This window comes from Rudanella lutea DSM 19387 (genome assembly GCF_000383955.1).
GTDB classification, from domain to species: Bacteria; Bacteroidota; Bacteroidia; order Cytophagales; family Spirosomataceae; genus Rudanella; species Rudanella lutea.
In genome coordinates this window covers 3,176,536-3,234,206 of record NZ_KB913013.1, presented here as the reverse complement: position 1 = coordinate 3,234,206, position 57,671 = coordinate 3,176,536, and the positions used below count along the sequence as shown (strand labels likewise).

Sequence of the window (57,671 nt, the reverse complement as noted above, 5' to 3'; positions counted from 1 at the left end):
GACAGGGGTTTATCAGGCAGCAAAGCTATTTTCTAAAAATCCGAGCGATTATATCAATGTCTATTTTGTCAATGCCTTTACCATTGATGGGACGACCGTACCAGCGCATAGCGTACTGCCTATGCCCAGCATCTATGTCTATTACTTGTTAAAGGAGGCCAGCGGACAGCGATTTGTAAAACAGCTTCAACTTTCGGCGGCAATCATTGGAACTTCTCTTGGCATTTCCGAATGGGTAGCCGCGACATCTCTTGCTCCCCGGATTCTGGCGGGTACAGAAATATTTTTAGGCGTTGCAGATGCCGCCATGACAACTGATTTTGCAGACAACCTGAGTACAACCGACGAAGGTAAAACGTTTGTAAAATGGTACACTGCTATTGTGTTGAGCCACGGGGCCGTAACGATTGCGCCAAGCATTGCCGAAGGGTTCATGAATGCAACAGCAAGGTTGCTGACGAAACTAAGCGACCCAGCTCAAGTCAGTAAGATTGAGTTGATGTACAATGTCTTCCGGCAACAGTACAAACTAACGAAGACGTTTGCTGAATTAGCCCAGGCAAAACTTTACAGCGGTATTTTTCCCTTCCCTGATTTACTCACCAAATTCAATAACCTCGCCAGCAAGTTCGTAGATGCCGTTCAGACAGCGACTACAGTTAAAAACAAGGTTTACCAACCGGGTTGGACAGCCGAACTCAGGGCAGCTTTACAGGAAGACCTCAAACTGACTGACAATCTTCTGGAAAGCATTTGCAAAGACCCCGACCTAATTGACATCTGGAAACTGCTGGAAAAATCACCAAGCCTACGGAAGAATGTTGATAAACTAAAGGCTTTCAAAGAAATTAAGGCAAGTCAGTTATTGAATGAGGCTGAGTTAGCTCAATTAACCGAGAAGATTAGCCAGTGGAAAGACCAGTCCAGACTGCTGGATAATTTAGTAACTGAAGCTAAAAGCCCTACCAGGTCAAGTGCAAGATTAATTGCATTAGCCAATCGCAACGAAGGTTTACTCACTAAATTAGGGGATAGTGGATATCAAACTCTTGAAAGTTGGGTAGCAGCCAACAAAGCAACAGTAAGTTCACCTGGCATTAGCGTATCGGATTTAAACAACTTATTGAAATCTTTAGAAGATAAGTTGAGTGGTCAAACAATCATCCAAATGAAACTCGATGGACAAGGGCGGTTTACAGTACGTTGCAAAGGAGAAAAGACCTCAAAGGTGTATTCAATAGTTAAAAACAACACAAATGAATACAAAGTCAGGTACTATCAAAACGGCTATAACCCTGCAGAATCTTCATTCGGAGTTGAAATAAGCGATAATTTACTTGCACCAGATTTTGCTAAAGGGCCCAATGCACAAACTTGGCTATATCCAGTGACAGGGGAAGAAAAGAACATTGTTAGAATAAAATTAACAGGTAAACGGCTCGATGGATTAGAAACTGACTTCCACAAGGCAAACATTGCAGCTAAGATTCCTTATTCACGAACTGGATATGCTCCTGATGGTTACACATGGCATCATATGGATGATTTTGATCCAATTTCAGGGGAGTGTACTATGCAATTAGTAAAGCAAGATGTACATGGAAGCACGTTTCCACATACTGGTTCACCTGCACAATACACCGATTACACAGGACTAACATACAAATAAGATGAAGACACTTACTTTAAAGTCATCATGCCTCAGCATAACAAACAAAGAAATCTTGGAGACAGAGGCAACATTGGGAATCATACTTCCTGAAGATTATAAAGCTTTCTTATTGCTAAGCAACGGTGGTTACCCACTTGAATCGGAATTTAAGAAAGAGGATGACTGGAGTTTTGGGGTACAGCTATTTTATGGAATTTGTTCTGTAACAGATCAATCAATTGTATTCTATGCTTCAATGTTTCATCAAAAATTTATGTCAAAACACTTTATTCCTTTCGCTCACGATCCTGGGGGTTGGATGTTTGTTATATCTACTAGAGATCAAGATTATGGACACGTATACTTTTACCGTCCTGATGAACCTGAGGATGATTGCCTAACTCATTTAACCAACTCATTTGAGGAATTTATAGATAAGCTTCAAGTACCTATTTACTGAAACATCATTGAGTCTTGAAACCTATGATGAGCTTCTTACGATTTGACCCATTTCAAATGCACCACCACTACAAAACCACCATTCTCTTAAGCGTCCTGCTCAGCCCTTTGCTGGCTACCGGTCAGGTCATGAAGCCGGTTCAGGCCAATGACTTTTCCTTCAACGCCTTCAAGCTGCCGCCCTTCCCGGTGGAGGTCATGCACGTAGCACCCGCACACGGCGGGGGCGTGACGCTCACCACCTTCATGCCCATTGCGGGTCGGGTGTTACCAACCGGAGAGAAACCCAACCCCAAAGGAGCTATGTTCCCATCCAACGCCAGCTACCTCCAAACCCTCACCCTGGGACCGGATGCCAAACCCGTCACCACAATTCCCGGTGAAGTCTTCGGTCAGGCTCCCAGTCCAGGCGCGGGCCATGACTGGGCCGTGTTCGGCACTAATGCGAACGATGGACCGCTGCGCCTGCCCTATGGCGGAGACTTTGGTCAAATAACCTCCCGCTCTCCGAAGGTAGGCCTGCCTGCGGTCTTGTCCATGCAGCCTCAGGCGGTCGACAACAGCAAGTCCAGCTATCAGGTCGATCCCAAAGGAAGCGTGCACCTGGCCCTTCCCCAACGCGTTGCCCAGCTCGACCCCGTCACCGGCAAGCTTATTATCCGCGCTGAAACGCCCACCGATGCGTCGGACCGTCCCCTGGCGGCCGAGAGCCAGAAAAAGACCCTCGGCTACGGCATTCCTTTCTGGTCCCGCTCCCAAGCACCCATCATCCTGGCCAACGGCCAAATCGAAGTGGTGACCAACCAGACCATCGAGGGCGATAAGAATTCCTCCTTCCGCCAGTTTCACCTCCTGCGCTACGATGCGAACGGGAACTTGCTCCGCGATCTGCCCGGTCAGTTTACCTACAATCGGCAACTGGTCTTCCGCTGCCCCCTCTTCGATGAGCAGGGCCAAATCGAGGGCACGGTCAACGTCTTTGGCGATGGCGACGGCAAAAAGGAGTTTATGGACCCCGACGATAACCGCGTAGCCGTGGTGGTCACCGACGCCAAAGGCGACATCTGGGCCCAGTTCGACTGGAGCGTCAACGGGAGTACCATGCGGGCCGCCCGGCCCATGGTAGCCCGGCGCGAGGGTGAGCGTATCGGGCTTTGGGTGGCCAACGGCCAGAAACTCCTCAAGTCCCTGTATGAAAGCTGGACCTGGGTCCGCGAGGGGCAAACCGTCAAAACCACCTTCCATGATGCCGTTCCTGAAACAGGTCTCCAGGAACTGTCGGTCAAACTCGGTTTAGTCAACAACGGCGAAACGGCAGGCTGGTACAACCCGAGTGGCAACCGGGTGCTCACCACCTTCACCGACGAAAAGCAGACCACCTGGGTGGTTGCGCAGCGGGTACGAACCCAGTATGATGCAAACAACAACCCGATTAGCTCCCAATATGGGGATCTGTTTGTCCAACAATTCGACTCCCATCGGAACGCCGACCGGATGAAGTTGCTGAAACAGACGGTGGTCGCCATGCAGGAAAAAGGCGAGCCCGCTCGCCTGGAGCAACTGCTTCGCTACCCCGATGGAGCCGCCTACGCCGTTATGCAGGGAGCCGACACCGAACTGCTCCGGTTTCGCTCGGCCAAAACCCCCGTGGTGGAATCGTATCAATTGATTCCGAATGATTGTGTCTCGGCTACCTTCGGCGGTCGGCCTAACTACGCCTTCGATGGGGCCACGGGTATCCTGAGTGTGGTCGCTCGGATCAGTAAAACGCCCGGCGTGGATTCGCCTTGGCTGGGACGAATGGTCCAGTATGATTTGAACTAAGAAAACTCCCCAATAAAATGCGCTTATTGGTTACGTTGTGTAGTCGACCTGGACCCCGTCGCCATAAAGCCACTATCCGGATTAAGAGCCTAATCGAGTCGCCGGACTGATGCCACGAGGAAGAGTATTACCAACCTACCGTACCTGAAACGTTTCTGGGTATTCTGGCTTTAGCTTTGATTTTATTGACCGAAGCTTTAAAGCGTTTTAAGCTTTTCTTATATTTGCAGCAGAATCGGGGTGTAGCGCAGCCTGGTAGCGCGCTACGTTCGGGACGTAGAGGTCGTGGGTTCGAATCCCGCCACCCCGACACAATAGAACAATAATGAAGACTATTCAGACTCAATCATGGTGGTGGCACTTATCTCGAAAGGGATGAGGTTGCCTCTTTGTGTCTGATCGATACTGTCCAAGGCCTACCGTCATCCCGGTAGGCCTTTTGTTTTTTATCACTGTAAACTCTTTGACTGAAATTCTAATGACTCAAACTTCACCGCCATCGACGGAAACGTATGTGGTAACCACAAAACACCGGCGGATGCTGGCTGACATAATCACACCTGTCAGTATTTACTTACAGATTCGGGATCGGTACCCAAACAGTATTCTCCTCGAAAGTGCCGACTATCACGGCAACGACAACAGCTTTTCGTATATAGCATTCGATCCGGTGAGTCGGTTCGAATACAATAAGGGAGCACTTACAATTGAATTACCAAATCAGACCGCAGTTACCAAACAAATTGAAGCCCAGGAGTTGATCCCAGCTTTACAAGAGTATAAAGCCTTGTTCAAAGCCCAACCGGGTAATCATTCATTTATCACAAACGGCTTATTTGGCTATTTCGGATTTCCGGCGGTTGAGGGTTTTGAAGATATTAGTCTGACTGCGGCAGTGCCGCCTGAAAATGATATTCCGGCCGCCATTTTTCAGGTGTACCGGTACGTCATTGCCATCAACCATTTCAAAGACGAGCTCCACATTTTTGAGCACTCGTACGTGCAGGAAGGCGAAGAGCCTGTAAGTAGTCAGCTCGATGAAGTAGTATCAATCATTACCAGTCGGAATTTTGCGCTTTACTCCTTTGACACAAAAGGGGAAGAGAGCTCCAACTTTTCAGATGATGAATTTCGGGCTGTTATCCAACATGGTATAGACCATTGCAAGCGGGGTGATGTGTTTCAGATTGTGCTCTCGCGCCGATTTCAGACGCCATTCCGGGGTGATGAATTCAATGTGTACCGGTCGCTGCGGTCGCTAAATCCATCGCCGTACTTATTCTATTTCGACTATGGTAGCTTCAAACTGTTTGGCTCTTCGCCCGAATCGCAGATTGTTGTCAAGAACGGCGAAGCTACGATTTACCCAATTGCTGGTACGTTCAGGCGGACGGGTGACGATGCTAAGGATGCCGAACTAGCCCAGAAATTATATGATGATCCGAAGGAATCGGCTGAGCACGTCATGTTGGTGGACCTGGCACGTAACGACCTCAGCCGGAATTGCGACGTGGTAAAGGTGGAAACCTTCAAAGAAATTCAGTACTACTCGCATGTGATTCATTTGGTATCAAAGGTGGTGGGGCAATTAAACGGCAAAGCGGATCCCCTTCAGATTGTGGCAGAGACGTTTCCGGCCGGTACGTTATCGGGCGCTCCTAAATACATGGCTATGAAGCTGATTGATCAGTACGAAAACCAGAGCCGGGGCTTCTATTCGGGTAGTATCGGATACATGGGTTTCGACGGTGAGTTTAACCATGCTATCATGATTCGGACGTTTATGAGTCAGAACAACACGCTTTACTATCAGGCAGGGGCAGGTATTGTGGCTAAGTCATCAGTTGAAAGTGAGCTTCAGGAGGTACATAACAAACTGGCGGCCCTACGGTCGGCTATTGAGCAAGCAAAAGGTATATGAAAATTCTTGTTTTAGATAACTACGATTCGTTCACCTATAATCTGGTGTACATCCTGCGTGAACTTGGCCATGAGCCTGACGTGATCCGCAACGACAAAATTACGTTGGAGGCTGTTGGACAATACGACAAAATATTACTGTCGCCGGGGCCGGGTATTCCGGCCGAAGCTGGCATCATGCAGGACCTGATTAAGGAGTACGGTGCTCAAAAGTCGATTCTGGGTGTTTGTCTGGGGCATCAGGGCATCGGTGAAGCATTCGGAGCGCAACTCGAAAATCTGGGCGATGTGCTGCACGGCGTTGCGCATCAGGCCCGCGTACTCGACCGTGGTGAGTACCTGTTTGAAGGTTTACCGGATGATCTGACGGTGGGTCGCTATCACTCGTGGTCGGTTGTTCGGGAATCGGTACCGGCTCATTTGCTGGTAACTGCCGAAGACGAAAACGGCCGGATTATGGGGTTGCGGCATCGTGCGTTTGATGTCAGGGGGGTACAGTTTCACCCGGAGTCGGTACTGACAGTGGGTGGTGTCAAAATGATAGAAAACTGGGTGAACCAATGAAAGCAATATTAAATCATCTGTTTGAGCACAAAACGCTCACCAAAGAGCAGGCCAATCAGGTTCTGCTGGGCATTGGCCGGGGGGAGTACAATACGGCGCAGATAGCGTCTTTTCTGACGGTTTACATGATGCGGAGTATTCGCATTGAGGAGATGGAAGGGTTTCGGGATGCGATGCTTGAGCTTTGTTTACCCGTTGACCTGTCAGCTTACGACCCAATGGACTTGTGCGGAACCGGGGGCGATGGTAAAGACACGTTTAACATCTCAACTTTGTCGGCGTTCGTGGTAGCTGGAGCCGGCCAATGCGTAGCCAAGCACGGAAACCACGGGGTGTCATCCATGTGTGGCTCATCGACGGTGATGGAGTATCTGGGTTACAAGTTTACCAATGATGTTGGTGAACTTGAGCGACGGATTGAAACGGCTGGTATCTGTTTTCTACACGCGCCTTTGTTTCACCCAGCCATGAAAAATGTGGCCCCGATTCGGCGTGATTTGGGCGTAAAAACATTTTTCAATGTGCTGGGACCGATGATCAATCCCACTAAGCCTCGAAAACAGCTCGTTGGGGTATTTAATCTTGAATTAGCCCGATTATATGCGTATCTTTATCAGCAAACAGACACGCGTTTTTCGGTCATTCACGCTTTAGATGGCTACGATGAAATCTCATTGACCGGGCCATTTAAGGTGATTTCGAACCGAACGGAAGAAATGCTGAGCCCGTCACACCTGGGTCTGGAAACGCTGAGCGCAGAGTCATTGTCAGGGGGAGAAACGGTCGAAGAATCAGCACAGATTTTTATGCGTGTACTGAAAGATGAGGCTACCCCCGCCCAAAAGCAGGCAGTTTTGGCCAACTCAGCCATGGCTTTGCTGGTGAGCGATCGGGCGGCCACGCGGGAGGAGGCAGTTGCTCTTGCGAAGGAATCTATTGAGAGCGGTCGTGCGTTAGAGTGTTTTACTAAATTGGTTGCGTGAGTTGCCCGAGCGAATGACGATTTTAGATCGAATTATTACCGAAAAACGAGTTGAAGTGGCGCAGCGTCGGATGCAGGTTTCGGAACAGGCATTAGCGACTTCTCCGCTTTTTAACCGGGCCGTCAATTCGGCCGTAGCTGCCATCCGCGCTACCGATTCCACCGGAGTCATTGCTGAATTCAAACGAAAATCACCCTCTAAGGGCCTTATCAACGGAACTGCCGACGTAGCTGCAACTACGAGTGGATACGTTCGGGCCGGAGCGGCTTGTTTGTCGGTACTGACAGATGAGCCGTTTTTTGGTGGTACACCAGCGGACTTACAAGCCGCCCGGACCGCCAATCCGCTTACGCCTATTCTACGCAAAGACTTTGTGATTGATGCCTACCAGCTGCTCGAGGCTAAGGCCTGGGGTGCTGATCTGGTGTTACTCATTGCAGCTTGCCTATCGTCTGACGAAGTCCGACACTTGAGCCACTTTGCTCATCAGCTTGGGCTGGAAGTCTTGCTGGAAGTGCACGATGCTGAAGAGCTCGACCGAACGCTCTGCGATACCGTTGATCTGGTGGGTGTTAACAACCGAAATCTGAAAACATTTGAGACGTCGGTAGAGACGTCGATAGAGTTGATTCGTCAAATACCCGATTCGTTCGTTCGGGTTACCGAGAGCGGCCTTCACGATGCCCAAACGATCCACCGGTTACGTATGGCCGGTTATGAGGCTTTTCTGATCGGAGAAGCATTTATGAAAACTACCGCTCCAGAGGTAGCCCTGGCTACGCTGGTCGACCAACTGAATAAGCAAAATTCTACCATTACTAACTGATACACCTATGAATGTCAAAGTGTGTGGTTTGCGCGATGTCGATAACCTAAAGGAGGTAGCGGCACTGAACCCTGATTTTGTTGGGTTCATTTTTTACGACAAGAGCCCGCGCTTTGTGGGTGAAGAGTTAGATGTAGAGGTTGTACGGTCCTTACCGCGGAGTATTCGGAAAGTGGGGGTTTTTGTGAATGCCAGTCCAGAGTCGATTATTCGGAATGTAAAAAAGTACGACTTGCAGTATGTGCAGCTGCACGGTACCGAGACCCCTGATTTCTGCAAGAGTCTCCGCATGAGGGGCATCAATATCATCAAGGCATTCCGGGTCGACGAAACATTCAACTTTAGTATGCTCAACAACTACAAGTTGCAGTGCGATTTCTTTCTGTTTGATGCCAAAGGAGATCAGCCGGGTGGCAACGGATTTGCGTTCGATTGGTCGCTACTGAGTCGCTATGATAATGAAAAACCGTTTTTCATCAGTGGCGGTATTGGGCTGAATAACCTGGCCCAGTTAGAACAGATTCGGCACCTCAAGCTTTACGGGGTTGATGTAAATAGTCAGGTTGAGGTTTCGCCGGGCGTAAAGGACATTGAAAAATTGAAAGAACTGATCAGCCGGGTACGCCCGGTTGAAGAAGAGGAAGAAGTTTAATTTTTCTCGTTATGACTGTTTTAGAACCACAAGCCTCATTTGAGGTCTCAGATAAAGGTTTTTACGGGCGTTTTGGGGGGGCTTTTATTCCCGAGATGCTTTATCCTAATGTAGAGGAGCTCCGGCGCAATTACCGCGCTATCATGGAAGACCCTACATTCCAACTTGAATTTCGGGCACTGCTGGCCGACTATGTGGGCCGACCAACCCCTTTGTTTCTGGCCGAGCGCTTATCGAACGAAGTTGGCGCCACAGTTTATCTCAAGCGTGAAGACCTGTGCCATACGGGAGCCCATAAAGTAAACAACACCATCGGGCAGATTCTGGTCGCCAAGCGGCTGAACAAAAAACGGATTGTGGCCGAAACGGGTGCGGGTCAGCACGGCGTGGCAACGGCTACAGTTTGTGCGCTTATGGGCCTTGAGTGTGTGGTGTACATGGGCTCTATCGATATGGAGCGTCAGAAACCCAACGTTGATCGGATGCGGATGCTGGGCGCTACCGTGGTACCGGCTACAAGCGGTAGTCAGACGCTCAAAGACGCTACCAACGAGGCCATGCGGCACTGGATCAATAATCCGGTTGATACGCATTACATCATCGGTTCAGTAGTGGGGCCACACCCGTACCCGGATATGGTGGCCCGGTTTCAGTCGGTCATTTCAGAAGAGACCCGGAGTCAGCTTCTGGAAAAAACAGGTCGTGAGAATCCCAATTACGTAGTGGCTTGTGTGGGTGGAGGCAGCAACGCAGCAGGTGCTTTCTTTCACTACCTGCACGAACCAACGGTACGGCTGGTTGCCGCCGAAGCTGCGGGTATGGGCGTATCATCGGGGCACTCGGCCGCCACAACGGCGCTTGGTAAGCCGGGCGTTCTGCACGGCAGCCGCACCATTCTGATGCAAACCGAAGACGGGCAGGTAACAGAGCCTTATTCGATCTCGGCTGGCCTCGACTATCCGGGTATTGGGCCGCTACACGCGCATCTGTTCGATTCTGGTCGGGGTGATTTTTACGCTATTACCGACGACGAAGCCATTGCCGCCGGTTTTCAGCTCAGTAAGCTCGAAGGGATCATTCCGGCTATCGAAACAGCACACGCCCTGGCTGCTTTGCCAAAGATGGGCCTCCAGACGAGCGATGTGGTTGTGGTCTGCCTATCGGGTCGGGGCGATAAAGATTTAGCGACCTACGCCAAGTATTTGTAAACCTCCTCGACGACTATTCTTTTGGAAGCGCAAGCAGTAGCTACACAAGCCGATTCGGCACTACCGACCCTAAATCGTATCACGGCACTTTTCGACCGTAAAAATGAGGGTTTATTGAATGTCTATTTCACGGCCGGCTTTCCGAACCTGAATGATACCCTAACCGTGCTCGAAGGACTTGAGCAGGCCGGTGCCGATCTGGTTGAAATTGGTATGCCCTATTCTGACCCGGTGGCTGATGGCGAAACCATTCAGCAAAGCAACCTACAGGCCCTGAACAACGGCATGACCCTGCGGCTTTTGTTTGAGCAACTCGCCGATTGCCGGAGTCGCGTCTCGGTTCCTATTTTGCTGATGGGCTACATCAACCCTGTGCTGCAATTTGGTGTAGAAGAGTTTTGCCGGCAATGTCAGGCAGTGGGTGTCGACGGGGTGATTTTACCGGATTTGCCGCTCGATCTTTACCTGGATGAGTACGCGCCTATTTTTCGGCAATACGGCATTCTGAACATTTTTCTGATTACGCCCCAAACATCAGCCGAGCGTATTCGGCTGATTGATGAGCAGTCGGCCGGATTCATCTACATGGTTTCGTCGGCAAGTATTACGGGGTCGGTGAGTGGAGTGAGTGATGAAATGCTCGCTTACTTCGACCGCATCAATGCAATGAACTTAAAGAATCCGCGCCTGATTGGTTTCGGTATCAAAGACAACGAGACGTTTCGGATGGCCAGCCAATATGCCAACGGGGCTATTATCGGTAGCGCGTTTATCCGGCTTTTGCAGGAAAAAGGTACTGATCAGTCGCAGATCAAAGCATTTGTGGACTCTGTAAAAGGAGAGTGAGCAGAGGTTATAATTTTCATGAAAACGCCCGGCTGAGCTAATCGGCCGGGCGTTTTTGTATTCAGACCGGTATGTAATGCCTTTTTTAGCCTTGTACAGACGATAAAACTGTCTTGTGTTATGAAACTACCTCTGCTGTCGATTGGAGCCATGTTGGCGCTCATATTGGGTTTGCCGGCCTTCCGATCATCACTCACTCCGCCCAGTAAGCCCAAGAACATAATTTTCATTCTGGCCGACGACCACCGGTACGACTTTATGGGTTTTACGGGAAAGGTAGCCGGCCTGAAGACGCCCAACCTTGACCGATTGGCGTATGAGGGCGCACACGTACAAAATGCGTTTGTATCGACGGCTCTGTGCTCGCCCAGCCGGGCCAGTATCCTCAGCGGGCAGTACGCGCATACCCACCGGGTGATCGACAACTTTGCGCCCATGCCTTCCGACCTGAAGTTTTTTCCGCAGTATTTGCAGAAAGCGGGTTATAAAACGGCGTTTCTGGGTAAGTGGCACATGGGTAATACCGACGATGCGCCCCAGCCGGGTTTCGATTATTGGCTGAGTTTTAAAGGGCAGGGCGATTACTATAACCCTCGCTTCAACATCAACGGTAAGCAGGTGGCTTATACCGATAGCAGCAACACAACTGATCTGCTGACGGATTATGCCATTAAGTGGATGAATACGCTGGACAAGACGAAGCCGTTTTGCCTCTACCTGTCGCACAAAGCGGTACATGCCATGTTTGAACCGGCCAGGCGGCACCGTGACACCTATGCCAAAATGCCGATCAACTATCCCGAAACCATGTACCTGACAGCAACCGATACCAGTAAGGTTTGGGGTGGGGGCGCCAACGCAGGCCGTAGCCCCGAAATGGGCGCTGTAAAGGCAAATCTGGCGGGTATTCCGAACTGGGTAAAACAACAGCGCGGCAGCTGGCATGGTGTCGATTACATGTACCACGGTCAGATGGATTTCAACAACTTTTACCGTCGCTACGCCGAAACCCTACTTGGGGTCGACGACAGTGTGGGACGGGTACTGAAGTGGCTGGAAGACAATGGCCTCGACCAGAATACGATGCTGGTGTACATGGGCGACAACGGTTTTAGTTTCGGGGAGCGTGGCCTGATTGATAAACGGCACGCCTACGAAGAGTCGATGCGGGTACCGCTGCTGGTGCGCTGCCCGGACTTGGTGAAGCCTCAAACCAAAGTGAAGCAGGTGATTCAGAACATCGATATTGCCCCTACGTTTTTAGCCTATGCGGGCCTGCCCAAGCCGACGCAAATGCAGGGTAACTCGTTTCTGCCTATTCTACAGGGCCAATCGACCGATGGAGCAGGCCGCCCGTGGCGCGATCGGGCGTTTTACGAGTATTACTGGGAAATCGATTTTCCACAAACGCCGACCATGTACGCGGTGCGTACCGACCGGTACAAGTACATTTTCAATTACGGCGTATGGGACACCAATGAGCTGTATGACTTACAGAATGACCCCGGCGAGGTGAATAACCTCATCAAAAGTCCAGCCCATCAGGAAATCGCCAAACAACTCCGGGGCGAGGTGTTCACCTGGCTTCGGAGTACCAACGGGATGAATATTCCGCTCAACCCGGTTCAGCAAAAACGCTTCGATCACCGCAACAAGGGCGCATATTAATCACGGCCAGGCCCAAAAAAGAACCGGCCTCCGGTTGCTGAGCCGTCAAACGACAACTCAGCAACCGGAGGCCGGTTTTATATCGGAAGAAATCCTTAGAGGTTCGAGAAATCGAACCCTTCAAGGAACGCCGTTGTAAACTGACCCGACTTGAACTTCGGGTCGTCCATCAGCTTGATATGGAACGGAATGGTCGTTTTGATCCCTTCGATCACAAACTCCTGCAAAGCCCGCTTCATACGCGTAATGACTTCCTCGCGCGATTGCCCCGTTACAATCAACTTGGCAATCATGGAATCATAATTTGGCGGAATGGTATAGCCTGCGTACACGTGGCTATCGATCCGAACACCGTGACCACCCGGTAGGTGAAGGTTGGTAATCTTACCGGGCGACGGACGGAATCCGTTGGCGGGATCTTCGGCGTTGATCCGGCACTCCATTGAGTACAGTTTCGGCGTGTAATTACGTCCTGAAATCTCGGTGCCGGCCGCTACCTTGATCTGTTCCTTGATGAGGTCAAAATCGGTAACTTCCTCCGTAATGGGGTGTTCCACCTGAATACGGGTGTTCATTTCCATGAAATAGAACTTGCCGTATTTATCAACCAGAAACTCAACCGTACCAGCACCTTCGTACCCGATGGCTTGCGCGCCTTTGATAGCCGCCTGACCCATTTCTTCGCGCAGTTCGGCCGAAACAATAGGAGAAGGGGTTTCCTCAACCAGTTTCTGGTGACGACGCTGAATAGAGCAATCTCGCTCCGACAGGTGACACACTTTCCCGTACTGATCGCCCACAATCTGAATTTCGATGTGGCGGGGTTCTTCTACGAACTTCTCTAGGTAAAGACCGTCATTGCCAAAAGCGGCACCGGCTTCGGTACGGGCGTCGTTCCAGGCTTTTTCGAAATCGGCCTCGGTCTTGATAATCCGCATACCCCGACCGCCACCCCCGGCCGTTGCTTTGATGATGACGGGGTAGCCAATTTCTTCAGCCAGTTTCTTGCCTTCTTCAATGGATTCGAGCAGACCTTCTGAGCCAGGAATAACCGGTACACCGGCCGCTTTCATGGTCGCCTTGGCCGTAGCCTTGTCGCCCATTCCGTTGATCTGTTCGGCTGTAGCACCGATAAACTTGATGCCGTAGTCGGCGCAAATTTGTGAGAACTCCGCGTTTTCAGATAAGAAACCGTAGCCAGGGTGAATGGCGTCGGCGTTGGTAATTTCAGCCGCCGAGATAATGTTTGGAATATTCAGGTACGACTGCTTACTCACCGGCGGGCCAATACACACAGCCTCGTCGGCGAAGCGCACATGCAGGCTATCACGATCGGCTGTTGAGTAAACAGCCACCGTTTTGATGCCCATTTCGCGGCAAGTCCGGATGATACGCAGCGCGATTTCTCCCCGGTTAGCGATCAGGATTTTCTTAAACATAATGAGTGAAAGAGAGAAAGAGTGAAAGAGCGACAATACGAAATGAGCAAATGATGCTGTAGCACCTATCCACTCTTTCGCTCTCTCACTCTCTCACTCTTTAGTTTGGTTCTACAAGGAATAGAGGCTGGTCGTACTCGACGGGCGTAGCGTTTTCAACCAGTACCTTCACGATACGGCCTGAAACTTCTGACTCGATCTCGTTGAAGAGCTTCATGGCCTCGATGATACACACCACTTTACCTGCCTTCACTTCATCGCCGATCTCGACAAATGCCGGGGTTTCCGGGTTTGAAGAGCGGTAGAACGTACCAATCATGGGCGACTTAATCGTGATGTAGTTCGATGTGTCGGCTGCTTTGGGCGCAGGTGCTGCCGCAACGGGTGCGGGAGCCGAAGCCTGTGGGGCGGGGGCTGCTACAGGTGCCGCTGGAGCTTGTGGAGCTGGTGCTGGAGCCGCTGGCGTGGCGCTATTGCGCTTAACGCTGATCTTCAGATCGTTGGTCTCTACATTGACTTCGTCGAGGCCCGACTGGGCGATGAAGTCGATCAGTTTTTGAATGTCTCTGGTATCCATAAAGTAGGAGAGAGGAGTCTGGGCTGAAGAGTGGTTAGGCCGAAAGTGCTGTGACTCTGGCGACTGCTCATCAGTACAGGCTTCCTGTTTTATTTCACGCGCTCAACATAATCGTACGTACGGGTATCAACCCGAATCTTCTGGCCCTGCTCAATGAAAAGGGGAACCATGATTTTGGCGCCCGATTCCACTTCAACCCGCTTCTTAGGGCTGTTGGCCGTATCACCCCGAATACCCGGCTCGGCGTAAGTGACTTCGAGTTCTACAAACGGTGGAAGTTCGCAGGTCAGGGGCGTTTCGTTTTCGGCATTAATCAGAATTTCAACCTCCTGACCTTCTTTCATCAGATCGGCACCATCAACCAGCTTCTCGTCGAGGTTAATCTGGTCAAACGATTCCTGATCCATGAAGTTGTACCCAGATTCGTCTTTGTAGAGGAACTGGAACTTCCGACGCTCTACCCGAACAGGATAGATAGTAACGCCTGAGTTGAAGGTGTTATCAATTACCCGACCAGTTGTCAGGCTTTTGAGCTTGGTGCGTACAAAAGCGGCTCCTTTGCCCGGCTTAACATGCTGAAATTCCGTAATCTGGAATAAGTCGTTGTTGAAGTTTAAGACTAAACCGTTGCGTATGTCTGCGGTTGTTGCCATTTTGATAAGTTTTCAGTTTTCAGTTTAACGTTTTCAGTTTTGGTTCACAGCTTTCCATGTAAACAACTGAAAACTGATAACCATAAACTGAAAACCCGTTTAATATGCCCACTTCACGTAAACCGAGCCCCAGGTGAATCCTCCTCCGAAGGCGGCCAGAATCAGGTTATCTCCTTTTTTTAGCTGCGACTCGTAATCGAACAGGCAGAGTGGAATAGTAGCTGCGGTTGTGTTACCGTACTTGTGAATATTCATCATGACCCGCTCAGGTCCAACACCCATGCGGTTAGCCGTAGCGTCAATGATTCGCTTGTTGGCCTGATGCGGCACCAGCCAGGCTACCTCTTCGCCCTTCAGCTGATTACGCTCCATGATTTCGGCCGATACGTCGGCCATATTCTTGACTGCAAACTTGAACACCGAGGGGCCGTCCTGATACGCGTAGTGCCACCGTTTTTCAACGGTTTCGTGCGTGGGTGGGTAACGGCTTCCCCCAGCTTTCTGGAAGAGGTGAATCTGACCGCTCCCGTCGGACCGTAGAATGGAGTCCAAAACGCCGAACCCTTCTTCTGCAGGCTCGAGCAATACAGCTCCGGCCCCATCGCCAAAAAGAACACAGGTGGTACGGTCGGTGTAATCAACGATAGCCGACATTTTATCGGCACCTACTACGATTACCTTCTTGTATTTACCCGATTCGATAAACTGGGTACCGGTGGTGAGTGCGTACAAAAAGCCCGAGCAGGCCGCCTGAATATCGAAGCTTCCCACATTCCGAATACCAACCATATCACAAATCAGGTTGGCCGTTGCCGGAAACACATAATCGGGTGTTACCGTTGCGCAAATGAGAAGATCAACTTCTTCGGGTTTGGTATTGGTCTTTTCGAGTAGGCCCTGTACCGCTTTCGCGCCCATGTGCGACGAACCCATGCCTTCCCCTTTCAGGATCCGGCGTTCTTTGATACCCGTCCGACTCGTGATCCACTCGTCGTTGGTGTCCACCATTTTCTCCAGTTCCGCGTTGGTAAGCACGTACTCAGGAACATAACCGTGAACGCCCGTAATTGCCGCTTTCATCATTACAGTGAGCAGTTAACAACGAACAGTGTGCAGTTATCAATGAACAGTTAACAACGAACAAGGGCTGGTAAGAGTGCACACTGTTCGTTGTTAACTGTTCATTGATAACTGTCAACTGAGCATTTGCGCAATTTTATTATATGCGTCTGATTGAACCTGCCGTATAGCAAGCCCGATCATATTTTTGATAGCTAAAGCTGATGAAATTCCGTGGGCGATAATGACGTTGCCGTTGACGCCTACAATGGGGCTTCCGCCTACCGACTCGTAGTTTGTCTTGTCAAGAAATTCGTCGCTGATCCCCCGCTTCTTCGTCAGAGCGTAAATCGACTCACCCAGTTTGAACAGGGCATTTCCGGTAAAACCGTCGGTGACAATCACATCCGCCTTGTCGAAAAACATGTCGTTGCCTTCTATGTTACCAACGAAGTTGATCCGACGGCTTTCTTTCAGCAACTGATAGGCTGCCTGCGCAACCAACGACCCCTTCTGTTCTTCTGAACCAATATTCATCAGGGCGACCCGTGGGTTTTCGATACCAAACGTCGCCTGAGCATATACCGACCCGATTTCGCCAAACTGAGCGAGCATCTCGGGTTTACAGTCGGCATTGGCACCAATGTCGAGCATAACGGCGTGTCCACCACTTAACTGGGGGACAAAACCCGCGATGCAGGGGCGCATGACCCCTTCGATGGCTTTGATGCTGAACAGAGCGCCTACGTGCATCGCCCCTGTGTTGCCTGCACTGCAAAAAGCGTCGACTTGTTTTTCTTTCAAAAGCTTAAACCCAACTCCAATGCTGGAATTGGGCTTCTGAGAAAGGGCCTTTGTTGGGTGCTCACCCATTTCGATAACATCCTCGGCGTGGACAATCTCGATGTTCGAAAGGGGCTCGGTTGCGTACTTGGGCAATAAGGTTTCAATAACCCGTTGCTGCCCAATCAAAACAAGCTGTACGTCTTTGGGTAAACTGGTAGCGGCCATTGCGACTCCTTCGACGATAGCCTCCGGAGCAAAATCACCACCCATTATGTCCACTGCAATTTTCATTGACTCAGTTAAGGCGTCGGAGCCGACGCGGCTCGTGATGTAAAGGGAATAATCGCGTAAAAATAGCAGGTACCAGACAATAAAAAAGTATTTCGCGTTCATCTTCCCGGAAGACTGCTGCGAAATACTTTATGTACAGGCACACGTAAATGGCTGATATTAAGCCGCTGAAGCGTAGCCTTCAACAATCATTTTGCCTTTGTAGTACAAGTTGCCCTCGTACACGTGAGCATGGTGGCGCTCATGTACTTCGCCCGTAGTTGCGTCGGTTGAGAGCGTTACGGCAGTGGCCTTGTAATGCGTCCGGCGCTTATCGCGACGGGTAGAAGAGTGGCGTCGTTTGGGGTGTGCCATGGTTTCAGTTTACAGTTTATAGTGTTTAGTTCTCAGTTGGTTGATACGGCCCTACTCACAAAAACTGCAATCGGGAAACCGCAAGCTGAAAACATTTAAATCAATTGTCATTCAATTTTCGAAGAGCCGCCCATCTTGGGTCTACAGGTGGCTCGTCCGTTGGTTCTTCGTCTGGATCTGAGCGGTAAATCAGTTTCCCCTCCGACTCAGTATCCTCGTCCTGCTCGTCTTCCTCCCGGAAGCGCGGGTGCAGTTTCTTCATGGGCAGCGAGGTAGCAAGGAACTCAAAAATGTACCGTGCTACGTTAACGCTGTGTGTGTTGCGCTCGATCAGTTCGATTTCGTCGGTCAGTTCTTCATTATGATCGGAGAACTTCAGCAACATAAGCCGTTCGATCTGAATGGGCTCGTCGTACAAATCGAGGCTCCGGTCGCAAGTTTGCTCAACGGTGCCACTGATTTGAAAATCGAGCCGGATCATGGTTTCAGACTTGTCCAGAACCAAATGGGTCTGGATATTGCCTTTCTCGATCAAGTCCTGCTCGAGCGCAGCAAAAAACGCGTCGCCCGACTCAAAGTCGTATTCGTAGCGCTTGTTTTCCAATCCGAAGACCGGAATCTCGTATTGCCTTAGCTCGTTCACGTTATCAAACCCCTCAAAAATAGGAGCGCAAAATTACAAAATTTTTTTAATAGGTACACGGATTGAACGGATAAAACTGATTTTCACGGATTAAAACATAAAGAAATCTGTGTGAGTCCATTAGACCTAATCAATCAGTTGGCCCGCTCACGCGGTTTCCGACCTAATCCTGCATCAGTAGGTACGACTTGATAAACTCGTCGAGGTCGCCGTCGAGAACAGCCTCGGTGTTTGAGGTCTGATAACCGGTTCGGTGATCTTTCACGCGCCGATCGTCGAGTACGTACGAACGGATTTGGGAGCCCCACTCGATTTTTTTCTTACCAGCCTCTACTTCGGCCCGGGCTGCGTTACGTTTCTGCACTTCAATCTCGTACAGTTTTGACTTCAGGAGCCGGATGGCTACTTCTTTGTTTTGCAGCTGACTACGTTCCTGCTGGCATTCGATAATGATGCCCGAAGGTTTGTGCCGCAACCGAACGGCTGTCTCAACCTTGTTTACGTTCTGCCCCCCGGCTCCGCCCGACCGGAAGGTATCCCAGTCGATATCAGCCAAGTTAACATCGATCTGAATCGAATCGTCGACCAGCGGATAGGCAAACACCGAGGCAAACGAGGTATGCCGACGGGCGTTGGAATCGAACGGCGATACCCGAACCAGCCGATGCACGCCGTTTTCGGATTTCAGAAACCCATAGGCCAAAGCACCGTCAATTTCGAGCGTGGCCGACTTGATACCCGCCGTATCACCTTCCTGGTAATCGACTTGTTTTACGCTGTAACCGTGTTTTTCGGCCCAGCGCATATACATTCGGTAGAGCATATCGGCCCAGTCCTGACTTTCGGTACCGCCCGCCCCCGAGTTGATTTCGAGTACTGCGCTGAGTTGGTCTTCCTCATTACTCAGCATTTTCTTGAGTTCGAGCTCTTCGAGCGTAACCGTTACTTTCTGCGCTTCGGTGTCTACTTCTTCTTCGGTAACGTCGCCGGCTTCGTAAAACTCAAATAGGGTTTCAAGGTCTTCAAGCTGACTGTTGAGCGTATCGTAACCGCCTACCCAGCCTTTGAGACCCCGTACCTGCTTCATAACGGTTTCGGCCCGGTCGGCATCACTCCAGAACTCAGGCTGAAACGTTTGTTGTTCGAGATCGCTTAGTTGTTCTTTTTTGGCATCGTAGTCAAAGATACCCCCTCAGGGCCTCTACTCTGGCCCTCAAGTCTTTCAACTGATCAGTTGTCATGAACTTGTCGTATGCGTTTAGATTATGGATTGCAGACCCCCTCGTAGATACGGAGGGGCGTCTGAATGACAAAGATACGACAATCAGGCGGGCGGTTTGGTTCGGGCTACAACCCCACAAAGCCCACAACTCCGCCCGAACGGACCAGAACCCCTATCGGCTTACCGGTGGTTTCGGCCGGTAGGATGGCGGTGAAGCCGGTATCTTTTTCATTGACCGAGTCGGTGAGGTCGAGCCGCTGATGGAAGAGTGTGGTGTAAAATTGCCAGCCCGTCGTGGTCCGAACGCCCACGTAGGTGTCGTTGAAATTGGCTTTGCGGCCCCGGATTTTGGCCCAGCCGCTAATAATCCGATATGAGCCTACCGTCTGTTGCAAATCGATTACCGCATCGATAGTGGGAGAGCCGGTTGGTGGCATGGTTACAGCTACGGGTTTCGAGAACAGTTCCCTAATAGTCAATTCAGCGGGCGAAAACAGTTGGTTAGATCTTAACAAGTTTAATGCCTCAGCCGGTTGCAACGTTGGTGCGCAACCCCGAATAATTCCCGCCTGTTGCCACAAAAACTGATCGGTCTGTTTCAGCTCCCGAAACCGAATAATTTTGCCCGCATACGTGTAGTTTGAAACGCCCCAGATTGCTACAGAACCGACCAAGGCAAGGCTCGTCAGGGCTGTTTGCCAGCGGAATCGGGCAAGACGGGCTACATCGGCCAGGGTGAGCCAGGTGGTTGCCAGCATCAGGGCCGTGATGTTCCGGTAGCGCGATGCGTACATGAGTTCGGTTCCTTTTTCGATGCGGTTTACGGCCAGCATCAGCCCGGTCAGGTGCAGGAATATGAGAAACCAGAACAAGGTTGGATTTTGGCGGTCGTAGCGGGTCAGGATTAGATAGCCCGTCCAGACGATAGTGACACCACCCACCACCTGACTCAGCCAGGCCACCGATGGGTGATAAAACATGGCTCCCAAAAAGGCCGTATCAAGAGCCAGTAAGTGCAGCAGCTTTTCCGGTGCCAACAAGCTGCTCAGTGCCGGTCCCGAGGGGTTATGATACCCCTGAAAGTAAAGGTGTAGAGCAATGAGGGTGAGTACAACGAGTTGATAGCTCGTTGAGCCGATAGACCAATTTTTCTGCCTGGCTCTCTCTGCCTGTTGACCCAACGAGTTGGTAAAATGGTGTACGCACAATAACGGCAACACGATAATCCCGTTGCCGTTGGTAAGCAAAGTCACCAGACCGACGCATACGCTCATCCACAAAGAGCGCGAACCCGGCCGTCCCGCCAGCCAGAACGCCAGCAACGCCCAGGCCGGAGCCCAGAGATTCGAGACGGCGGCCATGGACCAAAAGGCGTTGTTCCACGATTGGAACTGGAAAATCAGAAACAAGGCGGGCAAAAACGCCCAACGGCTGATGGACGACGAAGCCCGGTACAATAGCCAGGCGGTGAGCAGCAGGGCTATGTTGCCCACCCATTGCAAAAAGGTAAAGCTGATGGTGCCTGTAACGCCTACGTTCAGTAAAGCCAGGGCTTTTACCCAGACAACCCGGTGAAAATTGTTTTGCTCCAGCAGACTATCGAGCCGGGCTGTCCACGATGCACCCGGCCACTGATTCAGAAACTCGACCAGCACCGGGTAATCGTCCATGTACGGCATATTCCAGGCGTAACGGATCAGGGTAACCGCGTAGTAAAGAATCGGCAACAAGGCAGCACCCCAGAAAAGCCGTTCGGGCACACGGATTGGCATCCACTTCATACCCTACAGTTTAGACCTCGCCGTTCACAAACGCCAGTACTTCCCGGATAACATACTCCTGCTCTTCATCGGTGAGTGTAGGAAACATCGGGATGCTCAGGCCGTGGGCGTAATAGTCTTCAGCAAGCGGGAAATCGCCCAGCTTCCAGCCAAACTGCTGGTAGTACGGCATCCGATGTACTGGTATATAATGCACCTGGGCAAAGATGCTCTTTGTCCGCAGGTAATCGTATAGGCCCTTGCGGTCGGGCACCTGAATCACGTAGAGGTGATACGCATGCCCAACATGGGCGGGGGGCACAATGGTACGTACGGCCGTGCCGGTAAAGGCTGCATCGTACCGAGCCGCCAAAGCCCGGCGCCGGTCGAGCATGGCATCGGCCCGCTTGAGTTGGCTCAAGCCCAGAGCCGCCTGCATATCGGTGAGCCGGTAGTTGTAGCCCAGTTCCTGCAGTTCCATGTACCAGCCTCCCCGTTCGGGATCGCCGGGATCGGGCTCGCTGAAATCACCGGGTTTATTGGTGATGCCATGGGTGCGGAGCCGGAGCAAATGCCGGTAGAGGGCTTCGTTGTTGGTGGTAATCATGCCGCCCTCGCCACAGGCAATATGCTTGACGGGATGGAAACTAAAAATGGCCAGTTCGGCCAGTGAGCCATCGCCACAGCGGTGGTTTTGCCCCTGTTTGTCGGTAAACGAGGCTCCCGGCGCATGGCAGCTATCTTCGAGCAACCACAACCCAAACTCGTCGGCCAGTTCGCGAAACGCGGCCATATTGGCGGGGTAACCGGCAAAATCGACCGGAATAATGCCCGAAAAGGTGCCTTTAGGGTGTTGTTCGAGCAACGCCCGCACGGCCTTTGGGTCCAGTACAAGGGTTTCGGGGTCGATGTCGGCAAAATGGACTTCACCCCCGCAGTACCGAATGCAATTGGCCGAGGCCGAGAACGTAATCGGCGTTGTGATAACCTTAGTGGTTTCGTTGACACCCAGCGCCAGTGCACACAGGTGCAAGGCGGCCGTTCCGTTGGCTACCGCTACGGCATATTGACTCCCGATGTACTGGGCGAAAGCCTCTTCGAACTGCCCGATGGTAGGCCCCTGCGTCAGGGCGGGCGAAGTGAGGGCTTTGGTGACAGCCGCAATGTCGTCGTCGGTAATGTGCTGGCGGCCGTACGGAATAGGATTGTGCATATTGGCAATAAAAGCAGTCGAGTGGTTATGGATTCACTCGACGGATAATTTCCTGAACCGTTGGTAACGGCAGGTCGAGGGCAACCGAGATGGTATTGGCATCCATGCCCAGTTTCAACAGGCCGAGAACGTGGCGTTCGTTTGCCTGAGCGATTCCTTTCTGGATACCCCGCTCCATGCCTTTCTCGATGCCTTTCTCGATTCCCTCGTTGATCAGACGTTCTGCGGTTGTCATAGCTGCCTCGCCGGTTTGGCGCGAAATTTTATGAAAGATAGCGATGAGCTGCTGCTTTGTCAAATCAGTAGTCCAGTACACGTATAGAAAGGACGTTTCGATAAAACCCCTTCCCGTGTTGTCCTGAGCCAGCCGCTCAAAAAGTTGGGCAAAGTCTTCAAACACCCGTAACAACCGCTGCTGGTTCCGACTGTTTTGCAACAGTAAAGCGGTCAGGCGGGCGTAATCGGTGCGGAGTCGCAAAAGTGAGGCTTCCGTGGTTGTTTTGAGATTAATCAGTTCGTACTCAAACGATGGCAGGTAAGGCGCTAACAGCGCATCAGCGGTTGGGAAATATTGCGCTACCGGCTGCTTCTTCCAGACCCTATCGCCATGATACACCACAATCGGAACAATCGGTGTCAGCGGCTCCCGGGCTTTAATCTGACGATTCCAGTAATTCAGCAGGTACTGATTTAGCTGAAAATGAGGGTATTCCTCCGGGTAGCTTTTGTGCTCGAATAACAAGACCAGTCGTATTTTCTCCGAACCGTATTGGACTGAAAACAGCAAGTCGACGTAGTATTCGCTCAGGTCTTCGCCCAGATAAGTCTCGTTTTCTCGCTGAAGCGTCTGAAAATCGAGACGCTCTACCAACCGTTCGGGCAGAAACGCCTGCACGAAATCCGTCAGAATTTCGGGTCGGGAGAATGTTTCCTTGAAAAACTTGTCGTGCGGTTGTTCGAGCGCCATACACTACACCGAAAAACTCGCGTCGACATGAGTCCGAATCTGTTCCCGTAGTTGTTCAACGGTGAGCCACTCGGTGTTGGTGCCTGAGTTGTATTTGAAACCCATTTCGACCCGCTTGCCGTTGAACGCCTTCAGGTAATCGTCGACCTCCCAGGTTGGCGTCGAGGGCGTAATCACGTAGTACCGGTCAGTCTCCACGGTATTAAGTGAGTCGGTTTCGGTAATCATTTCCTCGTGGAGCTTTTCGCCGGGACGTACGCCCACCAGTTTTTGCTCACAGTCGGGACCAATAGCCTCGGCCACGTCGGTAATCCGGTATGACGGAATTTTGGGCACGAAAATTTCGCCACCCCAGGCGTGTTCGAGGGCGTGAAACACCATCTCGACCCCTTCTTCGAGCGAAATATTGAACCGGGTCATATCGGGGTGAGTGATCGGCAGGACCCCCTCTTTCCGGCGTTCCAGAAAAAACGGTACCACCGAACCGCGCGAGCCGATTACGTTGCCGTACCGAACCACCGAAAAGCGCAGGTCGCGGCTGCCTTTCATGTTGTTGGCGGCCACAAACAGCTTGTCGGAACAAAGCTTGGTAGCACCGTAGAGGTTAATCGGAGCCGCAGCTTTGTCTGTCGAGAGGGCCACCACCCGCTTTACGCCGTTATCGAGTGCGGCATTAATCACGTTTTCGGCCCCAAACACGTTTGTTTTGATGCACTCCATCGGGTTGTACTCGGCGGCTGGCACCTGCTTGAGCGCGGCAGCGTGCACAATGATGTCGATGTTCTCACAGGCACGCTTGAGCCGCTCCCCATCGCGGACGTCACCGATAAAAAACCGGATCGACTTGTACATCGAGTGGGGGTAGAGCTGACTCATCTCAAACTGTTTGAGTTCGTCGCGGGAGTAAATAACCACCCGCTTTACCTGCGGGTAACGGGCATACACCATCTCCACGAACTTTTTGCCAAAAGAGCCGGTCCCGCCGGTTATCAGAATGGACTTTCCGTTTAAATCAAGCATGAAAAAAAGTTTTCAGTTTTCAGTTTATGGTTTTCAGTTGCGCAAAGCGGTTATCGGAATAGGACCACTGTAAACTGAGAACCGTAAACTGAAAACTATTTTTGGAGTTTTACCCGCTCCAGCGAGTCGATATAGCTTTTAGTACTGGCGTTAAAAATACGAACCCCAACCGAATCGGCGTATTCGCGCAGCACCTCGTAGCCCCGAAAGGCCTTGTGCAACGACAGAAACTGCGCAGCCATCGAATCGGTTCGGGTGCGGTGCTTATCCGAATAGATTGGCTCATAGGCCACGTCTTTAGCCTGTTCGTAGAAATGCAGCTGCTGCATGAGCACCTGATTACTATCGTCGATCCGGATTTGCTCGTGCCACGATTGGTCGGCCCCGAACAGATAAATAACGTCGAACTTCCGGTTTACGGTCAGGAAAAGAGCCGCTACTACCACGGTTTGCGACTGCATCATGGCCCAGCCCGACCGATACAATTTGTGGCGCAACCATTGGAACCCGCGGGCAATCGTATGATTAATAAACACCACCTGAATATGGGGGTTCCCGGCCTGTATGGTCCGTATCACATACGAGTTGCGGGCAAAACGGGGTACGTACAACGACATGGGCCAGTCGACTTCAGTCTGAAACGCCTGTAGGGTCTGGCGGATGTCGGGCCGGTCGGTTGAGTTTTCCGTGAAAACGAAATAGTTGGGATCAACAATGATGTAATTCTGAGGACGTAACCGCGCAAAATAAGGTGAGTGGGCAAAGTTGTTCACACAAACCAGTTCGGTCTGTTTCAGAAAGTCCAGATGATTTTCGAGCGTATCGCGCAACGAGGGGCCGTTTCCCAGTACCGAGCAAACGGCCTGCCGCCGTGGGGGGAGCGGCATCGGCATACGCGACTGAATCAGTATGCGGAGGAGCGTTAAGATGGATTCAATCAGGTTGTTCAGAAACTGAGCACCTGATTTATAGACGCGTTCGATCATTCGGATTGATTTTGCTGGCGCAAAATTAGGGGATGCGAACGCGGATTAAACCGATCGAGCGGATTTAAACGGATTTCTTTAAAAGAAAATCAGTTCTAATCAGTTCGATCCCGTCCCGATTCAATCCGCGTTCCTATCGCAACGAAATCCTGAATGTCAACTTGGGCGAAGTAATAGCACCCATATTGCGCTTAAACTGGGCCAAGCTGGGCTTAAACCGACGGGTACTGTCGAGGGAGGGGCCTAAATCGAGCAGGCTGATATGCGTTTGCTGACAGTATTGGTACAGGTTTTCGAGCAACATAACCATCGGGCTGAACGGGGCATAGTCGGCGTGGCTAACGGGCATGAAGGTGTACAGGCTGTCGGTCCGTACCCGTACGCACACACACAAGGCGACGAGTATTTGCTCTGACCAGACCCCGAAAACCGGGAAATTCTCGGGAAATCTGTTCAGTAAACACACCAGTTGGTTTTCCGACACGGAGAGGGAATATCCCTTAATCCGCCGATGTTCAACAAGGAACTGGATCACAGTATCAGGGTCGGGTTTTTCCCAGCGCGATGCCCGAAAACCCGCCCGCACACATTTACGGAACCGTTGGCGTTCGGATGCCCGCATCCGGTGCAACAGGGGTTGCCCGTTCACCGGTAGGTAGAAGGTAGACACTTGCCTGCTGAGGCTGAAGCCATGTTGGTTGAGTACGTCGAATAGCTGCTCAGTTTGTTTGGGCGCATAGCAGGCTGGCGGGTGGATGAGCTGGAGCCGAGTGCCGCCAACTTGCCGCACCTGCTCAATCAGCTCGTTTACGAACCGGGATAACTCGGCTGGCGTGACCTGAGCTGCCCATTCAACCGAGCCAAACGGTGCTGCTACCGGGCTCAGGGCAAGGCCATTTTGTACCCCAAACGCACATCGGATGGCAATCTTGTTGGTCGTCTTGTCTACCCATGTCAGCTGGTATATGGGTTGTGGCTGTAAAGCCAAAAAATCAGGTGAGTTGAAAAATAAGCCATCCGGAAACCTGGTCTCCGTCAAGAGGTCGGTAGACTCAGCCGACATAGGCTGTGGCAAGGAGTCTGCGCAGATAAGCGTTAGGGAGCTATAGTAGTGGCGCATCGACCGGGGAAACAGGATTGTGTGGGTAAGAATAGCAAAAGGCCCCGACTTCCTCAAGTCGGGGCCTTGCGTTAATCAAGTGGCTTCGAAACACTTACTTTTTGAGGATTCGAACCGTTTGCGCGCCTGTTAGCGTCTGCACCCGTACGAAATACACACCTGGTGCCGAGCCTACGTACAGCAATTGACGCTCGCTGGCCCTGACCCGGCCAACAACCTGCCGACTGATGACCCGGCCCGATACATCGGTAACTGATAGTTGCACAAGCGCATCGTCGGCCCCGGTGATGAGAACCTCCACCTGATCCTGCTCAACGGGATTGCTTAAAACGGATACCTGCAAACCGCCATTGGGTAGCTCATTTGCCCGGCGGGCAGCCGGAGCTGTCCGGCAATAAGCGCGGGCATCCCAACTAAAAGTAGACGATTGGCCTCCTTGGCGGGCAATGAGTGTAAAGGGCTGTACGTTGGGGCGGTCGTTGCGAACGTCCATAGCTACTTCGTTATCCATTCGATCGACACAGTTTGTCGTTTCCGAAACAATTCCAATGGCCAGATACGTAATTGCCGAGCCATTACCTCCGGTGGTGTTGAATCGAATATCGCCGGTTTGGCAATTGTACGTAGGAACTACCATTTGCAGGGGTTGTCCCAGTGTTTCGGCCGGGCTACCGCAGGCTGCCGTAGTTGATGTAGGCGGGGGTGTCAGGGTCGAACTGCTGGTACAGGTCGCAACAGCATCCCACAGGTACGTCACATTCATCCCACTTTGCGTAGCCGACAACCGAATCGGGGCTACGTTAGAGCGTCCGTTCCGAATGTCTTCGGCCAGTTGAGCGTCTACATCATCCACCAAACTGGCGGTATTGCTTATCCGAGTTCCCGTAATCCCGATGGCGCTAAACGAAATAGGGTTGCTGTCGCCACCAGTAGTATTAAATTGAAACACGCCCGTGAGACAGTTGTACGTAGGCGCAATGAGTTGCAACGGTTGCGACCCAACCGGTGGTGTCGACGTTACTGCCAGGGTAACAGTGCTGGGTGGACTGGTCAGGTTATCGACTGTACAGATGGCGGTGTATGTAAATACGCCCGTCGAGCTGGTAGGGGCCGAAATCGGGCCGATACCTGTGAACCCATTACTGCCTGTGTAGCTGAGCGTGCCTGTGCAGTTGGGAGCTAAAAACGTAACCGATGGGTAGCTGTTCTGAACCACCGTTAGCGACGACACTCCGCCGGGGTACCCTTGTCCAACCTGAGTTTGCAGGTTCGGGGCCGAAGGGGGCTGCGGATTGGTGTTCGACTGAGGAACCACCGTAATCAGAAACGATGTGCTAACCGAGAGCCCCTCAGGGTCGGTAGCAACTACCGTTACCGAGCTTACGCCAGTTTGCGACGGGGTGCCGCTAACGCTGTTTCCCGAGAATACGATATTATCTGGTAGCCCGGATGCCGCGAGTGTAAGCATCTGCCCGTCGGGATCTGAAAACGTATTGGTTGGAACTGCGTAGTTGAATGGCACGCCCACAACGGCCGTCTGGTTGGGAATACTGGTAGCAAAAGGGGGGCGATTGGCCGCCGGTTGTACCACCAGCGTAACCGATGCGGGTGGTCCGCTTTGCCCCATCAGGCTGCAAACGGCCGTGTAAGTAAACGTACCGGTGGTGCTAGTCGGTGCGGCAATATCGCCCATGCCCGAGTTACCGTTGCTGCCTGTCCAGCTCAATACCCCGCTGCAGTTGGTGGCGGTAAAAATGACCGACGCATACTCGTTTTGGGTAACGGTGAGCGAAGTTACACCATTAGGGTAGCCCTGCCCACTTTGGGTTTGTAGGTTCGGGGCCGCAATGGGTGGAGCTGTAACCTGCCCCGATACCGTTACTGTGGCGGAGGCTCCCGTTGTCTGATTATCGACAGTGCCGTTGAACGACCCAGCCGCGTCGCCCGTCAGTCGAACAAAGATAGATTGACTTGTTTGTCCAAGCGGTACACTCAGAGGGGTGGGGCTAAAGTTGGTTCCATTGGTACTGACAGCGTAGCCGGTTGGCGGTGAAATAACGACCGGCGTACTGAGGTTACAACCTGTCAACGTATATACTTGTACGTTAGATGAGGTACCCTGTGTTGTGCTGAAACCGGAAAGGGTCGTTGGGCTGGCCGACAGAGCCACCGCATTGGTGCTCGTTGTATTGCCCGACACATTGTAGCTGGCCGTGCCACCGCCGTGGGTAAACCGGACAAATCCCGATAAACTGCCGGGAACCTGCCCCGATAGTCGGACCTCTACAGTAATGCTGGTAATGGAGGCTGGTATGCTGCCTGTTGCCGCGTAGGTACCCGAGCCCACCCGAACTTCAAAGCCTGTCGGCACGGTGATGCCAACGTCGGCGGGTTGGTTAGCCATCGAAACCCGAAACGTGAGCGGAGCCGAGGGGCTACAGGTACTGGCCGTAAAGGAGTTTGAGCCAGATAGGCTGTATGAGAACGACTGACCCTGGGCATTTGCAATGACTGAAAAAGCGAATGGAGCCCATAGGCAAACATGGTGTATAATTAAACTTTTCATATATCAAATGGCATGATTTGGTGCTGAAGGTATAGCTACAGTGATAGTTGTTTACTTTATTTTTCTGATCTTTATTAACCGCATTAAAATTTGGACCATTTCAACTTACTTTTTAAGGTAGCTTGAGCACTTTTCAGAGTATTGAGTACCTAGCCTTTTTAGATACATTCACGGATTTGTTCAATTTTGATTAAACGTTGATCGGCATTAATATACTTTTAATGCATTTGAGTTAAATGGTTGATAAACAAAGACATAGCCCATGGGCGGTCTGAAAATATGCTTTGTGTCTAATTTGATTATTTCGGATAATAAAAGGCGGTAAAATTGTATTTTGCCCGATTTGTTTAGATTATATCAATAATATATAAACGTTTATTCACTTTATTGAACGGTAGTTGACTTCTTGTAAAACACCATTCTACATTTGTGATGCCTCTTGACCAGATGGGCTAGTAAACATGTGACTATCACCATTTAGACACAATTCACGCCATGACCGTAGAATCCACTAAAAACCAGGTATCCACCCCTTCTGTAGTTGAGTTAGCCGTTTACCTGTATTCAGTTAATCGGGCTATCTGCACCCCGTTTTTGAATACTACTTTCTTTTAAGCCAGAAGTTTGCCCAAGTTGCCAGAGTCGTACGTCTGTGCTTGTACGAATAAAACTATTTACTCTGTCGAACCAATCAAACTACCATGAAGAAAGTAATCCTGACTATGTTTTTTGGGCTTATGGTTGTCGGACTTAGGGCCCAGATTACCTCGGCGACGCTGGAGCAGCGCGGAACAACCAATACTGCCGCGATCACCCAGCAAGGGGCGGCTCATCAGGCCGATTGGCAGCAGGTGGGCACACTAAACAATTCGGTTGTCGATCAGCAGTCTGGGCCAAACGCCGGTCCGCACCGGGCTATGCTTCGCTTACGGGGCGAAAACAGCTCTACTAATACGATCAATGTCACGCAACGAGGCTCAGGAAATACTGCCGAGCTGGAGCTGCGCGGGTCTGATAATCAGCTCGATGTAGTACAGCGGAATTCCGGTAATCGGGTTAGTGTCGATATGGATGTGCAAGGTAGAGCGAGTCGGAACCGGCTGACCGTCCGGCAAACGGGTAACCAAAATATGTTGGCCACATGGGTAAGTGGAGGTGATGATAATCGGTTAGTTATTAGCCAGGCGGGTGATGGTAATACGATTACATCAGCAGCCATAACCGGTAGCAACAACCGGCTCGATTTGAACCAGAGCGGTAACCAAAACCGAATTGTATTGGCTCAGACCGGCGACAATCTGCGTGTTGAGGTAGCCCAGAGCGGAAATGAAAACAGTACTGACCTGACGCAAACGGGTACGCTGTCGGAGGCCTTCATCTCACAGCCAGGTAACGCTAACCGGGTCTCACTCCACCAAACAGACTCGCGCCATCGCGCCACCGTAAACCAGACCGGCACTGGAGCCAGCGTGCAACTTGACCAGACCGGGGGAAACGGTAATCGGTACACCAGTGTGCAGGCAAGCACTGATAATCGGCTCGATCTGGATCAGAACGGCTCAGGCAATAGATTGACTGTTAGTCAATTAGGCGTATCGGGGCGCATTCTGGGCGCGGGTCAGGTAGGGTCAAACAATCAACTAACGGTAGAGGTATCGGCTAATGCCGTTTCGGTACAGGTAAATCAGGTAGGGGGTGGCAACACCGGAACATTCCGACAACGATGAAAACACTCTGGCAGTTATTGGGCTCGGCTGGCGCCCTGTTGTTGGCCTCCGCGGCCTTTGGGCAGACGCGCACCGAGCGGGTGCCTCCCGAACCCGACCTGAATACTCCGGTAGGGAGCCCTCAAGTGGGCTCCAAGGTGGTTATTCGGCAGTCGGGGAGCGGAAACCGGGCAGTGGTGCGGCAGTCGGTGCAGGGTGTCACAACCGAGGTGACACAGGTCCGTGGCAACAGCAACTCAGTAGAGGTACGGCACGACGGCCGCACCACTGTGGTGATTGAACAGCAGGAGCGGCCAAGACTCAAACGGCCGGGCCAGGCACCCCGCAAACAGGACTAATAACCAACCCAATTGATATAGGCAAGCTTTGTAACGGAGTGGGCCACGGGGCACCGCTCTTTCTCTTTGAACGACCCGAACTACGACCCGGCCAACCGGCTTTTGTGTGCATCCGACTTTATCCAGTTCATATTCCGTTTAAAAACAGTCAAAATCAATGAAAAAAGTAATCCTTACCGGCGCAGCCCTGATGGCTTTCGCAGCCGCATCATTCGCGCAGAACAATTCAACTGTCAATCAGGCTGGCAATGGGCAAACAGCCGAGGCTACCCAATATGGTAACCAGCAGACATCTAACATTCAGCAAGTTGGGGCTTCGGGGTTAAATTTTGGCAACTTTGCCTCGACAAGTCAGGGAACGCAGGCCACTCCTGCAACAGGGGCTAACACGGCAACAATTAACCAGAACGGATCAGGTACCAATGTGTCGCAGGGTAACCGGGCGGCCAGTACACAATCAGGGGGCGACCTCACCAGCACAATCAATCAAAACGCTGGCGCAAACGGCTCCAGTGGTGGTGAAACTACGAACAAAGCAACTATAGCAGCTAAAGCCGGAAACGGAAACTTTGCCGGTACCCTTCAGCAAGGTACGCTCGGCAACGCTACTATCAACCAAAACAATGGTAGTGTAAACAATGATGGTGAAATCTATCAGAACAACGCCGGAACAACAGCCAACAACGCTACTATTAATCAATCAACAAATTCGTCGGGCAACACGGCCGATGTGTATCAGGGCTTCACGGTACCCGGTACTGCTGGTGCTGCTGTGAAAGGCAACACGGCTACTGTAAATCAAGGGAAATCGGGGGTAGGCGTAGCCGGCGGGTCATCAACAAATAACACGGCTACGGTTACTCAAGGTGCTGATGGAAATACGGCCCGTATTGATCAGGGAACAGATGCTGATCCAGATGCAGACGGAGCTAATAATCAGGCAGGAACGGCTACTGGCAATCAGGCAACGGTTAATCAGACCGCAGCCGGTAACAAGGCAACCGTTATTCAGGGTGCTGAGTATGGGGTAGCCACGACTAACCAAGCGACCGTAAATCAGTCGAATACGGGTAACACGGCAGACGTTTTACAGGGGAATCTTTTTAATAGTAGTGCTACAGGAAGTGAGGCAACTGTAAATCAAAGTGGTACTAGTAGTTTTGTCAGAATAGGTCAAGGCTATATTGGAACCTCTTCAGGCGACCAGGCAACTATCAACCAAACGGCAAGTGGTAGTACCGCCCGTGCTTTTCAGGGGTACGGAAGTAACTCTGAATCATCGGGCAATGAAATTACTATTACACAAGGTGGAAGTAGTAACTTCGCTCAGGTTGCCCAGAGTGTTGGGTCGGCTGCAACTGACGGAAAAGCAACAGGTAGTGGTAATGAGGGTACTATTACACAGGATACAGATGTAACGGGTTCTGCCGCTCGTATTGATCAGGGTTGGGGTGGCTCCACCGGAACAACATCGTCAGCAACTAATAATGATGCTGTCATTTCGCAGGAAGGTGGTTCTGGACATAACGCTCGTATTAGCCAAGGGCGCCCAGATGCCTTTGACGCTACTGGAAATGCTGTCGCTCTTGAATTTGGTGCAACGCTGGGTTCGGATGCAACGGATGGCGATGCTACTATCACCCAGGTTTCGGGAACGAGCCATGACGCAAACATCTATCAATCTGGTCTTAACAACAGCGCATCCGTAACGCAAACGGATGGTGCTGACAAGCAGGCCCTCATTGTACAGACGGGCGCTGGTACCAATGCCGATGCAGACATTATGCAAGGTGGTGCCGGAACGGGTAACAATGCCAAAATTTATCAGGTAGGGGGCAATTTGAACGATGCAGATATTAACCAGATATCTGGTTCAAATAGCATTGCGGTTGTCCGGCAGGGCGACGGAACGATTGTGTCAAGTAACAATACGGCCTCGCTGACACAGGATGGCAGCACCAACGAAGCTCGTTTATTGCAAACCGGCAACAGTCAAACTGCCACTGCCACCCAAACCGGCGACAATAACATTCTCCGTGGTCTGACGGGGGCGGGCTCGTTTGCGACCCAGGCCGGCGAGGGGAACACCCTGACTGTATCGCAAACCAGCACGGGCGTAGGCAATATTGCCAATGTTGGGCAAAATGGTATGGGCAACACCGCCACCATCACCCAGAGCAACTAACTCCGGTTAGCGCAGATCCGTACACGGTAGCCCTCTCTGACCCTAGCCGGGGCCGGGGAGGGCGCCGTGACACTCATTTCATCTTAACGATTTCATGATGAAAAAGATCATTCTAACCGGGGCCGCTCTGATAGCCTTTGCGGCTGTCAGCTACGCCCAGAGCAACTCGGCTACGCTCAACCAGAACGGCAACAGCCAGACTGCCGAGCAGACCCAAACGGGCCCCGGGCACGTATCTACGGTGTCGCAGGTACAGGGCACTGCCCCGGCCACCAACACAGGTAACTTTGGCGCTACCGAACAAACGGCCACTAACAACACGGCTACCGTTAATCAAAACAATAGGGCCAACTCCAACCGAGCCAGAATTGGGCAGGGCGGAGGGGCTGGTAACAGTGCCATTATCGACCAGAACAATGGAAGCGGTAACAACGTGGGGCCAATTACGGGCGCTTCGACAGAGGCCGCTGTGCGGAATGGTGGTACGGGCGGAAACTGGGCTGATATTCAGCAAACAGGTACCGGAAACATTAATACCTATATTATTCAGGGCAATGCGACCGTAGGCGGAACCGTACAGGGCAACAAAGCAACCATTGCCACATTTGGCGATAACAACGGAACCGATCAGTTGCCGGGCTCAAACGCACCGGGTAATGATTTAGGGGGCTCCACACCCGTATCTCCGCAGGTCAGTATCGAACAAAGTGGGAATGCCAACAACAACGAAGCTACCATTCTGCAAGGGCGTTCGGGATCACCGGTAAGCGGCAACGTGGTTCGGATTCAACAAATTCAGAACTCGGGCGGTACGGTTCTGGTTGATCAGACCTCAAACAATAACTACGCGAATGTGCGTCAGTTTGGCGGGGCTGATGCCGCTGGCGACCGGAACGTAACGCAGGTGTATCAGAGCGGGACAGGGGGCGATAATCAGGTTGAAGCACAGGCACTGGGTAAAGGCAACACACAAACCATTACGCAGACCGGGCAAAACAACCAGGTGTACATTCGTCAGGAGCCCGAAAATACCACGACGTTCGCTCAGGCTAAAAACGATGATAACGAGACGGTTATCACACAAACGGGTACTATGAACCGGGCCGTTATGGATATGCGTTCGACCAACAGCAACGCAACTATTTCTCAAACAGGCAATGAGAACTACGCCCGGTATGAAATCATTGGTGATGCCAACTCAGATACGGGTACCCCCGGCGACAATAATGATTTAACCGTCACACAAACGCGCGTGGGGTCTGGTGCAGGCAACACACAGAACGTGTTTAATGGCCGCGCTGAGGGCGACAATAATACCGTGACCGTTGTGCAGACAGGGGAGGGCAACCGGATTGGAGGAACCGGGTCGAATGATTTCGGGGTAAATATCGACGGTGATGGCAACGCGCTTGCTCTGACGCAGACGGGTAATGATAACCTGACGAATATTCGGATTGAAGATGGTGCTACAAATGCGCTCTCGGCTGATAACAATCAGGTGGAGATAAAGCAGAACAACACGGTCAATGGGTCTGGCAATACGGTTGGGAGTACCCCTTTCGGAACATCAGGTAACTATGGCCTCGAACTACGGGGCGACTTCTCCGACGTTCGGATCTATCAGGGGCAGAACGTACCGGCGGGCGGCAAGCAGAACAGCGTAAACATGGCTATTCATAGCGATGCTACAAATGTGGGCCAGAAGAACGAAGTCGACATTGAGCAAACCGGAGACAACAACCGGGTGGGCACGGGCGGCAGTGCTTATGGTACAACAACCGTCGACAATGCCTCGGCTCGTGGCTTGTACATCTCGGGGAATTCAAACCAGGTCAGCATTACGCAGGACGGTGGCGACGAGACCAAAGCCAAACAGAACGGCAACGACAAGCTGACGGTGAAGCAACAAGGCGGTGTGGCCACAGCATCCGCTCAAAGCAACCGGGTGCTAATCGACCAGCAGGCGGGTTATAACGAGGCCGACATCACCCAGAACGGATCAGGCAACTTCGTGTACGGGTTGGGTGGAGCCAACACCTTTGCTACCCAGCAGGGCGGCACTATGGCGGACCCCAACAAGCTCAATATTACCCAGTCGACCGGTGGGGCTACGGGCAACAACGCCTTTGTGGGCCAGAACGGGGCGGGCAATATCGTCAATATTACCCAGAGTAAGTAAACGTGCTCTGTTCCTGTAGTTCATAGACCGCAGGAACAGATTCATCAGAATGGGCACTAAACACACGTCTCATGAAAAAGATCATCCTCACGGGGGCTGCTCTGATGGCTTTTGCGGCCGTCAGCTACGCCCAGAGCAACTCGGCTACGCTCAACCAGAACGGTAATGGCCAGGCTGCCGAGCAGACCCAAACGGGCACTTATCAAAACTCGAACATTCAGCAGGACAAACAATCGGCGACAAACGCTGGCAACTTTGCCGGAACTACCCAAAATACCAGCGGGCAGGTTGGCACGGCCCCAACCAATGCGTTTATCAACCAGCTTGGCGGTTCTAATCAAAACTGGGCCGATATTAACCAGTCGGGCGGGCGTGGAAGTACGGCTACCATCAATCAGAACAATACAAGTGGAGGTGCAGGTAGCGGTTCCCCCACGGTAGGTGCAACGGCTCAGTCGGCTGTTGAAGCTGCCGGGGGTAACTATGCCGACGTGGATCAGGTAGGGGCTACACATACGGCTACAGTGAACCAGAATGGTACGAATACCAATGCCAGCATGGGTAACTTCGCCGATGTTGATCAGGGGGGAAGTAGTCAGATGGCTACAGTCAACCAGAACGCGGGAGCTAATGGCGCCAGTGCCAACAACAATGCAACTGTCACGCAAAATGGCGCTTTCAACGTAGCTGCTACAAACCAGAACGACCGCAGCGCGGGCAACACGGCAACTGTAACACAGTTTGGAAGTGGAGCCTCAACGGCGGCTAATCAGCTGAATACCGTAATCACCCGGCAAAACGGCAACAATTCTGTTCAGTCGGCAGGTAACCAGATTACGGTAACGCAGGGAGCCGCTGGTACACCCATACTTAATACGCAGGCATTGGCGACTCAACTGGGGGCGAGTAATGAAATCACAATTATGCAAATAGGGGGTAATGGTAACCGCATTGTAAATAACGGAATAGATGGGTTGACGGTAGATCCTTACGTCGACAATGCCGAAACGATGGGGGTGATTCAGGTTGGTACAGGCAACCGGACCACAGTAAACCAGAATGGTACTAACAACAACGCCAACGAGATTGAAGCATTCGGAAATGCAAACACCACAGCCGTAGATCAGCTTGGCAATAACAACGATGCCACTGTGCGGATGACGCCCATACGAGGAACTGGTAATGACAACAATAACATCCAGATTCAGCAAACGGGCAATAACAACAACGCCAGATTTATACTCCGGGCCGCAAACACCACGACTGAGGCTAATCCTAATTTCTCAATCACGCAAACAGGGGATGAACACTGGGCGCGGGTGCAAGTATATGGAGATGCGGCTTCGCAGAGTGGTACGGCTGGGAAAGATAATGAAGTTGTGGTCAGTCAGAGCGGTACAAATACAAACGCTGCCACTCGAAATCTGTTGAATGCCGCAATTGATGGCGACAATAATGTTGTAAAGGTCACTCAGAACTCAGGTACAGCACTCCCCGGAAACTCCATTGGTACTACGGGAGATGCTAGTGGAGGGGGGATCAATAATGGAGATAGAGGTTTATACCTGAGTGGCGATTTTAGTGATGTTGAGCTTTCGCAGACGGGTAATGGCAACCAGATAAACATGGCCGTGCAAAGTACAGCTACTGCGCTGTCAGAAGGGAATACAGTAGATGTTACGCAAACCGGCAACAATAACCGGGTAGGCACAGGAGGTGGAGGTGGAACAACGGTCGACAACGCTTCGGCTCGTGGCTTGTACATCTCGGGGAATTCAAACCAGGTCAGCATTACGCAGGACGGTGGCGACGAGACCAAAGCCAAACAGAACGGCAACGACAAGCTGACGGTGAAGCAACAAGGCGGTGTGGCCACAGCATCCGCTCAAAGCAACCGGGTGCTGATCGACCAGCAGGCGGGTTATAACGAGGCCGACATCACCCAGAACGGATCAGGCAACTTCGTGTACGGGTTGGGTGGAGCCAACACCTTTGCTACCCAGCAGGGCGGCACTATGGCGGACCCCAACAAGCTCAATATTACCCAGTCGACCGGTGGGGCTACGGGCAACAACGCCTTTGTGGGCCAAAACGGGGTGGGCAATCTCATCAACATTACCCAGAGTAAGTGATAGTAAAAATGAGAGGATGAGTCGGAGCCCAGCAGGCTACGTTTGCGGTCTGCTGGCTTCTCAAAAGCTGAACCACCCATTTTAATACGTTGAACAACCATGAACCTATACCTTACACTCGGTGCCCTGCTCCTGATGGGCACCGCCCACGCCCAAACGTCGGAAGCCTACTGGCGCTCCGACATCTCGCCCACACCAACGGAGCAACAGGCCGTTGTCACGGCTCTCTCGCCTACAGGGACCGCCGGTACGGGCAGTGCGGCTACGGCCGCTATCATCAACCAGTCGGGCCAGAACAACCGGTTTAGTTTTGAGGGCTCTCCCGGCAACACGGGCAATCAGATCACCTTTACCCAGACGGGCAATAATAATCAGCTCGACTTTTCGCTGACGGGCAGCAACAACACCTATCTCTTTGAACAGATAGGCAACCGCAATGTGCTGGATCTGCAAAACTTTCAGACCAATGGTGTTCGGCTGGAAATTGGGCAAAGCGGAAATGGCAACCGGCTGGAAACGAACGGGTATCCGCTCAGTAACTCAACGATTCCGCTCCGAATTACCCAGACGGGCGGTATGCGCCTGATCATCAATTAGGCCGACCGTCATGATCCGTTTTCTTCCTGTTTTTCTGGTGCTGACGTTCGCGTTGGTTGGCCACACTATGGCCCAGCAGGACCCCGATGTGCCCGGTATGGCCGACCTGAACGAGGTACTCCGCGAAGACGCCAATCTGGAAGCGGGTAGCACCACTACGTTGTTGCTCGACAATACCCGCAGCAAAGTGGGCCGCGACTTCTACGAGTTCTTCTTCCGGGCCTTCAACGAAGCACCGGCGGCTGAGGGAGCCGTACTGAACCAGGCCCCCCAGACTAACCCCGCCGATACGAGTACGGTGACGGTGCAGAAGCCCCTCGAATTTGAACTCGATCTGTTTTTGATTGCTATTGATGAGCTACCCGCCAACTCCGGTACGGGCAGTATTATTTCCGTGTCGATCAATGATGAGGTTGTCTTTCAGCAGTTTATCCAGAACCGGATTGATACCATCGAAGAGTTTGCCGTAGCTACCGCCCAGGGCGTACGCCAGTACGTCGATACGTACAACGAAACTCAGCGGCAGCTCGGTAACGAAGATCAAAAAGGATCTGGGGTGTATTGATGTGCATAATTGAATCGATTGAACATAAACGTGGTATGATGAAACACTACACTTTTTTCTGGCTGGCGTTGTTCGGGCTAATGGCTCTGGCGCCTGCGGTCCGGTCTCAGGCCTTGATTTACCGGCCCGTCAACCCCTCGTTTGGGGGCAATACCTTCAATTATCAGTGGATGCTTAGTTCGGCTCAGGCGCAGGACCGGCTCAAAGACCCGGCCGCCAGCCGCACCAGCCGCACCACCAACCCCCGCACCTCGTCGCTCGATGACTTTTCGGAGAGCTTACAACGACAACTGCTCAGCCGGATCACCCGCGACTTGATCGACAATCAGTTTGGCGAAGAAGACCTCAAAGAAGGGGTATTTCAATTCGGCGATTTTCAGGTTGAAATCCGCAATGCCTCCGATGGCGTCCTGATCCGTATTGTCGACGGTAAAGGGGGCGAAACCACCGTAACGGTCCCTTACTTCTGATAAGCCTCGCTCCGGTTTTGCCGTTTTTCACAAAGTAGGCAACCGGGCTCAATCAATATAACCCATGACTCGTTTCAAATCCTTTCACTTGCTCCGGGCTGGAGCAATGGGGGCCCTTTTGTGTCTGTTGCAAGGGTGCTCGGCCTATTTTCACCAGCCTACGGGTACCCGCAAAGCCCGTTTGGGCGAAGACACGCCCCTGACGGGCGACCTCCGCAGTCTGCCCCCTCCTCGTGAGAAAATAGTGGCGGCTGTGTACAAGTTCCGGGATCAGACCGGTCAGTACAAACAGTCGGAGGTAGGTACCAGCTTTTCGACAGCTATCTCACAGGGCACCACTAATATTCTGCTCAAGGCCCTCGAAGAAAGCAACTGGTTTACCACTATCGAACGTGAAAACGTGGCCAACCTGCTCAATGAGCGCAAAATTGTGCGCTCAAGCGTAGCTCAGTATAAAGAAGGCGAAAACCTGCCGCCCCTGCTGTTTGCCGGTATCATTCTCGAAGGCGGTATTGTCAGCTACGATGCTAACATCATCACCGGCGGAGCCGGCCTCCGGTACTTTTCGGCAGGGGGCTCCACCCAGTATCGGCAAGACCGGGTCACGGTGTACCTGCGGGCCGTGGCCACCCGCTCGGGCAAGATTCTCAAAACGGTGTACACTTCCAAAACCATCCTGTCGCAGTCGGTCGATGCGGGTCTGTTCCGGTACGTGCAGTTTAAGCGGCTGCTGGAAGCCGAAACGGGCTTTACTACCAACGAACCGGCTCAGATGGCCGTGACGGAAGCCATCGAAAAGGCGGTGCAGGCTCTTATTCTGGAAGGCATTCGTGACAACCTCTGGACCCCGTCGGATAAAGCCGTCACCCAAATGAAAACGCTCGTGGAGGCTTACGAACGCGAAAAAGCGGAGATGAGCGAAGTGGACGTGTACGGCATGAAGAGCGCGGCTATGGACGCCCCCTTCCTGACCGTGCAGCCGCAGCTGTCGGGCTGGCGTCTCTACGGCGACTATAACCGGCGTACCACCCAATTGGGGTATGGTCTGGCGTTCGATGTGCACCTAACGCCCATGTTGGGCTTGCAGGTGAATGCGGCTACTGGTCGGTTTGTCAATACCGAACAGTACGATCGTCGGGTTAGTACCGTTGATCTGAACCTGCTGTTTCGGCCGTTGCCCCACCAGAAAGTCTCGCCTATTCTGGCTGTGGGTGGCGGGGTGCTTACCCGGCAGCCCGGCCGTAGTCTCTTTACGTTGGCTGGGGAGCGGTATGCGAAAGTCAGCGGAGGGGTCGGGGTGCAGTTCTCGCCCAGCCGAAACATCGGCTTCCGAACCATGCTCGAATATCACCAGCCCCTCACCGATGCGCTTGATGGGCAGACTGTTGGGCAGTTCAACGATTACTACCTGCGCGGCACTCTGGGACTTACCTTCCATTTTGGCCAGTTTCAGCGGGTTCGTAAAGCTACCGGCGACAAATAACCACCACCTGTTTGCATTCAAACTGCCATGAGACATTTTCTTCTGTTTATATCGTTTTGCGCAGGTCTGCTGGGCCTGTGGAGCTGCACCGAAGATACGTTCGTAGAGCCAACCCGGCTGGCTACGGTACGCGGGCAGGTGCTGGTATCAACCACACGGCAGCCCGTGCGGGGGGCCTTGGTTCGGATTAGCCCCGGTGGGCGCATCACCGAAACCGACTCAACGGGTAACTTCCGGTTTGATAGTGTGCTGGCGGGTCGTTATACGGTTTCGGCCGCCAAAGAGCCGTTTCGGACCGAAGTAGCCACTGTTGAAGCTGATGTGCAACTGGTGTCGCAGATTACCTTGTTGCTGGTCGAAGACCGGACCCAGAACAAAGCGCCCACACCCCCGGCGTCGGTAACGCCTACCTCAGGTACGGCCAATGTGCCTACTACACTTACCCTGAAATGGCGAGCCTCCGACCCGAACCGCGATACCCTGCGGTACGACGTAAATCTTTTCCGCGAGGGTAGCACCACTCCCACACAGTCGTACACGGGCTTACTGACCGACTCGCTTGTGGTGGCCAATCTGGCTTATAACACCACGTATGTGTGGCAGGTGACCGTCCGCGATGGGGTCAATACCGTCAACAGTCCGTTATTTTCGTTCCGCACCCGGTCCTTCCCGGATCTGCCGTACCTGTTTGCCCGGCGCGTAGGTGGGCAATACCAGATTTTCGCCACCGGACCCAGCCCGTCCGAAGTACAGCAACTGACCCAATCAGGTAGTAACTGGCGACCCATTGGTAGCCCCGACCGGCGACAGGTAGCCTTTATCTCGAACGTGGACACCGAAACGTTTCTTTACGTGATGAATACTGACGGGAGTAATATCCGGCGGGTTACGTCGGTGCCTATCGGTGGGCAGTCGGCCACGGATCTGTCGTTTTGCTGGTCGCCCGACGGCACGCAACTGGTTTTTCCAAGTTATGACAAACTCTACACGGTTCGGACTGATGGCACGGGTTTACGGCAACTGGCCACTGCCCCGGCGGGCCGCTTTTTTGCCGGTTGCGACTGGTCGGCGCAGGGAAACCGGCTGGTAGCACGCACTACGGCGGGTTTTTACGATCACGACATCGTGATTGTACCCGTAGCGGGTGGGGCACTTACGCCTGTGTTTAGCCGCCGGAGTAGCCGGGTGGGTAATCCGGTATTCTCGCCCGATGGTCGGCAACTGCTTCTGTCGGTCGATTTAGGGACGTTGCAGAACGAGCAGGGGCGGCAATTGGATGCCCGTTTATTTGTGCTCGATCTGGTGAGTGGTACACTGACCGATCTCTCATCGGTGCGGACCGAAAATCAGAGCCAAACCTCGAAACCGGCCGGTACCAACGACCTCGACCCTCAGTTTAGTCCTAATGGTGCCCGCATCATTTTTATGAATACGGATAATACCAATACAGGCTCCCGCACGATTCAGGTGATGGATGTGGATGGCCGTAACCGCCAACAGGCTGTTCAGCAGGGCGAGATGCCTTTCTGGCGATAGCTTGTGTTTAAGTACCACGTTCAACGTGACCGAAAAGCTCCCGACCTTTGGATGGGGGCTTTTTTCGGTCAAAGGCCCACCGTCTGCGACCTACGCCTTCCGAATGCGTCGCGCTGGGCACAAAAAAAGCCGCTCATCGATTGGGCGGCTTTTTTTGCTGAAGATCAACTAATTAGAAAGTGATTTGTCTTTAAATTAATTTAGGGTAGTCTATCAGACCGAGATAAAGCTCGTTGTTATTCATCATTTGATCAGCTTTATCACCTGCTGTTGCCCCTGACTGATGGCTCGCAATACATACACCCCGCCCGTGCTTTCCAGCCGCAGGCTTTCCTGCTGGCCTTCCTGACCAACCACTACCTGCCGCTCAGCTATCACGCGGCCCGTGGCATCCACCACACTCAGACCCACCGCCTGACCTGTCAGACCGCTCAGGCGCAACTGCACCTGTTCCTCGACAGGATTGCCCAGCACCGACACCTGCCAGCGCATGTCCGTCTCAACATTGGCCAGACGAGCCGTGCCACAGCCAGTAGTGAAGCTGGTGCTGATCTCCCTCCCGCTCTGACGAGCATACAGAGTGAAGGTTGTACCATTACGCTGGTAGGTGGGCACGGTGAAGATTGCCGATCTCTGCCAGTCAGCCAGGCCTGGTACGCGGAACTCAATAATACCTCCATCCCCTCCGTTCACTCCGACTACTAAGCGTCCGGTTTGACAGTCGAAACCAGGACTTCCAAAATCTAAGGCCGTACCCGTTGGCGGAGTAACAGGTGGCTGGGGCGTGGTAATGCCGCAGGCAGTGGTGAAAGCCAGTGAGATGATCTCTCCGCTCTGGCGAGCTTCCAGGGTGAATCTCGTGTCGGTGCGTTGCCAGGCGGGTACGGTGAAGCTGTTGCTGGGTGCCCAGTCACGCAGACCCACGATCCGGTAATCGATGGGGGTACCGTTACCCGTGGTGGAATTGATTGTCAGGGCGCCAGTGTTGCAGTCGTAGCTGGGGGCAGTGAGGGCGAAGCTACCCGTGGGCGGGGGTACCGGTGGTGTTACGGGTGGGGTAGTGGTGCCGCAGGCGGTGGTGAAAGGCAGGGTGATAACCTGTCCATTCTGACGGGCTTCCAGGGTGAATGTTGTGTTGGCGCGCTGGTGGGCGGGGACAGAGAAGCTGTTGCTGGATGCCCAGTCGCGCAGGCCGACGATGCGGAAGTCGATAGGGGCACCGTTTCCGCCGGTGGTAGTGAGGGTCAGGGCTCCGGTATTGCAGTCGTAGCTGGGGACCGTTAGGGCAAACGAGCCGGTGGGGAGAGTAGAATCAGAAATCAACTTTTCTACATACCCAAAAGATGAAGAAGCATCTCGTGGTATTGAGCCTGACTTGATATAACTTCCATCGGGGGCGATGTTGAATGACCGTGTTAGTCTGGCACTTTCATAGGCTGCACTAGGCGCAATGTAATCTGTACCGTTAATAGTATAAGAGTTGAGCTTTAGTAAAAAGAACCGCTCAGGGTTTTTAGGATTATTAATGTCTAAACCATTGGCAGCCACGAAAAGATTGCCCTGTGAGTCTGTGTGAAAACCAGGTTTACTGGTAAATGAATAAGGCCGGTTATTGGTATAGGATATTGATTGGTTGGCCGTCTAAGCTAAAGGCACTGATCGGGTTGTTGAGCGATCCACTGGTGAAGCCGCCCGCTTTCAACGCCAGATATCGATCGCTTTTGGGGTCTCGGATAACATCGACAAACTCCTCTGTATCGCGTTTCAGCCAGATTGTTGTTAGATCTGCACGTAGCTTAGCGACAAACCCCCTGCGTTTGGTGGGTGTCTCATTATAACTGCCTATAGCGAGTAGATCATCTCCATCGGTCCGAACTTTCTCTATTTTAGCGAAAAGGAGATTTCCAATTTGGAAACTTAAGGTAGCAGTACTAAGAACAGTACCCTGCGTATTGTAACGCCTTAGATAAACTCCATCAAAAAGTCTCTCACTATAATCCCGGCCAACTATTAAACCTCCATCTTTCGTTGCAGTTATCGTTTTAATACTATCCTGGCCTTCCCGACTAAATGGAAACTTTTGTATCCATTCAGGTGTGCTGTTGTCGCTTATCTTCATGATGAAATTCTCCCCTGATCCGCTACTGGTCATGTAGCCTGCCACAAAGTACCCACCAGTAGCCGAAGCGATCATCGACGATATTCTGTAGGCAGGAAGAAACTCGCTGTTTGGGCCGACTGGAATGCCCATCAGATCGTTCGTCATCTTAGCCCAGATGACTTCATTCCTGGCATTAAGCTTTACGATGGCATCACCGTTGCTAGTTGTGGGGCTGATATTTTTAATATTATTCCCAAAAATAGCAACTAAGGCTCCCTCGTCCGAGGTCGGTACATTGATGAATGCAGAGGTTCCAAACTGAGAATCTCTATCAAATATGCGTTCCCATTGTACGGTTGGGGCGGTCTGCGCCCATACTGAGGATACTCCCAGCAACACTAGTAGTATCCAGATGTGGATTGACTTGGAAATGTTTTGCATGAATAGATTGAGTTTGTAAAAGTTTGTTTACTAAATCACAAGACTCAATAATAAGCTGTATGGTTGTAACGATAATCGCTTTTTTTTTGCAAAGTGTACTTGGATTTGGTAATCAATACTTTACTGTATAGTATTTTATCATTCAGGGTTATGGATAGCTGTAGCGCATAAAACTATCAACGAATCTTATTGCCATAACGCGGTGGTTGTTTGGCTAGGATGGCCACAGTCCTTTAGGGCTTTTGCGTCGCGCTGGGCACAATAAAAAAAGCCGCTCATCGATTGAGCGGCTTTGAGCCTCCTACGGGATTCGAACCTGCGACCTACGCATTACGAATGCGTCGCTCTACCAGCTGAGCTAAGGAGGCAACTCGGGATAACAACAGGCTGTAAGTTGCCTACAGTTTCCGAAAAGGTTCGCAAATATATACGGGCAATTGAACCAACGCAAGATTTTACGTCTCTACCGCCCTGTTTTTTCGTAAATTTGCGGCATGATTTCCATTACGAACCTGTCGTATTATCTGGGAAGCAGAGCGTTGTACGCGAACGCTTCCCTGCATATAAAGCCAAACCAGAAAATTGGATTAATTGGCCTCAACGGAACCGGTAAATCGACGCTCCTCCGGATTATCACGGGCGAATATCAAATCGATGGCGGGACTATTTCCAAAGCGGGCGATGTGACCATCGGCTTCCTCAACCAGGACCTGCTGTCGTACCAAACCGACGATTCGATTTTGTCGGTAGCCATGCAGGCTTTCGAGCGGCAGAACAAGCTGCAGGCTCGTATCGACGAGCTGCTGCACGAGATGGAAACCAATTATTCCGACGATTTGGTGGATAAGCTGGGTAAGGCGCAGGAAGAGTTCGAAGCGTTGGATGGTTACAGTGTACAGGCCAAAGCCGAGGAAATTCTGGAAGGGCTTGGTTTTTCGACCGACGACCTGCAAAAGCCGTTGCGGCAATTCTCAGGGGGGTGGCGGATGCGCGTAATGCTGGCCAAACTGCTGTTGCAGAAGCCTTCGTTGCTGATGCTCGACGAACCAACCAACCACCTCGACTTACCGTCGATTCAGTGGGTGGAAAAGTATATTCAGACCTACGAGGGAGCCGTTATTGTGGTTTCGCACGACCGGGAGTTTCTGGATAATGTGATCGACGTGACGGTTGAGGTGGCCAATGCCAAACTGAACCTGTATTCGGGAAATTACTCGTTCTATCTGGAAGAAAAAGCCCTGCGGAATGAGATTCAGAAAGGAGCTTACGAAAACCAGCAGGCTAAAATTCGGCAGACAGAGCGCTTTATCGAACGATTTAAGGCGCAGGCTACCAAGGCGAAGCAGGCACAGAGCCGGGTAAAACAACTCGCCCGGATGGAACGGATCGATGATGTGATTGATGAGGCTGCCCGCGTAAACTTTAAGTTTCAGTTTTCGACTCAGCCCGGTCGGCACATTCTGCATTTGGACAACATTACGAAGCATTACGGTCCCAAACGCATCTTAACCAACGCTGACATCCGGCTCGAACGGGGCGACAAAGTGGCCCTTATTGGGGCTAACGGACGGGGTAAATCGACCCTGCTGCGGATTATCTCAGGCTCAGAACCGCTCAACGAAGGCAGCCGACAACTGGGTCATAATGTCTCGTTCAGCTTCTACGCCCAGCACCAGCTCGAATCGCTGAATATAGAGGATACCCTGCTCGACGAACTGAAGCACGCTAATCCAACCAAGACTGAAGGTGAGCTTCGGGGCGTTTTGGGCTGCTTTTTGTTTTCGAACGACGAAGTATTCAAGAAAATCAAAGTACTCTCGGGGGGCGAAAAGTCGCGGGTTGCACTGGCCAAAGTGCTTTTGTCGCAAGCCAACTTCCTGTTGTTGGACGAACCAACCAACCACCTCGATATGCAGTCGGTGAATATCCTGATTCAGGCACTGGAGCAGTACGAGGGTACGTACGTGGTGGTTTCGCACGACCGCTATTTTGTGTCGCAGATTGCCAACAAAATCTGGTACATCGAAGATGAGCAGATTAAAGAGTTTCCCGGCACATTCGACGAGTACGAGTGGTGGATGCAAGAGAAGAAGGCGGCCGGAACGAGTAACGGATCGGGTGCCAAACAGGCCAGCAACGCTACGCTGCCGGCCCCTGTCAAACCTTCGACCAATGGTCGTGCTGGCGACGACGAGCGCCGGGAGTGGCAACGAACACTGAAAAAACTAACCCAGCAGGCCCAAGAATCGGAAACGAGAATAGGGCAGCTTGAGGAGCGTAAAAAGCGACTCGAAGCCGAGTTGGCCGATCCGGCTACCTACGGTGACGATAAGTTGATGCAGGCTCGCAACGACGAATATCACCGTGTAATGAAAGACATTAACCAGCTTCAGGACGAGTGGGAGTCGGCCATGCTGGAAGTAGAAGAACTGGAAGCAAAGCTGAAATAGCGTCGTTCGAAGAGACAGTAGAGCTGTCATCTCGTTCAGAGAGATGACAGCTCTTTTTGTATGCACTAAGCTGAATGGACTGCGAAAGATGCCAGCTCTCCAAGCGAAATGTCACCTTACATTATAACTTCATTTCCCAGCCCTTCTGGTACTCGCGGGCCCAGAGTTTCATGGCTTCTTTGTCGTTCAGAATATGACCGTTGGCGGGGTCGCAGCGTAACACACGGCCTGTGCGGTAGGCAATATTGCCCAGCTGCGGCAGAAGCGTCGACTTATGGCCTGTTTCGATGGGACAGGTTGGCTTGGTCGTGCCCCGAATTGCTTCGACGAAATTTTTGAGGTGCAAACCATCCAGCAATTCGCCCATGCCCATAGTGTTGGTACGGTCGGCCTCCTGAAGTTCAGTTTTTACGTCTTTAATAAGCTTGTTCTCCAGATTGTACACCTTGTAGTCGTCGCCACCGGGTACAACCATTGTTCCTTTCTCACCGTAGAAAATGACCCCGCGACCGGTGCCTTCGCTATTGAATCCGTTGCAGCTCCGACCCTCCCAGTGGCAGGCCGTGTTGTTCGGAAATTTAAACGAAATAGTCTGGGTGTCGGGTGTTTCCCAGTCGTCCTGATAGGCAAATCGTCCGCCGATAGAAGCCACCTCCACGGGGTAATCGACACCAAGGCCCCACCGGATTACGTCGAGTTCGTGGGTGCCGTTGTTGAGGGCTTCACCCGTGCCCCAGTGCCAGAACCAGTGCCAGTTGTAATGCACGAGGTTGTCTTTGAAATCGCGCCGGGGGGCGGGGCCTTGCCAGAGGTCGAAGTTGAGCCCCGACGGAACCGGCGTTACCTTACCCACCCCAATGGGTTTGCGGGCGTTGGCGTACCACCCCTTGGCAAAATACACCCGGCCAATTACGCCGTCGCGCAATTCCTGCATGGCCTGCTGAATCTTGGGGAACGAGCGCCGTTGGCTTCCCATCTGGATTAGCTTGTTGTATTTCTGGGCAGCCGCTACGAGCATTTCGCCCTCGGCTGGGTTGTGGGCGCAGGGTTTCTCCACGTACACATGCTTGCCGGCCTTCACAGCCATCAGCGAAGCTGGTGCGTGCCAATGGTCGGGAGCGGCCACCATCATCGCATCCATGTCTTTCTCTTCGAGCATCTTCCGAACATCGGTGTATGCTTTGGGCTTTTTACCGGTGATCTTGTAGATGTCGTCAACGGTTTTGTCCACTACTTTCTGGTCGACATCGCACACAAATCCCACTTCGACATTGGGCATCTTGGCAAACATGCGTGCCAGAAAAAAGCCCCGGCTATTGGTACCCATGCTACCGATCACCACTTTTTCGTTGGGCGACCCCTTAAAAACCGGGATGTGTGGGGCTACCCACAGTCCGGCACCGGCTACCGATGCCTGCTTAATAAACTCTCGACGGGTTGACATACGTGAATAAAGGGTATTGGTTAATGCTTACCCGTTAAGCGTTGACCAATAGCTAATTTACTGTTTGGTGGGCCCAATAAACTCACTACTGGACATTAGATGTTAGACACTAGACGTTAGACCTCCGTACCGAAAAGTAGTACCTCTAACGTCCAGTATCTGAAGTCCAGATGTTCAGTAATGAGTCCGATAGAATGACAAGACGGCCACCTGGGGGCGGCCGTCTTGTCCTATCACTTAGAAAAAAGAATAGCGTCTGGTTAGTAACCCAATACAGGAGCCAGCCAACGTTCTACATCTTCAACCGACATGTTTTTGCGGTGGGCGTAGTCGATTACCTGATCTTTGGCAATTTTCCCGACCGAGAAATACTTCGACTCAGGGTGGCTGAAATAGAAACCACTCACCGACGAGGCCGGGTACATGGCAAAGCTTTCAGTCAGCGTGATACCTACCTGACCCGCATCGAGCAGCTCAAACAGTGTCGCCTTTTCGGTATGATCGGGGCAGGCCGGGTAGCCCGGTGCGGGCCGGATACCCTGGTACTCTTCTTTGATGAGCTCGTCGTTGGTCAGCTTTTCGCCAGCCGCATAGGGCCAGAACTGGGTCCGGACGCGGTGGTGCATCAGTTCGGCAAAGGCTTCGGCCAACCGGTCGGCGAGGGCTTTTACCAGAATGCTGTTATAGTCGTCGTGATCGCGCTCATATTTATCAATCAGGGCTTCGATGCCGATACCGGCTGTCACGGCAAACGCCCCGATATAGTCTTCGCGGCCGCTGCTCAGGGGGGCCACAAAATCGGCTAAGCTGAGGTTGGGCAGCCCGGCGGCTTTCTGGTTTTGCTGCCGCAGAAAGTGAAGAACCGCTTTCGTGTCATAAACCAGCTCGCCAGCTTCGCCTACCGACATCATGGACTGACCAGCCGCTAACCGTTCTGCAACAACCTGACTTATCTTGTACTCAATGTGCTGGTGCGAACCGTGCCGCTCGCAGGGGATCTCGCGGCTGAGTTCGTCAAAATCATGCAGCAACACATCGTCTTCGGTTGCGTTGGCCGGGTAAAACCCAACCACCGCTTTGGCTTGCAACAGGTTGTTGTCGATAATCTCCTGCAGCAACCGCTGGGCGTCGTCGTACAGTTTGCGGGCCTCTGCGCCAACGGTGGCATCGTCCAGAATCTTCGGGAATTTTCCGTGGAGCTGCCAGGTCTGGAAAAACGGTGTCCAGTCGATGTATTGGGCGATTTCGGCCAGCGGGTAATCCTGGAAGTACCGATTCCCCAAAAAGGCGGGCTTGGTTGGCTCAAACGCTGACCAATCGATGGGAACGGCGTTGGCCCGTGCCTTCTCGATACCCAGCAGGTTTTTCTCTTTCTGCCGCTTGGCGTGCTCCTCGCGGAGTTTGGCGTATTCGGCCTTGATCTCGCGGAAAATGTCGTTGCGGGTACCTTCGGTTTCGCTTACGAGCCGCCCGGCTACGGGCACACTCCGGCTGGCGTCGAGTACGTGAATAACCGGCCCCGAATAATGCGGGTCGATTTTTACGGCTGTATGAATCCGCGAAGTGGTAGCCCCCCCAATCAGGAGCGGAATGGTAAAGCCCTGCCGCTCCATTTCTTTGGCTACGCCCACCATCTCGTCGAGCGAAGGCGTGATAAGGCCACTCAAGCCAATAATATCAACGTTGTGTTTTTTGGCTTCGGCCAGAATTTTATCGGTCGAGACCATCACACCGAGATCAACAATCTCGTAGTTGTTACAGCCGAGCACCACCCCAACAATGTTCTTGCCGATGTCGTGCACGTCGCCTTTTACGGTGGCCAGCAGAATCTTGCCGGCTGTAGAGGCTCCACCGGTTTTTTCGGCTTCGATAAATGGCGTGAGGTAGGCCACGGCTTTTTTCATCACCCGCGCCGATTTTACCACCTGCGGCAGAAACATCTTGCCCGCGCCAAACAGGTCGCCGACTACGTTCATGCCGTCCATGAGCGGGCCCTCGATCACGTGCAACGGCCGCGCAACGCTTTGGCGGGCTTCTTCCACATCCACGTCGATGTACTCCGTGATACCCTTAATGAGGGCATGCTTGAGCCGCTCGGCTACGGGTTCGTTGCGCCAGGCATCGTCCTGCACTACTTCTTTGCCCTTCGATTTTACGGTTTCGGCAAAGGCCACCATACGCTCGGTAGCGTCGGGTCGGCGGTTGAGCAGCACGTCTTCCACGTGCTCAAGCAGGTCCTTCGGAATATCGTCGTAAATAGCCAGCTGACCTGCGTTAACAATACCCATGTCGAGCCCGGCCCGGATGGCGTGGTACAAAAACGCGGAGTGCATGGCCTCGCGCACGGGTTCGTTGCCCCGGAACGAGAACGAAATATTCGACACCCCACCCGATACTTTGGCTAAGGGCAGATTCTGCTTAATCCAGCGGGTAGCATTGATAAAATCAACCGCATAGTTATTATGCTCGTCGATACCGGTGGCTACGGTCAGAATATTCGGGTCGAAAATGATGTCCTGTGGCTGAAACTGAACCTTATCGACCAGAATCCGGTACGCACGCTCACAGATTTCGATACGCCGTTCGTAGGAGTCGGCCTGTCCTGTTTCGTCGAAAGCCATTACCACGGTAGCTGCGCCGTACCGCTTCACCAGCTGCGCCTTTTCGATGAAGGCTTCTTCGCCTTCTTTGAGCGAAATTGAGTTAACAATCGCTTTGCCCTGTACGCATTTCAACCCGGCTTCGATCACCTCCCACTTTGAGGAGTCGATCATGATGGGCACGCGGGCAATGTCGGGTTCAGCAGCAATGAGGTTGAGGAAGGTGGTCATGGCCTCCACGGAGTCGAGCATGCCCTCGTCCATGTTAACGTCGATCACCTGCGCGCCATTCTCTACCTGCTGACGGGCTACCGCCAGAGCTGCGTCGTAGTCACCTGCTTTGATCAGCCGGGCAAAGGCTTTGGAGCCGGTTACATTGGTCCGCTCGCCGATGTTGACAAAATTAGTGGCTTCGGTAATTTTCAGGGGTTCCAGACCGCTCAGTTTCTGGTATGGCTCGCGGGCCGGGAGCGGGCGGGGCTGGTACCGGCTGGCCACGCGGGCAATAGCGCCGATGTGATCGGGGGTGGAGCCGCAGCAGCCGCCTACAATGTTTACGTACCCCTCCTGAATAAAGCTCTCAATGGTAGCAGCCATCTGATCGGGCGTTTCATCGTACTCGCCAAATTCGTTGGGCAGGCCAGCATTGGGGTAGGCCGAAACAAAGAAAGGAGCCTCTTTGGCCAGCGTACGCACATAGGGGCGCATGAGGTCGGCCCCGAGGGCACAGTTGAGGCCCACACTCAGCAAGGGTAGGTGCGATACCGAGTACAGAAACGCTTCGGTGGTCTGACCCGACAGGGTACGGCCCGAGGCATCGGTAATGGTTCCCGACACCATGATGGGCAGGCGGGTGCCGGTTTGGGCAAAGTACTTATCAATGGCAAACAGGGCTGCCTTGGCATTCAGCGTATCAAAAATGGTCTCGACCAGCAGCAGGTCGGCCCCGCCATCGACTAAGCCGCGTACCTGCTCGTAATAGGCATCCACCAGCTCGTCGAAGGTAACGGCCCGGTAACCGGGGTTATTCACATCGGGTGAGAGGCTGGCGGTTCGGTTGGTGGGGCCCATCGCGCCAGCCACATACCGGGGCTTGTCGGGGGTGAGTTGGGTAACCTCGGTGGCGGCTTCTTTAGCCAGCCGGGCCGATTCGTAATTCAACTCGTACACCAGATCTTCCATGTGGTAATCGGCCATGGCGATGGAGGTGCTGCTGAAGGTATTCGTTTCGACAATATCCGAACCAGCGTCGAGGTATTGCCGATGAATTTCCTTGATGATGCGGGGCTGCGTCAACGACAATAAATCGTTGTTGCCCTTCACATCGTGCGGAAAAGTAGCGAAACGCTCACCCCGATAGTCGGCTTCGGTGAGGTTGTAGCGCTGAATCATGGTTCCCATGGCGCCATCGAGAACCAGAATGCGTTCGTGCAGGAGGTCAGTAATCGTTTTCAAACGATACAATTGTTTATTTCCCCGGTGATAGTCAGTCAACTGGCTGACTTAGAATAGTGCAAAAATAGTGCTTTTATAGTGGATAGAAACACGGATGCAACAGATGAAACGGATTTTTACTGATTATTCATCCGGTTGTGCTATAACCTAAAAAAATCCGTTTAAATCCATTCAATCCGCCGAATCCATGTTCCAATTCCTAATTTCGCCCCTATGAAAATCGCTGCTATCGACATCGGCTCCAACGCGGCCCGGCTCCAGATTTCAACTGTGCTTCATAACGACGGTATCGTCAGCTTCAAAAAAGTCGAATATGTCCGGTTCCCGCTTCGGTTGGGGCATGATGTGTTTACGTTTGGTGAGCTCACCCCCGACAGTGAGGAGCGAACCACCAAACTCATGCAGGTGTACAAACTGCTGATGGAGTTGCACGAGGTAGAACATTACATGGCTTGTGCCACCTCGGCCATGCGCGAATCGAGCAACGGACCCGAAATTGCCGAGCGTATCCGTCGGGACACAGGCATCCACATTCACATTATCGACGGGCAGCAGGAGGCCGAACTGATCAACAATGTGGTGGTTCAGGCACTCGACGAGCGGCAGTTTCTGCACATCGATGTGGGCGGGGGGAGCACCGAGCTGAACCTGTACCAGAATCGCCGGAAGCTCAATTCTCGTTCATTTAAGATTGGCTCGGTTCGTTTGCTGGAAGGCAAAGAGACCAAAGGGGCCTGGGGTAAAATTCAGACCTGGATTGATGATAACGTCGACCGCTCGCGGGAGGTTATTGCGGTAGGAACTGGCGGCAACATCAGCAAAATATTCAACCTGGTATCGAAGACTTCGGATACGACCACGACTCTGGCTGATATTGAGCGTATGAAGGATTACATCGCCGGGTTCAGTCTGGAAGATCGAATTAACAAACTACGTCTCAACGCTGACCGGGCCGATGTGATCGTGCCGGCTTCGGAAATCTATATTTCGGTAATGAAGTGGGCCGGGGCGCAGGAGATTATCGTGCCTGATCTGGGCCTTAAAGATGGTATCCTTCAGCTTGTTTACGAACAGGTTGGCCTGCGGAACCGCGCCTAAGTTTTGTTGCACCTACTCACCAACCTTCCTATGGCCTCTGCCAAACTGTTTTTATTGAGTATCCTGTTCGGGTGGTTGCTGGCACCGGCTGCCGTGCGGGCGCAGGGGGCGGGTACTCCCTTGCCATCGGTAGGGCTTCGGCCCATCGAGCGGGCACCCGGTTCCACCATTCTGGGGAGCACGTATGTGTACAAGGGCCGTAAACTGGGCTCGCCGTTTTCGGTCGAAATACCGATCTATGAGCTAAATGACGCGGTGGCTATCCGGCACTTCCGGCGGTTTCGGACCTGGACCACGGTGGGGCGGCTTACCGGACTGGCCTCGGTGGCGTATGTGTTGTTTAACCGGACGCCCGACCGCCAAATAAGCCGCACCATCTATGTGGGTTCGCTGGTCGCGTCGATCGGGTTTTCGCTTATCAGTAATCATCAGGTCGATAGCGCCGTGCGCCGGTACAACACCGTGTTACGCGACGGGCGTATTGGCCTAAGCGCGCAACCTACCCCGCTTGGGGGGGCGGCTGTCGGGCTGGGGCTTACAGTTCCGTTAGTAGACCTGGGCAACTGATTCGCTACTTAAAAGGTTGTTAAATCTACTACTTAGGTATAGTTTTTGGGTGTTTATGGGCGTACTTTTATGTCTGTTAGCTCCTGATTTACATGATTTTTGCCTCTGAGTTAGGGTCCAGTCTGCTCGAAAACGCCCTGAATGCCACCCTAAACGGCATTATTGTGGTCGAATCGGTGTATGACGCCGGACAGGTGGTTATCGATTTTCGGTGTCTTTTTGTGAATCAGACCGCCCGTGAGCAGGCTTTACTTCTGAAAAATGCTCAGGTGGGGATGCTACTGAGCGAGCTGCTGACCCCCGCCGACTTTCTGCCTTTGCAAACAATCGGTAAGGCCGTACTGGCTACGGGTGAGCCCTACCGGGGCGAACATTACGGCGAACAGACCAACGAGTGGTTCAATACCCACATTGCCCGCCTGACCGACTCGCGCCTGATTATTACGTTTGCCAACGTGACGGCCCTTAAGCAAGCTATTTTCGACCATCAGCAGCAGGCAAGCCTATTCCAGAATGTGCTGGCGAGTACAACCAACCCGGTGGTTATTTGTAAGCCTATTCACGGACCTTCTGGCTTGCTGACCGATCTGCAACTGGTGCTGTTTAACCCGGCTGCGCAGGATGCCTGGCTTTTCGGTACCGAACTGCGGGAGGGGGCCCTGGCTACGCAGCTGCTTCCTCCAAAAGAGGCCGTAAAACTGCTCGAATACTGCCAGCAGGCCTGCCAAACCGGACAAACCCAGCGGTTTCAGTACCGATACCCCGATTCGGACCGCTGGCTGAGCCTGGCGGTTAAGAAGTTTGATCAGGGATTAATTCTGAACGCGGCCGATGTGACCGAAGAGCGGCATCAGCAGGCTGTATTGATGAACATGAACCGGGCGCTTCAACAATCGAACGAAAACCTGCAACAGTTTGCCTACATCGCTTCGCACGATTTGCAGGAGCCTCTGCGCAAGATTCACTCGTTTGGTAACCTGCTGTCGGTTCAGTTTGCCGATCAGCTGGGCGAAAACGGAATGGACCTCATCCGGCGGATGCAGGCGGCTTCGGGCCGGATGACCACCCTGATCCGGGATTTGCTGGCTTACTCGCGCCTAACTACTCATCGGGAACCCTCGCAACCGGTGTCGCTCGGTCGGTTGATCGACGAGATTATCGACGACCTGAGCCCACTCCTGCAAGAGGGGCAGGCCACTACTGATTGTGAAGAGTTACCCACCGTACCGGGCGATGCCAGTCAGCTGCGGCAATTGTTTCAGAACCTCCTGATTAACGCCGTAACGTATCGGCACCCCGACCGGTTACCAATCATCCGGGTTAGCTGCCGTACCTTGTCGGGGGCCGATGTGCCCGAGGGTTTACCACCCCAGAAAAATTACGCCGAAATCAGTGTGGCTGATAATGGGATTGGCTTCGAGGAGCGGTACGCCGAACGCATTTTTCAAATGTTTCAACGGCTGCACGGGCGCAATCAGTATACTGGTACGGGGGTAGGGCTGGCCATTTGTAAGCGCGTAGTCGAAAACCACCAGGGGCTGATCATGGCCCATAGCGTGCCGGGGCAAGGCTCAACTTTCCGGATTGTTTTACCCCTGTAGTTGCGGGGGCGCTTTTGTTTAGGCTGGGGTCATACGGGTAGCTTGCCAGGGATTAACTTGCACCCATGGAACTTCTGATTACGTTTGCGATCATCAGCTACATCATCTATCTGCGCTACTACGCCGACCTGCGCACGTCGGCCGATAAAGAGCGTAGTCTGCTTCAGCCGGGTATCGACCTATACAATACGAACCAGTTGGACCAGGCAATGCAGTATTTCAGCCGACGCATTGAGGAGCAACCCCGGCTGAGCGTTGCCTACCTGTACCGGGCGCGTTGCCTGCGCGAACTGGGCGATAGCGATGCGGCCCTTGCTGATCTGCAGACCGGGGCCAGTTACGATAACTCCGTTTCGGACATTCATCTTGAAACAGGCCGGATTCTGTACGACCGCCGTGCATTCGATGCGGCTTTCTCGGCGTTTGACCAGGCGGTTTTTCATGCTAAAGGGCAAGACCCGATGGCCTACTACTGGCGCGGTTTGGCCCGGCAGCAGTTAGGTCAAATTGAAGAGGCTCAACTCGATGCCGATCGAGCTACAACGCTCGAACAGGCCCAATCATTGGGAGATGTACCCGGTCAGCAGCCGCGGCCGTCGGCCTTTCTGGATCGTCGGCTGGGGGTCAACGCCCTGTTTGTCTTGATGCACAGCGTGGTTCTGTTGTATGTGGTGAAACAATCGCCCGTGATTCACTGGCCGTACCTGATGGCTTCGATCTCGGCGGCTGCGATTGGTTTTGCCGAGCCTCGCCGGGGGTGGTTGCTGGCGTTATTGCAGGCGGGTGCCCTGTTGGTCGGTTATTACGGGTTTACGGATCAGCCCGCACAAAGTGGTCAGAAAGAGCTGGAAGCCTTTAATTTGTTTGGTTCGGTAGGTCTTACGTTTGTGGGTAGCTTCATCGGAAGTATTCTGAAGCGGTCAATGATAAGTCATTAGTCTTTTTGGTATTTTCGCCGTTCATCGTCTGACCTATGAAAAAAACACTTCTATCGCTTACGCTTGGTTTGGGGGCCTTCGCGGTCCCGGCCTCGGCTCAGGAAATTGTCAACCGCGACCCGCAGATCGTTCAACTATTGAGCGAAGTATCGGCCGACAGCCTGCGGGCCCACATTGATGGGCTGGTTAGTTTCGGGACCCGCCATACACTCAGCGTATCCACGCCGGGCTCCACCACCGACCCCAAGCGGGGTATTGGCGCGGCCCGGCAGTGGATTCTGGGTAAATTTCGGCAGTACGCTCAGCAGTCGGGTGGGCGCATGACGGCCTCCCTCGATACCTGGACGCTTCAGCCCGACGGCCGCCGGATTGATAAGCCGGTAGAAATGGCCAACGTTATGGCCATTCTGAAAGGGACCGACCCCACCGATACGCGGGTATTTCTGGTGCAGGGACATATGGATAGCCGGGTGACCAACGTGATGAACCGTGACGCCAACGCGCCCG

General features: G+C 52.6%; 46 protein-coding genes and 2 tRNA genes (2 of these 48 only partly in view). 28 read left to right on the top strand and 20 right to left on the bottom strand.

Annotation, left to right across the window (positions count from 1 at the left end):
* The 12 genes from RUDLU_RS0113335 to RUDLU_RS0113280 form a co-directional block, all read left to right on the top strand.
* A protein-coding gene (locus RUDLU_RS0113335; RefSeq protein WP_169578043.1) for an HNH endonuclease crosses the window boundary here: on the top strand, nucleotides 1–1,669 show its 3' end. It extends 2,243 nt beyond the left edge of the window; 1,669 of the gene's 3,912 nt are visible here — the last part of the coding sequence; its start codon lies beyond the left edge, outside the window; it ends in the stop codon at nucleotides 1,667–1,669.
* Between the two features lies 1 nt (nucleotide 1,670).
* Entirely contained in the window at nucleotides 1,671–2,111 is a 441-nt protein-coding gene (locus RUDLU_RS0113330; protein WP_019988888.1) for an SMI1/KNR4 family protein, read from the top strand.
* Between the two features lie 23 nt (nucleotides 2,112–2,134).
* The gene (locus RUDLU_RS0113325) at nucleotides 2,135–3,934 is read left to right on the top strand and encodes a hypothetical protein (protein WP_211220208.1); all 1,800 of its coding nucleotides are present in this window, start codon (nucleotides 2,135–2,137) and stop codon (nucleotides 3,932–3,934) included.
* A 236-nt stretch (nucleotides 3,935–4,170) separates the two neighbouring features.
* Nucleotides 4,171–4,244: transfer RNA gene (locus tag RUDLU_RS0113320), tRNA-Pro, on the top strand.
* A gap of 168 nt (nucleotides 4,245–4,412) precedes the next feature.
* Nucleotides 4,413–5,855: an anthranilate synthase component I family protein gene (locus RUDLU_RS0113315; RefSeq protein ID WP_019988886.1), complete on the top strand. Its 1,443-nt coding sequence runs from the start codon at nucleotides 4,413–4,415 to the stop codon at nucleotides 5,853–5,855.
* Nucleotides 5,852–6,418, top strand: coding sequence for an anthranilate synthase component II (locus tag RUDLU_RS0113310; RefSeq protein ID WP_019988885.1), 567 nt, complete (start codon nucleotides 5,852–5,854; stop codon nucleotides 6,416–6,418). The genes RUDLU_RS0113315 and RUDLU_RS0113310 overlap by 4 nt, the downstream gene beginning before the upstream one ends.
* Nucleotides 6,415–7,401: an anthranilate phosphoribosyltransferase gene (gene trpD / locus RUDLU_RS0113305; protein ID WP_019988884.1), complete on the top strand. Its 987-nt coding sequence runs from the start codon at nucleotides 6,415–6,417 to the stop codon at nucleotides 7,399–7,401. Before RUDLU_RS0113310 ends, trpD begins: the two co-directional genes overlap by 4 nt.
* 13 nt (nucleotides 7,402–7,414) lie before the next feature.
* Entirely contained in the window at nucleotides 7,415–8,227 is an 813-nt protein-coding gene (gene trpC, locus RUDLU_RS0113300; RefSeq protein WP_027303027.1) for an indole-3-glycerol phosphate synthase TrpC, read from the top strand.
* Nucleotides 8,228–8,234: 7 nt separating this feature from the next.
* Entirely contained in the window at nucleotides 8,235–8,879 is a 645-nt protein-coding gene (locus tag RUDLU_RS0113295; RefSeq protein ID WP_019988882.1) for a phosphoribosylanthranilate isomerase, read from the top strand.
* Nucleotides 8,880–8,890: 11 nt separating this feature from the next.
* Nucleotides 8,891–10,087 carry a tryptophan synthase subunit beta gene (gene trpB / locus RUDLU_RS0113290; protein ID WP_019988881.1) on the top strand — a complete coding sequence of 399 codons (1,197 nt, stop codon included), beginning with the start codon at nucleotides 8,891–8,893 and terminating at the stop codon, nucleotides 10,085–10,087.
* A 21-nt stretch (nucleotides 10,088–10,108) separates the two neighbouring features.
* Entirely contained in the window at nucleotides 10,109–10,933 is an 825-nt protein-coding gene (gene trpA / locus RUDLU_RS0113285; protein ID WP_019988880.1) for a tryptophan synthase subunit alpha, read from the top strand.
* A gap of 120 nt (nucleotides 10,934–11,053) precedes the next feature.
* A complete protein-coding gene (locus RUDLU_RS0113280) occupies nucleotides 11,054–12,601 on the top strand; it encodes a sulfatase family protein (protein ID WP_019988879.1) in 1,548 nt (515 codons plus the stop codon).
* A 95-nt stretch (nucleotides 12,602–12,696) separates the two neighbouring features.
* Here the strand turns inward: RUDLU_RS0113280 and accC are convergent, their stop codons facing one another.
* The 15 genes from accC to RUDLU_RS28775 all read right to left on the bottom strand — a co-directional run bounded on the left by accC (nucleotide 12,697) and on the right by RUDLU_RS28775 (nucleotide 29,257).
* Nucleotides 12,697–14,040, bottom strand: a complete 1,344-nt coding sequence (gene accC, locus RUDLU_RS0113275; RefSeq protein WP_019988878.1) for an acetyl-CoA carboxylase biotin carboxylase subunit — start codon at nucleotides 14,038–14,040, stop codon at nucleotides 12,697–12,699.
* A 100-nt stretch (nucleotides 14,041–14,140) separates the two neighbouring features.
* Nucleotides 14,141–14,617: an acetyl-CoA carboxylase biotin carboxyl carrier protein gene (gene accB, locus RUDLU_RS0113270; protein WP_019988877.1), complete on the bottom strand. Its 477-nt coding sequence runs from the start codon at nucleotides 14,615–14,617 to the stop codon at nucleotides 14,141–14,143.
* Between the two features lie 89 nt (nucleotides 14,618–14,706).
* Entirely contained in the window at nucleotides 14,707–15,270 is a 564-nt protein-coding gene (gene efp, locus RUDLU_RS0113265) for an elongation factor P (protein ID WP_019988876.1), read from the bottom strand.
* Nucleotides 15,271–15,369: 99 nt separating this feature from the next.
* Nucleotides 15,370–16,353, bottom strand: coding sequence for a beta-ketoacyl-ACP synthase III (locus tag RUDLU_RS0113260; protein ID WP_019988875.1), 984 nt, complete (start codon nucleotides 16,351–16,353; stop codon nucleotides 15,370–15,372).
* A gap of 111 nt (nucleotides 16,354–16,464) precedes the next feature.
* Nucleotides 16,465–17,406 carry a phosphate acyltransferase PlsX gene (plsX, locus tag RUDLU_RS0113255; protein WP_027303026.1) on the bottom strand — a complete coding sequence of 314 codons (942 nt, stop codon included), beginning with the start codon at nucleotides 17,404–17,406 and terminating at the stop codon, nucleotides 16,465–16,467.
* A 159-nt stretch (nucleotides 17,407–17,565) separates the two neighbouring features.
* Complete coding sequence (gene rpmF / locus RUDLU_RS0113250; protein ID WP_019988873.1) at nucleotides 17,566–17,760, bottom strand: 50S ribosomal protein L32; 195 nt, start codon at nucleotides 17,758–17,760, stop codon at nucleotides 17,566–17,568.
* Between the two features lie 100 nt (nucleotides 17,761–17,860).
* Nucleotides 17,861–18,403 (bottom strand): YceD family protein, encoded by a 543-nt coding sequence (locus RUDLU_RS0113245; RefSeq protein ID WP_027303025.1) that lies wholly within the window; start codon nucleotides 18,401–18,403, stop codon nucleotides 17,861–17,863.
* A 163-nt stretch (nucleotides 18,404–18,566) separates the two neighbouring features.
* Nucleotides 18,567–19,644, bottom strand: a protein-coding gene (gene prfB, locus RUDLU_RS0113240) for a peptide chain release factor 2 (protein WP_157580194.1) whose coding sequence is annotated in 2 segments (ribosomal slippage) — nucleotides 18,567–19,583 and nucleotides 19,585–19,644 — 1,077 coding nt in all. Because the reading frame shifts where the segments join, the coding sequence is not laid out codon by codon here.
* 106 nt (nucleotides 19,645–19,750) lie between these two features.
* Nucleotides 19,751–21,406: a hypothetical protein gene (locus RUDLU_RS0113235; RefSeq protein WP_157580192.1), complete on the bottom strand. Its 1,656-nt coding sequence runs from the start codon at nucleotides 21,404–21,406 to the stop codon at nucleotides 19,751–19,753.
* Nucleotides 21,407–21,416: 10 nt separating this feature from the next.
* On the bottom strand, nucleotides 21,417–22,598 hold the full coding sequence (pseC, locus tag RUDLU_RS0113230) for a UDP-4-amino-4,6-dideoxy-N-acetyl-beta-L-altrosamine transaminase (protein WP_019988869.1): 1,182 nt from the start codon (nucleotides 22,596–22,598) through the stop codon (nucleotides 21,417–21,419).
* A 25-nt stretch (nucleotides 22,599–22,623) separates the two neighbouring features.
* Nucleotides 22,624–23,565, bottom strand: coding sequence for an Rpn family recombination-promoting nuclease/putative transposase (locus tag RUDLU_RS0113225; protein WP_019988868.1), 942 nt, complete (start codon nucleotides 23,563–23,565; stop codon nucleotides 22,624–22,626).
* A 3-nt stretch (nucleotides 23,566–23,568) separates the two neighbouring features.
* Entirely contained in the window at nucleotides 23,569–24,585 is a 1,017-nt protein-coding gene (gene pseB / locus RUDLU_RS0113220) for a UDP-N-acetylglucosamine 4,6-dehydratase (inverting) (protein ID WP_019988867.1), read from the bottom strand.
* Between the two features lie 95 nt (nucleotides 24,586–24,680).
* Nucleotides 24,681–25,571 carry a hypothetical protein gene (locus tag RUDLU_RS0113215; protein WP_019988866.1) on the bottom strand — a complete coding sequence of 297 codons (891 nt, stop codon included), beginning with the start codon at nucleotides 25,569–25,571 and terminating at the stop codon, nucleotides 24,681–24,683.
* 133 nt (nucleotides 25,572–25,704) lie between these two features.
* On the bottom strand, nucleotides 25,705–26,559 hold the full coding sequence (locus tag RUDLU_RS27450; RefSeq protein ID WP_157580190.1) for a GNAT family N-acetyltransferase: 855 nt from the start codon (nucleotides 26,557–26,559) through the stop codon (nucleotides 25,705–25,707).
* A 226-nt stretch (nucleotides 26,560–26,785) separates the two neighbouring features.
* Complete coding sequence (locus RUDLU_RS28775) at nucleotides 26,786–29,257, bottom strand: putative Ig domain-containing protein (protein ID WP_083940576.1); 2,472 nt, start codon at nucleotides 29,255–29,257, stop codon at nucleotides 26,786–26,788.
* A 701-nt stretch (nucleotides 29,258–29,958) separates the two neighbouring features.
* Between RUDLU_RS28775 and RUDLU_RS0113200 the strand changes: the two genes are divergently transcribed.
* The 10 genes from RUDLU_RS0113200 to RUDLU_RS0113155 all read left to right on the top strand — a co-directional run bounded on the left by RUDLU_RS0113200 (nucleotide 29,959) and on the right by RUDLU_RS0113155 (nucleotide 42,469).
* Complete coding sequence (locus tag RUDLU_RS0113200; protein WP_019988863.1) at nucleotides 29,959–30,984, top strand: hypothetical protein; 1,026 nt, start codon at nucleotides 29,959–29,961, stop codon at nucleotides 30,982–30,984.
* A complete protein-coding gene (locus RUDLU_RS0113195) occupies nucleotides 30,981–31,322 on the top strand; it encodes a hypothetical protein (protein WP_019988862.1) in 342 nt (113 codons plus the stop codon). The genes RUDLU_RS0113200 and RUDLU_RS0113195 overlap by 4 nt, the downstream gene beginning before the upstream one ends.
* Nucleotides 31,323–31,479: 157 nt before the next feature.
* The gene (locus RUDLU_RS0113190) at nucleotides 31,480–33,507 is read left to right on the top strand and encodes a beta strand repeat-containing protein (protein ID WP_019988861.1); all 2,028 of its coding nucleotides are present in this window, start codon (nucleotides 31,480–31,482) and stop codon (nucleotides 33,505–33,507) included.
* 97 nt (nucleotides 33,508–33,604) lie between these two features.
* Nucleotides 33,605–35,686 carry a beta strand repeat-containing protein gene (locus RUDLU_RS0113185; RefSeq protein WP_019988860.1) on the top strand — a complete coding sequence of 694 codons (2,082 nt, stop codon included), beginning with the start codon at nucleotides 33,605–33,607 and terminating at the stop codon, nucleotides 35,684–35,686.
* 71 nt (nucleotides 35,687–35,757) lie between these two features.
* Nucleotides 35,758–37,818: a beta strand repeat-containing protein gene (locus RUDLU_RS0113180; RefSeq protein ID WP_019988859.1), complete on the top strand. Its 2,061-nt coding sequence runs from the start codon at nucleotides 35,758–35,760 to the stop codon at nucleotides 37,816–37,818.
* 99 nt (nucleotides 37,819–37,917) lie between these two features.
* Nucleotides 37,918–38,415, top strand: coding sequence for a hypothetical protein (locus RUDLU_RS0113175; RefSeq protein WP_019988858.1), 498 nt, complete (start codon nucleotides 37,918–37,920; stop codon nucleotides 38,413–38,415).
* Nucleotides 38,416–38,425: 10 nt separating this feature from the next.
* Entirely contained in the window at nucleotides 38,426–38,980 is a 555-nt protein-coding gene (locus RUDLU_RS0113170; protein WP_019988857.1) for a CsgE family curli-type amyloid fiber assembly protein, read from the top strand.
* A 38-nt stretch (nucleotides 38,981–39,018) separates the two neighbouring features.
* The gene (locus RUDLU_RS0113165) at nucleotides 39,019–39,450 is read left to right on the top strand and encodes a curli production assembly/transport component CsgF (protein ID WP_027303024.1); all 432 of its coding nucleotides are present in this window, start codon (nucleotides 39,019–39,021) and stop codon (nucleotides 39,448–39,450) included.
* Nucleotides 39,451–39,514: 64 nt separating this feature from the next.
* Nucleotides 39,515–40,933: a CsgG/HfaB family protein gene (locus RUDLU_RS0113160; protein ID WP_083940575.1), complete on the top strand. Its 1,419-nt coding sequence runs from the start codon at nucleotides 39,515–39,517 to the stop codon at nucleotides 40,931–40,933.
* 27 nt (nucleotides 40,934–40,960) lie between these two features.
* On the top strand, nucleotides 40,961–42,469 hold the full coding sequence (locus tag RUDLU_RS0113155; RefSeq protein ID WP_019988854.1) for a carboxypeptidase regulatory-like domain-containing protein: 1,509 nt from the start codon (nucleotides 40,961–40,963) through the stop codon (nucleotides 42,467–42,469).
* Nucleotides 42,470–42,712: 243 nt separating this feature from the next.
* Here the strand turns inward: RUDLU_RS0113155 and RUDLU_RS0113150 are convergent, their stop codons facing one another.
* The 3 genes from RUDLU_RS0113150 to RUDLU_RS0113140 form a co-directional block, all read right to left on the bottom strand.
* Nucleotides 42,713–43,792 carry a T9SS type A sorting domain-containing protein gene (locus RUDLU_RS0113150; RefSeq protein WP_019988853.1) on the bottom strand — a complete coding sequence of 360 codons (1,080 nt, stop codon included), beginning with the start codon at nucleotides 43,790–43,792 and terminating at the stop codon, nucleotides 42,713–42,715.
* A gap of 286 nt (nucleotides 43,793–44,078) precedes the next feature.
* Nucleotides 44,079–45,011, bottom strand: coding sequence for a hypothetical protein (locus RUDLU_RS0113145; protein WP_019988852.1), 933 nt, complete (start codon nucleotides 45,009–45,011; stop codon nucleotides 44,079–44,081).
* Between the two features lie 295 nt (nucleotides 45,012–45,306).
* Nucleotides 45,307–45,379, bottom strand: a tRNA-Thr gene (locus tag RUDLU_RS0113140).
* 126 nt (nucleotides 45,380–45,505) lie between these two features.
* Between RUDLU_RS0113140 and RUDLU_RS0113135 the strand changes: the two genes are divergently transcribed.
* Nucleotides 45,506–47,461, top strand: a complete 1,956-nt coding sequence (locus RUDLU_RS0113135) for an ABC-F family ATP-binding cassette domain-containing protein (RefSeq protein ID WP_019988851.1) — start codon at nucleotides 45,506–45,508, stop codon at nucleotides 47,459–47,461.
* A gap of 121 nt (nucleotides 47,462–47,582) precedes the next feature.
* Here the strand turns inward: RUDLU_RS0113135 and RUDLU_RS0113130 are convergent, their stop codons facing one another.
* Together RUDLU_RS0113130 and metH are read right to left on the bottom strand one after the other, a co-directional pair.
* The gene (locus RUDLU_RS0113130; RefSeq protein WP_019988850.1) at nucleotides 47,583–48,905 is read right to left on the bottom strand and encodes a Gfo/Idh/MocA family protein; all 1,323 of its coding nucleotides are present in this window, start codon (nucleotides 48,903–48,905) and stop codon (nucleotides 47,583–47,585) included.
* A 260-nt stretch (nucleotides 48,906–49,165) separates the two neighbouring features.
* Nucleotides 49,166–52,960 (bottom strand): methionine synthase, encoded by a 3,795-nt coding sequence (metH, locus tag RUDLU_RS0113125; protein WP_019988849.1) that lies wholly within the window; start codon nucleotides 52,958–52,960, stop codon nucleotides 49,166–49,168.
* Nucleotides 52,961–53,173: 213 nt separating this feature from the next.
* Here metH and RUDLU_RS0113120 point away from each other — a divergent pair, with 213 nt between their 5' ends.
* From RUDLU_RS0113120 to RUDLU_RS0113100, 5 genes are all read left to right on the top strand, one after another.
* A complete protein-coding gene (locus tag RUDLU_RS0113120; RefSeq protein ID WP_019988848.1) occupies nucleotides 53,174–54,058 on the top strand; it encodes a Ppx/GppA phosphatase family protein in 885 nt (294 codons plus the stop codon).
* A 30-nt stretch (nucleotides 54,059–54,088) separates the two neighbouring features.
* Nucleotides 54,089–54,625 carry a hypothetical protein gene (locus tag RUDLU_RS0113115; RefSeq protein WP_019988847.1) on the top strand — a complete coding sequence of 179 codons (537 nt, stop codon included), beginning with the start codon at nucleotides 54,089–54,091 and terminating at the stop codon, nucleotides 54,623–54,625.
* Nucleotides 54,626–54,717: 92 nt separating this feature from the next.
* Entirely contained in the window at nucleotides 54,718–56,226 is a 1,509-nt protein-coding gene (locus tag RUDLU_RS27440) for a sensor histidine kinase (RefSeq protein WP_019988846.1), read from the top strand.
* Nucleotides 56,227–56,291: 65 nt separating this feature from the next.
* Nucleotides 56,292–57,164, top strand: a complete 873-nt coding sequence (locus RUDLU_RS0113105) for a tetratricopeptide repeat protein (protein WP_019988845.1) — start codon at nucleotides 56,292–56,294, stop codon at nucleotides 57,162–57,164.
* Nucleotides 57,165–57,199: 35 nt separating this feature from the next.
* Nucleotides 57,200–57,671 carry the start of a M20/M25/M40 family metallo-hydrolase gene (locus tag RUDLU_RS0113100; RefSeq protein WP_027303023.1) on the top strand. 911 nt of this gene lie beyond the right edge of the window, so only the first 472 of its 1,383 coding nucleotides appear in the window; its start codon is at nucleotides 57,200–57,202; its stop codon lies off the right edge, out of view.

What these genes read in the sequence shown, in the direction of transcription:
- RUDLU_RS0113330 (WP_019988888.1), top strand. Translation starts at nt 1,671, where the DNA reads ATGAAGACACTTACTTTAAAGTCATCATGCCTCAGCATAACAAACAAA.
- RUDLU_RS0113325 (WP_211220208.1), top strand. Translation starts at nt 2,135, where the DNA reads ATGATGAGCTTCTTACGATTTGACCCATTTCAAATGCACCACCACTAC.
- RUDLU_RS0113315 (WP_019988886.1), top strand. Translation starts at nt 4,413, where the DNA reads ATGACTCAAACTTCACCGCCATCGACGGAAACGTATGTGGTAACCACA.
- RUDLU_RS0113310 (WP_019988885.1), top strand. Translation starts at nt 5,852, where the DNA reads ATGAAAATTCTTGTTTTAGATAACTACGATTCGTTCACCTATAATCTG.
- trpD (WP_019988884.1), top strand. Translation starts at nt 6,415, where the DNA reads ATGAAAGCAATATTAAATCATCTGTTTGAGCACAAAACGCTCACCAAA.
- trpC (WP_027303027.1), top strand. Translation starts at nt 7,415, where the DNA reads ATGACGATTTTAGATCGAATTATTACCGAAAAACGAGTTGAAGTGGCG.
- RUDLU_RS0113295 (WP_019988882.1), top strand. Translation starts at nt 8,235, where the DNA reads ATGAATGTCAAAGTGTGTGGTTTGCGCGATGTCGATAACCTAAAGGAG.
- trpB (WP_019988881.1), top strand. Translation starts at nt 8,891, where the DNA reads ATGACTGTTTTAGAACCACAAGCCTCATTTGAGGTCTCAGATAAAGGT.
- RUDLU_RS0113280 (WP_019988879.1), top strand. Translation starts at nt 11,054, where the DNA reads ATGAAACTACCTCTGCTGTCGATTGGAGCCATGTTGGCGCTCATATTG.
- accC (WP_019988878.1), bottom strand. Translation starts at nt 14,040, where the DNA reads ATGTTTAAGAAAATCCTGATCGCTAACCGGGGAGAAATCGCGCTGCGT.
- accB (WP_019988877.1), bottom strand. Translation starts at nt 14,617, where the DNA reads ATGGATACCAGAGACATTCAAAAACTGATCGACTTCATCGCCCAGTCG.
- efp (WP_019988876.1), bottom strand. Translation starts at nt 15,270, where the DNA reads ATGGCAACAACCGCAGACATACGCAACGGTTTAGTCTTAAACTTCAAC.
- RUDLU_RS0113260 (WP_019988875.1), bottom strand. Translation starts at nt 16,353, where the DNA reads ATGATGAAAGCGGCAATTACGGGCGTTCACGGTTATGTTCCTGAGTAC.
- plsX (WP_027303026.1), bottom strand. Translation starts at nt 17,406, where the DNA reads ATGAAAATTGCAGTGGACATAATGGGTGGTGATTTTGCTCCGGAGGCT.
- rpmF (WP_019988873.1), bottom strand. Translation starts at nt 17,760, where the DNA reads ATGGCACACCCCAAACGACGCCACTCTTCTACCCGTCGCGATAAGCGC.
- RUDLU_RS0113235 (WP_157580192.1), bottom strand. Translation starts at nt 21,406, where the DNA reads ATGAAGTGGATGCCAATCCGTGTGCCCGAACGGCTTTTCTGGGGTGCT.
- pseC (WP_019988869.1), bottom strand. Translation starts at nt 22,598, where the DNA reads ATGCACAATCCTATTCCGTACGGCCGCCAGCACATTACCGACGACGAC.
- RUDLU_RS0113225 (WP_019988868.1), bottom strand. Translation starts at nt 23,565, where the DNA reads ATGGCGCTCGAACAACCGCACGACAAGTTTTTCAAGGAAACATTCTCC.
- pseB (WP_019988867.1), bottom strand. Translation starts at nt 24,585, where the DNA reads ATGCTTGATTTAAACGGAAAGTCCATTCTGATAACCGGCGGGACCGGC.
- RUDLU_RS0113215 (WP_019988866.1), bottom strand. Translation starts at nt 25,571, where the DNA reads ATGATCGAACGCGTCTATAAATCAGGTGCTCAGTTTCTGAACAACCTG.
- RUDLU_RS28775 (WP_083940576.1), bottom strand. Translation starts at nt 29,257, where the DNA reads ATGAAAAGTTTAATTATACACCATGTTTGCCTATGGGCTCCATTCGCT.
- RUDLU_RS0113200 (WP_019988863.1), top strand. Translation starts at nt 29,959, where the DNA reads ATGAAGAAAGTAATCCTGACTATGTTTTTTGGGCTTATGGTTGTCGGA.
- RUDLU_RS0113195 (WP_019988862.1), top strand. Translation starts at nt 30,981, where the DNA reads ATGAAAACACTCTGGCAGTTATTGGGCTCGGCTGGCGCCCTGTTGTTG.
- RUDLU_RS0113190 (WP_019988861.1), top strand. Translation starts at nt 31,480, where the DNA reads ATGAAAAAAGTAATCCTTACCGGCGCAGCCCTGATGGCTTTCGCAGCC.
- RUDLU_RS0113185 (WP_019988860.1), top strand. Translation starts at nt 33,605, where the DNA reads ATGAAAAAGATCATTCTAACCGGGGCCGCTCTGATAGCCTTTGCGGCT.
- RUDLU_RS0113180 (WP_019988859.1), top strand. Translation starts at nt 35,758, where the DNA reads ATGAAAAAGATCATCCTCACGGGGGCTGCTCTGATGGCTTTTGCGGCC.
- RUDLU_RS0113175 (WP_019988858.1), top strand. Translation starts at nt 37,918, where the DNA reads ATGAACCTATACCTTACACTCGGTGCCCTGCTCCTGATGGGCACCGCC.
- RUDLU_RS0113170 (WP_019988857.1), top strand. Translation starts at nt 38,426, where the DNA reads ATGATCCGTTTTCTTCCTGTTTTTCTGGTGCTGACGTTCGCGTTGGTT.
- RUDLU_RS0113165 (WP_027303024.1), top strand. Translation starts at nt 39,019, where the DNA reads ATGAAACACTACACTTTTTTCTGGCTGGCGTTGTTCGGGCTAATGGCT.
- RUDLU_RS0113160 (WP_083940575.1), top strand. Translation starts at nt 39,515, where the DNA reads ATGACTCGTTTCAAATCCTTTCACTTGCTCCGGGCTGGAGCAATGGGG.
- RUDLU_RS0113155 (WP_019988854.1), top strand. Translation starts at nt 40,961, where the DNA reads ATGAGACATTTTCTTCTGTTTATATCGTTTTGCGCAGGTCTGCTGGGC.
- RUDLU_RS0113145 (WP_019988852.1), bottom strand. Translation starts at nt 45,011, where the DNA reads ATGCAAAACATTTCCAAGTCAATCCACATCTGGATACTACTAGTGTTG.
- RUDLU_RS0113135 (WP_019988851.1), top strand. Translation starts at nt 45,506, where the DNA reads ATGATTTCCATTACGAACCTGTCGTATTATCTGGGAAGCAGAGCGTTG.
- RUDLU_RS0113130 (WP_019988850.1), bottom strand. Translation starts at nt 48,905, where the DNA reads ATGTCAACCCGTCGAGAGTTTATTAAGCAGGCATCGGTAGCCGGTGCC.
- RUDLU_RS0113120 (WP_019988848.1), top strand. Translation starts at nt 53,174, where the DNA reads ATGAAAATCGCTGCTATCGACATCGGCTCCAACGCGGCCCGGCTCCAG.
- RUDLU_RS0113115 (WP_019988847.1), top strand. Translation starts at nt 54,089, where the DNA reads ATGGCCTCTGCCAAACTGTTTTTATTGAGTATCCTGTTCGGGTGGTTG.
- RUDLU_RS27440 (WP_019988846.1), top strand. Translation starts at nt 54,718, where the DNA reads ATGATTTTTGCCTCTGAGTTAGGGTCCAGTCTGCTCGAAAACGCCCTG.
- RUDLU_RS0113105 (WP_019988845.1), top strand. Translation starts at nt 56,292, where the DNA reads ATGGAACTTCTGATTACGTTTGCGATCATCAGCTACATCATCTATCTG.